Source organism: Shewanella olleyana, from assembly GCF_023283825.1.
Lineage (GTDB): Bacteria > Pseudomonadota > Gammaproteobacteria > Enterobacterales > Shewanellaceae > Shewanella > Shewanella olleyana.
This window is the reverse complement of sequence record NZ_JAKILD010000024.1, coordinates 1-57,671: the sequence shown is the minus strand read 5'-3', so window position 1 is coordinate 57,671 and position 57,671 is coordinate 1. Positions and strand designations below refer to the sequence as shown.

Below are 57,671 nucleotides of genomic sequence, written 5' to 3'. Positions count from 1 at the left end.
TCGCGATGAAGCGGGCACCATCTGCAATAAAACGAGATGCTTTATGGATCATGTCCCAGTTAAATGAGCGAGTTTCACCGACAATGACAAAATCAGGATTGATATCAGTAATCGTAAAGCCAGCGTTATAGAGTTCATGGGTTAGGGCACCTTCACCAATCACATAAGCCTTACTGCCTTGTTGGTGTTTAAGGAAATCAGCAGTGGCCATTGCAGAGGTGTAAAAGCAGGTTTCAGGTACATTAATCCCTGCAGCGCCAAGGCGGTTTTGCAGATCTTTTCCTGTTTGAACTGGGTAGTTGGTAAGAATGACAAGGGGATTACCTTGTTCAAGCACTCTATGGATAAATTTATCACTTCCCGGAATGAGTTTGTTGTCGTGCAGTAAAACGCCATCGATGTCGCAGATAATATTTTTCATTGATCGCTCTTTATTGATGAATGCATTCTCATCTAAAAGTATTTTTAACTAAAAAACAATCAAAAGGCTCACGCTTTAAACAAAAAAGAGGCTAAATAGCCTCTTTTTTATCAAAGTTAATTCAAAGCTAACATTCGACAATATTCACGGCTAAACCACCTTTAGCCGTTTCTTTATATTTACTGCGCATATCTTTGCCAGTGTCCATCATGGTTTTAATGACTTTATCTAAGCTCACTTTATGGTTGCCATCGCCACGAAGTGCCATACGTGAAGCATTAATGGCTTTCACCGCGCCCATAGCATTACGCTCAATACAAGGTACTTGCACTAAACCGCCGACAGGATCGCACGTAAGTCCTAGATTATGCTCCATACCGATTTCAGCAGCATTTTCAACATGCTCAACAGTGCCGCCCATGATTTCGGTTAATGCCGCAGCAGCCATTGAACAGGCTACGCCAACTTCGCCCTGACAGCCCACTTCCGCACCTGAGATAGAAGCATTCTTCTTATACAAAATACCGATAGCAGCGGCAGTGAGTAAGTAACGGCAACACACGTCCATATCCACTTCTTGTACAAAAGTATGGTAGTAACATAAAACCGCTGGAATGATACCTGCTGCGCCGTTTGTCGGGGCAGTAACCACGCGATCACCAGCAGCATTTTGTTCATTAACAGACAGAGCAAATAAGTCTACCCAGTCCATCGCCGTTAATGGGTCCATATTGTTACGTCCTTCCGCCTGCAAGCGGCGATATAACGCAGGAGCACGGCGACGTAATTTAAGGCCGCCTGGAAGCATGCCTTCTTTTTGATAACCGCGTTCGATACAGTTTTTCATGGTTTGCCAAATGTTCCACAAACCTTGTTTGACGTCTTCTTCAGATGCGATGCTCAGTTCGTTAGCCATCATTAATGAAGAAATACTTAACCCGTTATCGCAACATACATCGAGTAATTCACTCGCGGTATTAAAGTCATAAGGGGCTGATTTTATTGGCGTGGCAGGGGATGCATTGGTTTGGGTGATTTCATCTTCATCAAGAATGAAACCGCCACCAACAGAGTAATATGTGCGTTCAAAAATACATTCGCCTTGGCTAAAAGCGTATAAGGTCATTGCATTTGCGTGAGCGGGTAAACTTTTACGGCGGTGATAAGTAATGCCATTATCACGGGTAAATTTAACTGAACGGCCATCAGCAATGATTAAGGTTTGATTGGCAGAAACTTGTTCAAGGATAGCGTCAATTGCATCAGTGTCCACGGTATCAGGATCTTCACCCATCAAGCCTAAAATAACGGCTTTTCCGGTGCCATGGCCTTTACCTGTTTGGCCTAGAGAGCCAAATAATTCTGAACGTAATTCATCTGTTTGAGCTAAATGGCCTCGGTCAGATAAATGCTGCATAAACAGCTTTCCCGCTTTCATTGGCCCGACAGTATGGGAGCTCGATGGCCCGATACCGATTTTGAACATATCAAATACGCTAATCATTGTTATCAACCTTAGTATTCAGTCGTTTTTATTATAGTCGTTTATTCATTTACCGCGGTGTTGATAAAGCTTCCACTTAGATTAACAATTCTTGGTTAACTGTATCTCTAGCTTGTGTTTCTCTGCATAATAGTCAGTAATTACAGACAGATTTAAAAGCAGTATTGACCTAACGGTTTGGCAAACTTTTTAGTTATTTTACTGAGTATCCCATACTTTTTATGAGAGTGTTCATTAGATTTTTTTATGCGATTAGCTTCAGATTAGTTGAAGTAATTGCAGCCGAGATCACAATGGCGATTTTTTCGTAATATGGACAATCAAGCTGGTAGCGTTACGGTATAAATAGGAGTTAGCGTGAGTTATTTAATGATGGATTTAGCTGGACTCAGTGTCAGCGATGAAGAAACTGCTTTATTACAGCATCCACAAGTTGGGGGGATCATTTTATTTACCCGCAATTTTTCTAATAAAGCACAGTTGATTGATTTAGTTAAGTCGGTTCGTACTATTCGCCCAGATCTTTTAATCGCGGTGGATCACGAAGGTGGTCGAGTGCAGCGCTTTAGAGATGAGTTTACCCTTGTCCCTGCTATGGGAGATATTCTACCTGCTGCAAACGGAGATATGAGCTTAGCGCAGCGCTGGAGCAAAGAGCTGGGTTTCTTGATGGCGATAGAATTAGTGGCTTGTGATATTGATTTAAGCTTTGCCCCGGTGCTTGATGTAAACGGCATCAGTGATGTTATTGGCAAGCGCAGTTTTAGTCCAAACCCACAGGAAGTTAGTTTATTAGCTGCAAGTTTTATTGAAGGAATGAATCAAGCGGGTATGGCCGCAGTGGGTAAGCACTTCCCAGGTCATGGCAGTGTTAAAGCAGATACCCATGTTGCTATGGCTGAAGACAATCGCAGTAAAGAAGATATTTTCAATAATGACATTTTGCCTTTTAAACAGTTAATGGCCCAAAAACAGCTAAATGGCGTCATGCCTGCTCATGTCGTTTACAAGCAAGTTGATGCTAATCCTGCTGGTTTTTCATCGTACTGGCTTCAAGATGTGTTACGTCAAGAGCTTGCATTTGATGGGGTTATTTTCTCGGATGACTTGGGTATGAAAGGGGCATCATTTGCGGGCGATTATATTGGTCGAGCGCAAGCGGCGCTGTCTGCAGGCTGCGATATGATTTTGGTATGTAATGACCCTGAAGGCGTGAAAGCACTACTGAGTGATTTTACTTGGCCGTCCACAGCGCCGAAAAATAATGCAAAACTACTTAAAGCAGATATGGCGCAAGTCATGATAGGGCTTGGTTCAACTGAACGTTGGGAAAAAGCGCAAATGCTGGCTAAGCAAATATTAGCTAAATAACGTTGAGTCACGTGACATCTTAAGTAAACCGATGAGAATTGGTTAAATGCTGAGCGGTTAAACGCTAAGCGTTAGCAAAAATGATATGACTATGTTACAAAATGATACAAGTGGATTTAACATGCGACTTAAATTCATTTATATCAATGTCATATTATTTGCAAATTTTTGCTTACTACAGCTAACCCTATGGTTAGCTGTTTTTTTATGTGCTGAATTTCTACCAATAAAAAACCGGATCTTAATTTGATAAATTATCAAAATGAACCGGTTTATCTTTAGTCAACAATCATCATTCATGTATCAAGCTCAAATCATGAACATCACAACCTTGCCTAGTTGCTTAGTTGCTTAGTTGCTAAGTTTTAGCCTTAGTAGATTAGTTAAGCTGGTTTTGGTTTGAACCTTCACCTGATGCCATAACTCCAGACGCATTAACGTTAGGGGAATGAGTATCTAAACCATTAAGTGAATCATCAATGGATGTTTCTGAGTCAAAGGCGAGTTCTTCAGGTTTAGTGGTTGTCGGTTGTTCCATTTTTCTGATTTGCATAATGATCCCCAAGTTTGGATGATCAAAGTAATGAATTTCGCCAGATCTTACCCGACGGTTTTGTACCATAGGGATAGATTGCAAAAACGGGCTCATGACTTTTTCATTATTAGTATCAGAACTGTACTGATAATAATCATTGGTGTTGGTTTGTTTTTGAATCGGCTTACGCAATGCAAGCTTAGTTTCAATAAACAAATAATGACTGAGGTAAATGTTGATATTCCCGTCTAGCTCCCACACAGGCTTGGTTTGCGGTTCATCAACAAAACTACCAAAAGAAGAGAAGTCAAAAGTTGAAAACTCATCTTCTACTTTTTCAGATACTGGGTGGCCTGCATAATCAAACTGTTCAGAAAAGTCTTTACCTGCAAAGATACGAATCGGCTTTGCACGATTGCGCGACTGCATGTCTTGTTGCCACGTTAAATGCAGTAAACTGCGGACATCTTTTTCACGGCGCACTGTACTAATAATGTCAGCAAATTCGCTTTGAGATTCAGCCAACAGCAGCGGGCCTTCTTCAAGGTATGCCACTTGTGGCTCTTCTGCTGCAATTGAAAACGGCACTTGGCTTGGGAAAGTTGTTTTGTTTGCACTGACTAATGGATCTTGGCAGTCGACTTCGCTGCTCGTCCAATCAGTAGATGTGCAACCTGTTAGCCCTAAAGCGACCCCAGTAATATCATTGCTGATCATTGGGGTAATTAAATCGATATTTTTACGGTTAGCTGGCAGCGCAGTATTTTCTTGCCATTGCTCTAGACTGTTTGACTGTCTTTCGAATACAAACACTTCAACCTCAAACCATGATTTGGCTTGAGCATTAATTGATACTGTCATCGCTGTTAAAGCGGCAATGGAAATAGCAAAGTTACGCAGCACTATTTAGTTTCTCCAATACGGTGTTTAGCTAATTGCTCCAGTAAAGTCTTAATTAAGTCTAGACGTTGTTTACTGGTTTCTGCAGGCATAGTGAACTTTAACTTATTTGAGCCTTCCATTCGATAAATTTGTGGCTGACTCTGTAATAAACCAATGATAAACATAGGATCGATTTTATGGTCATCACTAAATTCGATACTACCGCCTTTGGCGTGCATTTCAATTTTGCTGGCGCCTAAGGCTGTCGCCTGGTGTTTATATAATGTCAGCTCCATCAAGTTACGGGTCGGATCTGGCAATAAACCAAAGCGGTCAATGAACTCGACTTTCAATTCATCGAGCATTTTTTCCGTTTCGCAGTTGGCAATACGTTTGTATAAAGACAAGCGCATATTAACGTCGGATACATAATCATCAGGCAATAGAGCAGGGATGCGTAAATCCACTTCACATTGTGAATTAAGCATATATGCAAGCGACGGCTCCTTACCTTCTTTTAATGCTTTAACCGCTGATTCAAGCATTTCCATGTAAAGGCTAAAGCCAATCTTAGAAATATGACCACTTTGTTCATCACCAAGCAGTTCACCCGCACCGCGGATTTCTAAATCCTGCGTTGCCAGCATAAAACCTGCGCCTAAATCTTCTAAAGCATCAATAGCGGCAAGACGCTTACGCGCATCTGCACTCATCAATTTTGGGTGCGGCGTCATTAAGTATGCATAAGCTTGGTGATGGGAGCGACCCACACGACCACGTAATTGATGTAGCTGAGCTAAACCAAACTTATCAGCACGGTCAATAATAATAGTGTTAGCACTTGGGACATCAATACCCGTTTCAATAATTGTGGTACACACTAAAACATTAAAGCGCTGGTGGTAAAATTCTGACATGACTTTTTCAAGCTCACGTTCGCGCATTTGACCATGGGCTGTGACGACGCGCGCTTCAGGTAATAATTCACGAATATCTTGGGCACACTTTTCAATGGTTTCAACATTGTTATGTAAAAAGTAAACCTGACCACCACGAAGGATTTCACGTAAAATCGCCTCTCTTACCGTTGCGATATCATATTCGCGAACAAAGGTTTTTACTGCTAAGCGTTTAGCGGGTGGTGTCGCGATAATCGATAAATCACGCATGCCTGACATCGCCATGTTCAAGGTACGTGGAATTGGGGTGGCGGTTAAAGTCAGAATATCGACATTCGCGCGTAGTGCTTTGATTTTTTCCTTTTGACGTACCCCAAAGCGGTGTTCTTCATCAATCACCAGTAAACCTAAGTTATCGAAGTTGGCTTCGGCTTGAAGCAGCTTGTGAGTACCGATAACGATATCCACTTTGCCTTCTGATAACTGTTGTAGTACGCCATTTTGCTCTTTTACTGAGCGAAAGCGTGACATGACCTCTATGACCACAGGCCAATCAGCAAAACGGTCTTTAAAGTTTTCATAATGCTGCTGAGCAAGTAGGGTGGTTGGTACTAACACTACCACTTGTTTACCCGCATTCACCGCTACAAACGCGGCGCGCATGGCGACTTCCGTTTTACCAAAGCCCACATCACCACAAACTAATCTGTCCATTGCCATGGGTGTTTGCATATCGGTAAGTACGGCTTCAATAGCAGTTTCTTGGTCAACGGTTTCTTCAAATGGGAAGCTTTGGGAAAATTGAGCATATTCCTCAGCTTCAATTTTCATCGCATCACCAGGGCGGGCTTGTCTGCGAGCGTATACATCGAGTAATTCAGCGGCCACATCACGAATTTTTTCAATGGCTTTTTTCTTGGCTTTTGCCCACGTCTCATTGCCGAGCTTATTTAAACTTGGCGTTTCATCTGCGCCAACACTGTAACGACTGATTAAATGTAATGATGAAACCGGTACATACAGTTTATCGCCGCCAGTATATTCAAGCTGTAAATACTCCGCGACTAAGCCACCCGTATCGAGGGTGACTAGGCCATTATAAAGTGCGACGCCATGCTCAAGATGAACAATAGGTTCACCGACTTTAAGCTCAGCAAGGTTTTTAACTAATACATCTGAGCTAACTTGCTTTTGCTTTTCACGGCGGCGCTGCTGAGAAATGCGCTGGCCAAATAATTCGGTTTCGCAAATTATGCTGACTTCACCTTTAGGCGTGTCATGTAGGACACAACCACGGGAAAGCGGTGATACTACAAGGCCAATACTGTCTTTGGCCGTTTTGGCGTTTAAGTATTCATCAAGGTGATTAAACAGCTTAGGTTTCAGGCCAATTTTGGCTAAGAGCTCGATTAACGCTTCACGGCGGCCTTCAGATTCTGCACAAAACACCAATTGTTTATGTGTTTCGCTGTACTCCTGCAAATTAATCAGTGGCTGCTTTAATTTGTGGTTGGCATTAATGTCTGGCAGCGCAGACACATTGGCGAGCTGCGCTTTAGCAGCATTTTCGCTATTTAAAGCAAACTGAGAACGCTGGTAATTTTTAAACTGGGCAAACAGTTCATCAATCAGTAAGTACAACTCTTGCGGCGCAAGCAGTGGTCTTAAGGGATCGACACGGCGGTCTTCATAACGAGCATTGATTTCATTTAGATGATTTTGACTCGCTTGTTCAATATCGCCCAAGGTGATGAGCTGAGTATTATCAGGTAAGTAATCAAATAAATTAGCAGAGTCATCAAAAAATAGCGGCAGATAATTTTCAATGCCTGCTGGCATTAAATTACGGCTCACCAGCTGGTAAACGGATTCAGCTTCTTTGGAAATGACTTCAAAGCGGCGGCGATAACGTTGCCTAAAGCCTTCAATACCTGCAGCGTCTGTTGGGAACTCTTTTGCAGGTAACATACGTACTGCATCAACTTCTTGTTTCGAACGCTGACTATCGACATCAAAATAGCGAATAGACTCAACTTCATCATCGAATAGTTCGATGCGTAACGGTTGATCAGAACCCGTCAGGAAGATATCCATAATTGAGCCACGAATCGCAAACTCGCCGTGCTCATAAACTTGGTCAACAAGGTAATAACCTGTGTCTGTCAAATGCTGACGGACTTGCTGCAGGCTGTATGTGTCGCCTTTTTTAAGCAGCATAACATTAGCGGTTAAAAATGATTTAGGCGGCAACTTCACCATTAAGGTATTCACCGGCACAATAATGACATTGTGCTGGCTTTGGCTCATTTGCGCTAACGTTTCTAATCGCTGGGAAATCAAATCTTGATGCGGCGAGAAGCTGTCGTATGGCAGCGTTTCTCTATCGGGAAATAAACACACATTTACATCAGACTGAGATAATAGATAAGCCAATTCAACTTCCAGCTGTAATGCACTTGGCGTATCACTGGTGACAATTAAACTGGTACCAGAATGCTGGGTGATGAGGCTAGCAAGCGTTATGGCTTGCGACACGCCACCTAAAGTCGATAAGGTCTGAAATTGTTGGCCTTTTTTGACACTAGGCGGTGTTAAAACGCTAAAATTCTTCATTGAATTATTAAGTTGGCTTCTATAAATGTGTAGTTTATCCAGCTAAAGTTTTTTATATCGAACATATAAAAAATGACTTAACTGGTCTTAACTGGTCTTAACTAAGGCAAGCTTCCACGCTGCCTTTAATGATGGCAGCTATTATAAGCGAGCATAAGCTAAGTTGCAGGAATTATTCGTTAGTCAGCTGCTTGTTGACGGCTTTGTTTACGCATTTTAAGCATTTTTTGTTGCACATTTAAGCTGGCTTTCACGAGTTGCTCAACATCGGCATCTAAAATTTGGCTAAATTCGAGGCTGATATTGAATAGATTAGTGTGACTTTTACTATCACTTTGACTTTCTTCAATTAGAGCAGCACCGTGGTCGACTTTCTGACATTGAGTGACTTGACATAAACATAATATGGCCACTAATTCACTGCTGATATAAATGGAGGTTTTATAATAATCACCAACGTTAAGGGGAGTGTCAGAGCTTAAGTTAATACCGCTTCCGCCAAAATGAGTACCGCTGAACCTCTCACCCGTTTGGACTTCTTTTTCCAAAACATGATGTAACACTAAATCGACTTTACGGGATTGAAGCTTGAGGAAGTCGACCACAGCTTTAGCGTCGTTATCTAAACTGCGCAGCTGTAATAGGCAGCTTGATTCAAGCTCTTTGACTTCAGAAAGCAGTTTTAAGCCAACAGATTGCATTGAGCGTAAGTCTTCTTCTGTCGGGATACCTTTTGATTCAGGCCAGGTTTCTAAATAGACATTAAATTGATGAGGCACAGTAAAATATGCATTGGATTCAGTGATCAAGGTTTGCCTCTTTATTTATCAAACTAATACCCCTATTATCATGCTCATCTTTATCATTTAGCAAGTTTTAGCCCGCTTGCTTAATTAAATGGCTGTTTTTTATTCTAATAAACGACTTTTTAATTCAAATTACACCAGGGATGCATTTTTCTTTATGAACTTTCGGTTTTCATTATTTATTGGTTACCGCTATTGGCGCACAAGAAAGGCCAATGCTTTTGCATCTTTCATTACTTTTTTCGCTGTTTCTGGCATTTTTCTAGGCGTTGCTGCGTTGATCATCGTCAGTTCAGTGATGAATGGCTTAGAAGGCCAGCTTAAAGATCGTATTTTAGGCGCGGTTCCGCAATTGACGTTAGTGAATGAAACAGGGTTTAGTGACTGGCAGCAGCAAACCCAATATTTAACAGAGCAGTCGCAAATACATGGCTTAGCGCCAACTGTCACAACCCAAGCCATGGTGCAATCCAGTCAAAATATCAGTGCTGTGCAAGTTTATGGTGTATTCCCTGAATATGAACAAAACTTGTCGGCCATTGTCGCCAATACCTATTCCAGTGCGTTCGAGCAGCTGACTCCCGGTAGTTACAATATTGTACTTGGCAGTGAATTAGCGAGAAAGCTATCCATCAATATTGGTGACAGAGTCAGGCTACTGAGCGGCGATGGTGTGGTGTATTCGCCACTCGGCCCTGTGCCAAGTCAGCGTAAGTTTACCGTTGCTGGCGTGTTTGAAATGGGCTCGCAGGTCGACTCTGCGTTAGCTTATATCCATTATCAAGATGCCAGACGGTTAATGCGCTTAAAGCCAAGTGACATTAACGAACTTAGAGTGTATTTAGCCGATCCTTTTTCTGCTCCGCAAATGGGTGAAACCATAAAAGCTCAGCTTAAGCAGCAAGACATTGATATCACCACACGAGATTGGCGCGATGATTTTGGTCATTTATTTGCCGCGGTTAAAATGGAAAAAAACATGATGTCGCTGATGTTATCGCTGATTGTTGCGGTAGCGGCATTTAATATTGTGTCGGCCTTAGTCATGATGGTTATTGATAAAACCACCGACGTGGCAGTACTAAAAACCCAAGGGCTAACAACTCAGGCTGTGATGAACATTTTCATCGTTCAAGGCTCGCTTAACGCCATTATTGGTTTAGCATTGGGCGCATTGGCTGGAGTCACCATTACCCTGAATTTGAACCTTATTTTGGGCGTTTTGGGTATTTCTGTCCTTGGCACGGGTCAAATGTTACCTGTGGCAATATCCGGCACCCAGATTGCTATTATCGTTGTGGGCACATTGGCAATGACCTTGATTGCTACTATTTACCCTGCATTAACCGCTGCTCGAGTTCAGCCTGCAACCGCATTGAGATATGAATAATGAATAATGAACGTCCTGTGATATTGCAAGTGAGCAATGTAAGTAAACAGTTTCACGATGGCGAAACCACCACTAAAGTCCTCGCAAATGTAGACTTAAATGTGTTTAAAGGTGAGCAATTAGCCATTGTGGGGAGTTCAGGTTCAGGTAAAAGTACCTTGCTACATATTATGGGAACGTTAGATATTCCTACTTCTGGTGAAGTGTTACTGGATGGCGAAAACCTGTATCAATTAAGCGCCACTCGTCAGGCTGAAATTCGTAATCAAGATTTAGGTTTTATATATCAATTCCATCACTTGTTACCTGAGTTTTCAGCACTTGAGAATGTGGCGATGCCAGCATTTATTCAAGGTCGAGATAAAAAGCAAACCTTGAAAGAAGCGACTGAATTACTTGAAAGAGTCGGACTTGGGCATCGCTTGCAACATATTCCAGCACAACTGTCTGGTGGTGAGCGTCAGCGTGTCGCGATTGCGAGAGCGCTAATTAATAAACCCAAACTTGTCCTTGCCGATGAGCCGACGGGTAACTTAGATGCCAATAGCGGCGACAGTGTTTATCAATTAATCCGTGAATTGGCGCAACAGTTAGGGACTGCATTTGTTGTGGTAACCCATGATTACAAGTTAGCCGCAAAAATGGATAGACAACTGACCATGAAAGATGGGGTGCTACAAACCTTATCAAATGAATCGTTGAACGAGTCGATTGAAGTGGAAAAAAGCTAATGAAATCATTATTGCCACTGACAATAGGTTGGCGTTTTTATCGAGCAAGGCAATCCAATGGATTCATTGGCTTTATTTCATTTGCCTCAACTGCAGGTATTGCCCTTGGGGTTGCAGTGCTGATTTTAGTGCTATCCGCCATGAATGGCTTTGAGCGCGAACTCGAACAGCGTTTGCTAGGAGTCGTTTCCCATGGTGAATTGCTCAGTGTGAATGAGCCATTACATGATTGGCAGTCTATTGCTGAAACCGCTAAAAATATGCCCGAAATAGTCGCCACAGCGCCTTTTATTCGCATGCAAGGACTGGTGCAGAAACCAGGTGGCTTTCAAGGTATTGAGCTTACGGGGATCGAACCTGAGTTTGAGCGACAGGTTTCAACCTTGGCTGAGTTTATGCCTGCTGACAGTTGGAATGCCTTAGCAGACACCGTCAATAACATCGTCATAGGTCGAAGTTTACTCGATAAGTTAGGTTTGAAAGAGGGCGATACATTATCTATGTACACCCCAGATATGAGCCAATCCAATAAATTGTCAGCAGCGAAAAGTCATCGATTTATTGTGGCTGGGGTTTACGATTTAGGCGGTGAGATTGAATCTACTCAAGCTTATGTGTCGATGTCATACCTTGCTAAAGTGCTTAACATTCCTCAAGGCTCAGCAACCGGATTAAGAATTACAGTTAATAACGTATTTAGTGCGCCGAGAGTGACTCGCGACTTAGGTTATGCACAAAGTCAGTATTTGCATTTAAATAACTGGACTCGTTCTCAAGGCCATTTATATCAAGATATTCAACTTGTTAGAATGGTTATGTACCTTGTGTTAGCCCTTGTTATTGCCGTGGCGTGTTTTAATATCGTCTCGACACTTGTGATGGCAGTAAGAGACAAAAGCGCTGAAATTGCAATATTAATGACCATGGGTCTAAAACGTGGCGCCGTGATGACCATTTTTATTATGCAAGGTGGTTTAAACGGTTTATTAGGCTGCAGCATCGGCGCATTGATTGGCGTCCTTTTGGCGACCAATTTAAGCTCAATAGCCAGTTTTGTTGAGCAAACCTTTGGGATTCAATTATTGGCTTCTGATATCTACTTCATTGACTTTTTACCGTCTGAACTACAACAACAAGATGTGGTTGTTGTTGTGGCAATGGGGCTTGTCATGAGCTTACTCGCCACAATCTATCCAGCCTATAAAGCCACAAAAATTGCCCCGGCATCAGCACTTGCAGGGCGTTAAAGCTTAACTCCTCAATAGGCATTACACATACGATAAATGAGAAAGTTATCGTATGTGTAAGCTCATGATGATTTACCTGCCTTATAACGATCATGAACTGTGTTTCCAATCAAGTTCAAACCCCTTGGACAAATCTATTCAATGACATGAGCACTTGTTATCAAATTTTGCCCACTTTTATTTATAACTGTATATTTGTACAGTTGTAGTGGTTTGGGCTGATTTATGGCTGTTCTTTGACAGCTCCTTGAATTAGTCGGTCAAGAATCATCCATAAGTTGCAGGTGTAATTATGGCTACTTTTTTGTAAGGTATTTATTATATTGATATTTTTCAGGATGAAATTTGAGAAATATTTTTAAAATCCATTTTGCACGCTTTGTTTTGCCATTGTGAAAATTTAAAGTGCTTTACATCAATAAGATAGAAAATGTAGGATTTTATTAATCAATAACTTAAACGGCCGACATTAAATGATGCGCCGTTGATTAAGCTGTTATGTGTTTTTTCATCTAAACTCATACTGCATAACTATCGAAAACATAAAAGAACGGGGGCCCAGAATGCGGCGATTAACATTGATTATTGGATTGACTTGGTTATTAACGGGTTGCCTTTTAGAAGGTGATAACGGTAATACTGGTCCTACTGGTCCTACTGGTCCTACTGGTCCTACTGGTCCTACTGGTCCTACTGGTCCTGCAGGAATCAATTGTTGGGATTTAAATGAAGATCGGGTAGATGATGCAAGTGAAGATATTAACGGTGACAACGTGTTCGATGTGAATGATTGTTCGCCAGTAGTGTCAAACAGCGCGAGCCAGAACGTGGCAGTTGAATTGAATCATCAGCACATATGCGAAGCTCTGGCAAATCTTGGGCAGTATCCAGAAGGTTGCCCGTCAGCGACTCATACTATCCCGACTGGCACGCTTAAACAACTCACGGTCATGCTTGATGACGGCACAGGGCGCGGAGTGAGTTGTGATTTCGAACCGAACAATGGACCACTAACCCTTGAGCTAAACTCATTTGATCAGCTGTACTATTGGAGGCTTGAGAACAGCTTTGCAGCCAATAAGACAGTTATATCTCTCGAAGACGAACTTGTTAGTTCATCAGGTAATACTTGCTTGGATGTTTGTTCCAATGATCCAAAATGCATAGCGTCGTTCTCCGCATCTAGAGACATTGTAATAGGTAACTCGCAACGAATTGTATACGACTGCGCTACATTCCACAGTTCAGACTCACTACCACCTTATGAACAAAAATGTGACGACAAATTTAACAATTGTATTGCACCGAACGGAGTGCTTTTGAACAGCCAGCGATGGGCTGTTCGTTGTCCTTGACACATAACAAATAAGGATAGGCCGCGCGCAGCCGCGTCCTTATCCCAAGTGTTGAACAAGCCTGAGTGATACCTTTATATAGTAAATATCGGCGTAAGAACTTACGCTTTTAAGGTGTGTGCCAGTGCCGCTAATTTTACTCGCGGCCGTAGTGATCCCTTAGCCTCATGGGCTAATTCATTTACACTAATATATCAATGTCTTACCACCTCCTTATACTTTCATTACTCTACATTTTACCGTGCAGGCTTTATCACCTTTAGGCTTAAACTGTGGCGTTAGGCCACGTTTTGTTTTGCCTAATTAAGCTTGTCGGTCGCGTATGCCCCCCTATAAATGTCATCGGCTGTTGGCAGCAAGGGCAAGGTCGTATGGCTTGGGTTTGGGTGATGTTTTCGAACGGCATCAACTTCACACCAGCAACGGCAAGCATTAATCGTATTCGTTGTCGCAGCTTGGCAGTATTGCCTCGCAACAAACCACTTTCATTGTTAAGAGTCTCTGCTACGTCTTAAGCCTTTAGGCAGCACATGTTGCAGCACTAACCATAAAAATTGGGTAGTAGGTAAAGTGCGTATCTCTGTGCTGTTGGTTTGGCTATTTTGATACTCGAAACTGATTTGACCATCAACTTCACTGATGATGCTTTTGTCAGGCAGTACGCCACGATAAAGGTAGCATGAGAGGTACTTCAGTGCGGGTAACCCTCTGCCAACATGTTGGCAGTCAACCACCCATTTTGTGGGGATAGCGTTAGGTAACTTGCCATTTAGCTCAACGGAAAGCTTTTTCAGCAATCTAGTCCGCCAGACTTTAGCCATAATAACATGGTCACCCATTTTAGCTGGTTAAATATTCAACACTGAACTAGGCTTTATTTACCCTTTCAAAATGGTATTTGAAGATGGCTAGACCAAGACAAACCCTCGTGAGCTTAGAAGACACGCCTTACTACCACTGTTGTTCTCGTGTGGTACGTAAGGCGTTTTTGTGTGGCTTTGATAAATCGACAGGTGAGAACTTTGAGCATCGCCGAGAGTGGGTTGATTCACGTATTGTAGAATTGGCGACCATTTTTGCGATTGATATTTGTGCTTATGCAGTGATGAGCAATCATTTACATGTGGTGTTGAAAGTTGATGCTGATAAAGCGAAGCTCTGGACAGATAAAGAAGTACTGGTTCAGTGGCATAAGGGCTTTAAAGGGACCTTGTTAACTCACAAATTTATTAAAGGTGAAGACCTTAATGAATTTGAATTAAAGACAGTGAATGACAGTATAACCCAGTACAGACACCGGTTAATTGATATCAGTTGGTTTATGCGTTCACTCAGTGAGCCCATTGCTAGAATGGCGAATAAAGAAGATAAATGTACCGGTCGGTTTTGGGAAGGGAGGTTTAAATCTCAGGCATTATTGGATGAAGCAGCTGTATTAGCCTGTATGGCCTATGTGGATTTGAACCCTATTCGCGCTCAAATGGCAGCGACTCCTGAAGCGTCAGATTACACCTAATAACATGGCCACCCATTTTAGCTGGTTAAATATCTAACACTAAACTAGGCTTTATTTACCCTTTAAAAATGGTATTTGAAGATGGCTAGACCAAGACAAACCCTCGTGAGTTTAGAAGATACACCTTACTATCACTGTTGTTCGCGTGTGGTACGTAAGGCCTTTTTGTGTGGCTTTGATAAATCGACAGGTGAGAACTTTGAACATCGCCGAGAGTGGGTTGATTCACGTATTGTAGAATTGGCAACCATTTTTGCGATTGATATTTGTGCTTATGCAGTGATGAGTAACCATTTACATGTGGTGTTAAAAGTTGATGCTGATAAAGCGAAGCTCTGGACAGATAAAGAGGTGCTGCTTCAGTGGCATAAGGGTTTTAAAGGGACGTTGTTAACTCACAAATTTATTAAAGGTGAAGACCTAAATGAATTTGAATTAAAGACAGTGAATGACAGTATAAGCCAGTACAGGCAACGTTTAATTGATATCAGCTGGTTTATGCGCTCACTCAGTGAGCCCATTGCTCGCATGGCGAATAAAGAAGATAAATGTACCGGTCGATTTTGGGAAGGGCGGTTTAAGTCCCAAGCACTGCTTGATGAGGCTGCTGTATTAGCTTGTATGGCCTACGTGGATTTAAACCCTGTTCGAGCCCAAATGGCGACGACTCCCGAAACGTCAGATTACACCAGTATTCAACGCCGAATAAACTCAGCAATCAAAGGTGAGCAACCTGCTGAATTATTGCCATTTGTGGGTAATGAACGTAAGAACATGCCTAACGGGTTAATGTACAGTGTGAAAGACTACATCGTACTTGTTGAGGATACAGGACGCATTATTCGAGATGACAAGCGTGGCGCGATAAGTATGAGTAGCCAGCACATTCTTAATCGACTGAATATTCCCGCTGAAAACTGGTTAAAAATCACTACAGAGTTTGAGGCATTATTTAAAGGCGCGGTTGGCTCACTGCCAGCGCTGACTGAATATTGTGAACATGTCGACCGTAAACGACGACAAAGCGCAGCTAACTGCCAAAAATGGCTGAGCGCCTAGCACCACCTCTCTGATTTAATCACTTCATATTTTACGCTTGATAGTTATCAGGCTTTTCTGCTGTGTTAAATTCATAGAATAATAGATACGACAAAGTTAGCGCTTATTTTTGCATATCAGCAGTGAAGTTGGATGGTTCGTCCGGCTTAATATCAGTATCAAGTAAGACATCGAAATGAGTCGTGTTGCTTTTATTAATTATGGGTGGCATGTTAATTATTTATGGGTGGCATGTTAATTATTCATGGGTGGCATGTTAGTTTTGGTTAACAAGGCCAAGCAGCATCGCGCACTGTTTGCGCTGGACTGCTTTTCCGCGGCTTTGCCGCTACAAGTCTGCCGCTGTTGCCGCTAAGCATAATCAGAGTAACTATCCATACCAAACACACGGAGTGTGATATGAATTTTATAATAAACAATATCAAGTGGGTAATGCTGCTCTCTGGGGGAATGACTGCAACTATGTTCTACGGTCTATTTGCCCCTCAGGAGGCTATTGAGTCAATGTTTGGAGCATCTTTTGAAGGTGTTTTAGAAACCTTGCTCATTCGTAGCTGGTCAGCACTAGTTGGACTTGTCGGTATTATCCTTATCTGTGGTGCGCTTAATGAAACATACCGTGTCTTTTGCATTTCCATAGCAACAATAAGTAAGGCAGTCTTTGTCACGCTCATATTAATTTATGGTCAAGCATTCTTGAATGTAGTGGCACCTGCAGTAATACTGGACAGCATAGTTATAATTCTAGCCTTAGTATTCATTGTTTCCTCACGTATTAAGGAATCAGCAGCATAACAAGTGAATGCAGGCGACCACCTTCTGCGGCGCCTGATTCACGTTAACCGCTAATTACTAGATAAATAGGTGCTCTTTATGGAAGAAGAAAGTAAAGCTAGTCTCCATGCTTTGATGATGGAAATCGTGAGTAATCAGCTTAATGATAATAATCCACCACAAGTAAAAGAGGCGTTGAACCGTTTACTTTCTGAAGGTTTTTCAGAAGAAAAGTCGATGAATCTTATTGGGTGTGCTGTTAGTGTTGAAATATTTGGCACTTTAAAGGAAGGTAAGCCTTATGATGAAGCTCGCTATATTAAGGCTCTCAAAAGGTTGCCAAAACTACCATGGGATTAAAGTCGAGCGTTAATACGGCTGTTAATCTGGTGGCCGGAGGTATCTAGCCCCCAGTTCCCACATCACACTGCATGCGGCTTCGCACAGGGTTGTTTATTTAGAACGCCTAACGAGAATTTGAAGCGAGAGTGCTACCACTTTGCTCGGTTTCGCTTCGCTACACATTTTAACAAACGATTATCAGCCCCTTAAATGGGCGGTTAGGCAAATGAGGAAAGTATGTACATATCAATTAAAGCCAGCCTAGTTTCAGGCTTTTATGCTTATGAAGACTGGAGTTGTGAAATAGAGTTATCGCAAAATACATCATTACGTGAACTGAATGAGATCATTCTTAATGCGGTCGGTTTTGATAATGAGCACTTATCTCAATTTTTCATTTCTCGTCGAGAGTTTGGTTCGAGTCGAGAATCGTTCGATGACCGCACAAACTCTCTCGATACTGAGTTATATGGTTTATTTCCACTGCCGAAAGGTAAAAAACTATTTTACTGGTTCGACTATGGTGATGACTGGATATTTCAGGTATCTAAATCTCGCAGTAAACCTAAGCCATTCGTAGATGGGGAAGAATATCCTAGATTAGTAAAAGAAGCTGGTGTTAAGCCAGAGCAATATCCTGAGCCGGAGTGGTAAATTTGCCTAAGTATTAAGGATAAGGAATTGCTGCGCGCGGCCTATCCTTATTAGTCAGAGTATAATTGTTTGTGCGAAGGGTTAACTAATGAGAAATTTAAGCGTGATTAACAACTCTTTGCGCACTCACTTTGTGTAATTTTAGTTTTTAGCACAATGGCTTAAGTAAGCTGGCAGCATTGCTCACACCTTAATTTGCGTTACTGCCTCACAACTCAAAACTCACCACTAATAGAGTTCAAATTATCCACTTGAATTAAAACCAAACACCTTAGTCAAAGTAACTTTTAACACTATCCCAAATGCCTAACGACGTATCTGGAAATAAATCGATTCCCAGTGCTGACTTCAACAGGTAAAGCATCAGTAATCCAAATAGCATGCTGATGAGTATAAATCCGCCGACGGTGGCAAACATCATCAACATTGACATGTTCTTTTCTCGCCTTGTATAAGCTCGTTTGTTTTTACCTAGTAGAAATACGTAATAGAAGCGCCATTTAATGAACGGGAATTTAAAGGTGCCACGACTATCGATAAAGTGACCGCCCCAGGTATTTGGGCCTAATGACATTTTAATCGCTTTTAATTGCTCATCGGTAAAACTGGCTGCGATATTGGATGGCGCGCGCTCGATCACTTTTTTAATCAATGGATCGTTTCTTATGGCATCAGGAGAAGATTGAGGGGTGTCTGCCATATATGTTCCATGATTGATAAAGGTTAACGCTTATTTTAAATCTAGCATACTATTATAAAGTTACTGAATATAGGCAAGTAAATTGAGGTAAGCGATGAATGATTATCATCAAGTGATTTCATTTTGGTTCGAAGAAATAGATAAAGCTATGTGGTTTAAAAAGGATGCTAATCATGACCGCGTAATCATGACCGAGTAATCATGACTAAATTTGCTAGCTTACATAGCAAATCAATGGCTGGTGAACTCTATGAATGGCGGAGCTCTCCTTTAGGTCGACTTGCTGAGGTGATTGTTTTAGATCAGTTCTCTCGAAATATTTTTAGGTATTCACCTAAAGCATTTCAATCAGATCCTCTAGCATTGGCGTTAGCCCAAGAGGCGGTAGCTCAAAGCCAAGATAAACAGTTGTCGCCCATCGAGCGTAGTTTTTTATATATGCCTTTTATGCACAGTGAGTCGATGATTGTCCATCAGCAAGCTTTAATCCTGTTTAATCAAGATGGACTGGAGTCAAATTACCAGTTTGAAATTAAACACTATGAAATTATCGAAAAATACGGTCGCTATCCACATAGAAATCAAATTTTAGGGCGTGAATCTACTGATGCTGAAATTGCTTTTTTGAAGCAACCCGGGTCGTTGTTTTGAGTTGTTTTAAGTTTTTTAGTTATCCAATTTTAAAAATAAATCAAAATCCTCAATTAAGGTTGTTTATCAAAGTGCTTAATCAACTATTGAATATAAGCACTAAATCAAAGCTCTCAATCAAAGCTCTTAACAAAAGCCCTTGATAAGAGTGCTTAATCAGAGTGCTTAATCAAAGTGAACCCGCTTTTAATCAAAAACCGCACTAAATCTCTTTAGTGCGGTTTTACGTTTATGTTGCTCAATAAGAAGTATTGAATAATTCTGCAATGATTAAAGCTTAACCATTAACTTACCTTTATTGTCACCGGTAAAGAACAGGTTTAAGCCATTAATAGAAGACTCAAGCCCCTCAAGTACATGCGAGCGATGTTTGATTTTCCCTTGCAGTACATAGGGAGTCAGTTTTTCTAATAGGCTTGGCACTTCACCAAAGTGATCAGGCATAGTAAAACCTTGAACGGTGATACGTCTTTTAAGAATATTCATCCAACTTGGTCCTGGAGCGGGTGTTTGCTTGCTGTAATCAGCAATTAAGCCGCATACCATCACTCTTCCGTGTGGATTCATTCTGTCGACAATTAGACTTTGAATTGGACCTGCAGTATTTTCAAAAAATAAATCGATGCCTTGTGGCGCGAGTCTGTCTAACTCAGCTTCTAAATCTGCAGTTTTATAATTAATGGCAGAGTCAAAACCTAGCTCGTTTACAATCCAATCTGCTTTTTCATCACTGCCAACAACACCAATAACATGTAAACCATCTGCTTTAGCCAGTTGACCCACAATTGAACCTACAGAACCTGCAGCTCCGGTTACTATGATGGTTTCGCCAGCTTTTGGCTTACCGACGTTAAATAGTCCTTGAGTGGCGGTTAGGCCTGGCAATGCGAAAACAGATAAAATGGCTTCATCAGGTAACGGTGCATCAATTTTATTGATGCCTTTGCCGTCAGTTAAAAAGAACTCTTGCCAACCCATCATGCCCATCACGCGATCGCCGGCTTTAAAGTCTGGATGATTACTTTCAACCACTTCGCCTACGCCGCTACTGCGCATGACATCGCCAAGATTTACAGGAGGAATATAACTGTCGGTATCGGGTTGCATCCAACCGAACATCGCTGGGTCTAGCGACATAAAATTCTGTTTAATCAGCAATTGACCTGGCTTTACCACAGGCATAGGTTTTTGGACGATTTCAAAAATATCAGCAGTAATCGGTCCGCCTTGTGGGCGTTTTACAAGATTAATAGCGGTAAAAGTGGTCATTGAAAATCCTTATTAATTGGAAAAGGTATTTATAGTTAATGAAGTTATTATTCCTTTTCTTTTTTATAAGATATAGTGGCTAAAAAGCGATTCTTTATTGCTTTTAAGACAATAATGGTTGAGTTATGGATCAATTAAGAGCGCTTAAATACTTTGTGAAAGTGGTCGAACTTGGCAGTTTCACTCAAGCTGCTAAGGTGTTTTCGGTTCCCGCTTCATCGCTTTCAAGGCGTGTGGCTGATTTAGAAAAAAGCCTTGGGGCAACTTTATTAAAACGCTCAACAAGGGCAGTGAACTTAACTGAGATTGGCGCTGAATATTACCAGCAAGTGTCAGAGTTACTGAACCAGTTAGAACAAAGTAATGAAGCGGTGAGAAGTTATCAGACCGAGCCTATGGGAAAGCTGCGAATAAGCGCGATGGTGGGAATTGGCCGAGAAGTGTTAATCCCGCTAATGGAAGAGTTTTCACGGTTATATCCTAAGGTTATCCTTGATATTGAATTAAGCGATGAGTTGTCTTCAGTTGGCCGTGATGATGTCGATATTGCTATAAGAGGGGGTTACGCTCCCAACGATAGAGTGATGGCAATAAGGCTGATGGACAATCAGTTTATCCCAGCAGCAACCGAGCAATATTTACAAAAAATGGGCAGGCCAACTCACCCTAATCAATTATCAAACCATAAAGGTTTATATTACCGTTCACCTAATGGCAGAGTACCTTGGCTAAGTTATATTGATGGTCAATGGCAGGATGTCTCAGCTCCTGCAGCTGCGATCAGTAACGTAGGGGAGTGGCTAATAGAAAAAGCCAAAAACCACGATGGTATAGTGATGATGCCTCGTTGGGTACTCAGTCCTTTTTTAGAAAGAGGCGAGTTAGTAGAGTTAAATTTTGAACCGCCACTATCAGCAACTCAAAGCGCTGACTTTGGTGTTTATCTCATCTATCAAAAACAGCGCTACCATGTGCCGAAAGTCAAAGCGGCTGTGGATTTCTTGGTGGCTAGAATTAAAAAGTAGTTTACTCACATCTTGAGGCGAAAATGAGGCGAAAATGGATAATCAATTAACAACGCAGCGTCTTAGTATTCGTGCGTTTGAAGTGGGCGATTTAGTATCATTTACGGAATATAGAGCCGACCCACAGATTGCTCAATACCAAAGCTGGAGTGATTATAGCCTTGAACAAGCTCAAAATTTGTTTGATCAAATGGATTATCAACAATTTGGTGAGCCTGGTTTATGGTTTCAATTGGCGATTGCTGATAATCGAACGGATCAGATTATGGGTGATATAGCATTGCATTTTATTGATGAACAGCAAATGGAAATAGGTTTTACGATTGCTAAAGATTATCAACAACAAGGGGTTGCGTATGAAGCGGTATCTGCAGTGATCGAGTTTTTGTTTAATTCGTTAAATAAGCATCGAATCGTTGCTACAACAGATGCTGAAAACTTTGCTTCAATGGCTTTGTTGCTAAAATTAGGATTTAGAAAAGAAGGCCATTATTTGCAAAACATTTTTTTTAAAGGTCGATGGGGCGATGAATGTTTTTTTGCCATGCTTAATAGTGAATACAAGGCAAAAGTGAAGGAAGGCGTCAATGTCTTGCGATGATTGTCAGGACTCTATTTTTAAACAAAAAATTGGCCGCTGTAAGTCTTGTATGTGGCAATTAACTGTTTTATCGCTGCTGGGGTGGCCGCTTTGGTGGTTCTTGTATAAGGATGATATTTCATCTGTTGAGTCTATTGCAATGATGTTCTTTTGCGGGGCATTTACGGGTTTATTGAGTATTCATTTGCTGGTATTGGGTTATCGAAAGCTTAATCACTTAGATGAGGGATAGGGCTTTATTTACGATAAAAGTGAGCTATATACAAATTAAAAGTCAGCTAATAAGCTGACTTTTTTGTTGGATTGTTTAATGGGGCTAATGAATTACTTTCGGCTTTTCCATTTAAAGAGTACTGAGTACTTCCAAAGGCTTTTAATCACAAAGAAACTGATAAATGCAAAAATAAGCCCTAGTGCTACACATCCTAGTAGGAAAGGTGGGCCAATGGTGCCAATTGAGCTTTCTATCCATTGCCAACTGGCTTCAAATGCAAAGTCAGCGGTATCCATACCTAATATTTTAGCACCTAACAAATAGGCGGCATAAAACATAAACGGCATTGTGATTGGGTTTGTTAACCATACAAGTGCAACGGCCAATGGAATATTGACGTTAAAAAATATAGCCATGCCAGCAGCAATGACCATTTGAAATGGGACAGGAAGCCAAGCAACAAATAGACCTATCGCAAATGAACCTGGAGCCGATTTACGATTTAAACTCCACAAGTTAGGCTTATCTAGTAAATTACCGAAAACACGTAAATACTTGTGATTACGTAAGGTTTCAGGCTTCGGCATAAATTTTTGGAATAATTTTTTTGGCATATACGCGATTACTGTCTTTAATTAATCAATGATAAATCGATTCATTTATGGTTTTTGCGCCAGTATGCTCTTTAGCAATTTATTGCCAAGCTTACTTCCTATATGGATGGCGTCTATCATTCTGATTGTCGTTTTATCCACCCTCAATAAATGGCCATTCATCAGTGGGACACTTAGCGGGGTTTTATTAGTTTCTTTTTGTTTTAATTCACTATTTTCTTCACACGAATCTGAAATGCCTGTTCAAAAACAATTCAAGGCAGAGATAGTATCACTAGTTAGCACAAACAGCGACTGGATAAGTTTCGACATTCGGTTAATTTCTGAACATAAAGCCTTTTATCAATCTTATTATAGACTCACTTGGCAACAACCGCCTGAGGTAAAAGTGGGGCAGATTTGGCAGTTTACAGCACGTATGAAGCCAATAACCAGCCCATTGAATCAAGGCGGGTTTAATCAACAAAAATATTTACTAAGCCGCCATATTGTCGCTAAAGGGCGAGTCAAACAAGCAAAACTTCTTCATTATGACGCGCCAATACGACAAATCATCATTGATAAGATGACGCCAATATTACAGCGCTTATCTAATGGGGCTATCTTAAGAGCCTTATTATTTGGTGATAAATCAGCATTAACACCACAACAATGGCAGCAATTAAGGCAAACAGGGACAGGGCATTTAGTCGCAATATCAGGTTTGCACTTATCAGTTGTATTTGGCTTGTTTTGGTTTTTATCTCGGTTTGGGTTGCAACGTATTTTTCCCACAAACAGCAGACGAAATGTATTGATGGCTTTGGTGTTCGCTGTGTTAGTGACAGCAGAGTATGGCTATCTAGCTGGATTTGCTATTTCAACTCAGCGTGCATTCGTCATGTTACTTATGCTGGTGGTGCTTACTATTGTGAATCAATATTCATCGCCATGGCAGCGACTTATGTGGGCGTTATTTGCCGTTTTGATAATCGATCCATTTGCAAGCTTAAGCGCAGGTTTCTGGTTATCGTTTAGTGCGTTAGTCATCATACTATTTACTCTTGAATATTCGCAGGCTAACGCACGAAATATAAATAGTGGGATTGGAGCTAACGAAACTAAAGTAAATGAAACTAAAGTTAATGCAATTCAAGATAACGCAACTCAAGATAAAGACGTTGAAAATAGCAAAACTGAAGTGACACCATCCTCAGAAGAAAATTCGTCATATGTTCATTCGCTCAACATGAAGTCTCGTCACTACCTCTGGCAAGTAGTGAGCTTCTTTAAACGGTTTTGGTCAATTCAATGGCGATTAGCCGTTGGACTTGGGGTAATTCAAGCCTTGTTGTTCGGTACCGTATCGATTAACAGTATATGGGTTAATTTATTGATGGTGCCATGGTTCAGTATTTTGGTTATTCCCTTAAGTATCATGGCATTGGTATTAAATTTACTGATGATGTTATTACCGTTACCTGATGCAATAATGACGTATATCGGTACTCAGTTTATGGCAGTTGCCAATTTAACCCTTGATGGATTTCAGCTGCTTATCAGTCAAAGTGATTTTTGGCCAATGGCATTAATTTACTTACCTGATAGATTAATCATCTGTTTAATGATGTTTGTTTTTGGACTGTTTCTGTTGAAGTGGGCGGTGAATACCCAATGGCGATTATGCGCAGGTTTACTGTGTTTACCATTTTTTATGTATCTCACCAATAATTTGATGCTTGAAGAAAGCAATGACCTTGCTACAAACTGGCAAGCTCATGTTTTAGATGTTGGCCAGGGGACTGCTGTACTCATCCAACGAGACAATAGAGGAATACTTTATGATACTGGCGCTGCGTACGGGGAAAATTTCAGTTATGCAGATCGGGTTATTATTCCCACACTAAAAGCCAAAGGGGTAACCCAGCTTGATTACATTATCATTAGCCATGACGATAATGATCATGCGGGAGGGCTGAGTAAATTACTTGAACAATACCCTAATAGTAAGCTCATTAGTGATACACCGGAGCATCACTTTAGTCTGAATTCGGCCAAGGAGCCTATTGTAAAAGGGTGCGGTAATCGACAACTCAATTGGCAGGGGTTAATGGTCAGTTTAGCCGTTAACATTAAAGCCGAAAATGATAATAACCGTTCATGTATTGCTTATATAAGTGACGATAAACATAAGCTGTTACTTGCTGGAGATATTGAGAAAAATGCTGAGCAGTATTTTATCGAGAATAACAAGTTAACCAAGGCAGATATATTACTGGCACCACATCATGGAAGCCGAACTTCATCTACTGCAGCATTTATCGATGTAGTGTCACCAAAGCAAGTTATCTTTACCGCAGGATTTGCCAATCAATATGGATTTCCTAAAGATGATGTCGTTAATCGATATAAAATAAGAGGAATAGAATCACTTGTAAGCGGAAAGTCAGGTCAAATTAGTATAGATTTTAATCCATCAAATTATGTTATCCGTCAATATCGTACAGATATTGCGCCATTTTGGTATAACAAGCTGTTTAGATTTGGTGAGAAAGTTAAAGCAGAGTAGAATATGGCCTTTGTTTGCTATTCAAGTGTTAATGTAATCAATGACAACAACTAATAACGAAATGTCGAGCGTCTTTAAACGCCTTCTTACTTATCTCATCCCTATGAAAGGGATGTTCCTATTCGCAGTGATAGGGCTACTGACATATGGCCTAGTTGACGCTGCTTTTATCGCATTTATTAAACCTTTTATTGATGAAGGTTTTGGCCAAGCACCTGCAGTTGTCGGTGGTGTTGAGGTTGATGTGCCTACCCATGGTGGTTTTAATGCCAATACAGATATTATGCTGATGGCGCCATTAGTCGTGATTGGCATGTTTACTTTGCGTGGTATTGCCAACTTTGTGTCCACTTACTGCGTTTCGTACATGAGTGCTAAGTTGATCATGGATATGCGTCAACAAGTGTTTGAGCATTACTTACGTTTGCCGGTGAGCTATATTGACCGTGAAAATAGCGGTAACTTAATTTCTCGTGTGACCTTTGATACTGAGCAAATTGCACGTGCATCTGGCAGTGCGTTAATCTCCATCGTCCGAGATTCAATCACTGTTATTGCTATGCTGGCTATTATGTTCTTTTATTCGTGGAAATTATCACTGTGCATTTTAGTGATAGGCCCATTGATGGGTATTGTAATTAGTGTTGTCAGTAAACGCTTTCGTAAAGTCTCAAAGCAAATTCAGTCTGCTATGGGCGGCGTAACGGCAACAACGGAGCAGATGATTAAAGGGCATAAAAATGTGTTGGCTTTTGGTGGTCAAAAAACCGAAGTTAGTCGATTTTTTAAAGTGAATGACGCTAACCGTAATAAGAATATGAAACTGGCTGTGGCTCAAGCTATTAGTCAACCTGTGATTATGATTATTGGCTCTTTTGCGCTTGCCTTCGTATTGTATGCTGCGACTTTTCCTGGCCTTAAAGAAGAGTTAACCGCAGGTACTTTTGCGGCAATTCTAGGTGCGATGTTGGCGATGCTACAGCCAATTAAAAACTTAACTCGTATTAATGCTGAGTTCCAGCGTGGTATTGCAGCTTGTACTACTGTGTTTGAGTTATTAGATACGGCACCTGAATCAGATACTGGTGAATTTGAAACCGAGCGTGTTAAAGGTAATTTGAAGTTTAATAATGTGACTTTCAGTTATCCTGATACCGAAAAACCAGCATTAACCAATATTGATTTTGAAGTTAAGCAAGGCAAAACCATAGCACTAGTCGGTCGCAGTGGTTCGGGTAAGTCGACGATTGCCAGCTTAATGACACGCTTTTATACCGGCGTATCAGAAGGTGATATTACGCTTGATGATGTCAGTATCTACGACTACAAATTAGCGTCATTGCGTAATCAGGTTGCACTAGTGTCTCAGCAAGTGACGCTTTTTAATGACACAATTGCCAATAATATAGCGTACGCCTATCCTGGTGAAGTGTCGCGTGAGCAAATTATTAAAGCTGCAGAACTTGCTTATGCTATGGAGTTTATTGAAACCTTACCAGAAGGTTTAGATACCGAAGTCGGTGAGAATGGTGTGTTACTTTCTGGTGGTCAGCGACAACGAATCGCAATTGCACGCGCCATGTTACGTGATGCGCCAGTTTTGATTTTAGATGAAGCAACCTCAGCTTTAGACACTGAATCAGAAAAAGCCATTCAACATGGTTTAGACAATTTACGTCATAACCGTACTTCAATTGTGATTGCTCATAGGCTTTCAACTATTGAATCAGCAGATGAAATCTTAGTGATAGATCAAGGCTCAGTCGTTGAGCGTGGAACCCACAAAGATCTCATTGCCAAAGAAGGTATTTACTCCAACCTATACCAAATGCAATTTGGTAATTAAATGCAATCGTTAGTGAATAAAATTTGGTACCAAGGGCATCCTGCTAAGTGGTTATTACTGCCGCTTAGTTGGCTTTTTGGTTTAATCAGCTATTTAAGACGTGTAGGTTTTAAGCTGGGATTGAGCCAAGCAGAAACCCTACCAGTACCCGTGGTTATCGTCGGTAATATTACCGCTGGTGGCAGTGGTAAAACGCCGACAGTGATTTATTTAATCAATTTATTACGCCAACAAGGTTACAACCCTGGGGTAATAAGCCGTGGTTACGGGGTTAATATTGATGGCGTTAAAGCGGTAATAGCGACTGATAAAGCGACTGAAGTCGGTGATGAGCCTGCGATGATAGTGGCTCGTACTCAAGTACCTATGGTTGTTGGCGCTAAACGTATTGACGCCGCAAAGTCATTATTATCTGAATTTGATGTTGATGTGATCATCAGTGATGATGGTTTACAGCATTATGCTTTAGCAAGAGATATCGAGCTTGCGATTGTGGATGGTCAGCGCCGTTATGGCAATGAATGTTTAATTCCTGCTGGACCACTTCGAGAAGGTTTATGGCGATTAAACACCATCGATTGGGTGATTAATAATGGCGGAGAGGCTCAAGCTAATGAAGTGTGTATGAGCTTAGAGCCTAGTGCACTTAAGTCGGTAGACCCGTTAAATAATAGTCAATGGCTGCATCAAGATGCGGTGGCGATGGCTGGTATTGGTAATCCTCAACGATTTTTTGATAGCTTGCATACTTTGGGTTATTCAATAACACAAACCAAAGCATTTGAAGACCATCAAGCTTTTAATGAAGAAGAGTTAAAGCAACTATCTCTTCAGTCTCCATTGATCATGACTGAAAAAGATGCGGTTAAATGTCGCGATTTTGCACAACAAAACTGGTGGTATCTGCCAGTAAATGCGAAGCTTGATGAAAGTTTTGATCTAGCATTTTTGAACAGACTAAAAGAAGTCGTCAAAGTTAAACAAGGAAACCTCCATGGCGTTCGATAAGAAATTACTTGAAATTGTAGCTTGCCCAGTATGCAAAGGTAAGTTGGAATATGATAAAGAAGCAGATCAACTTATCTGTAAAGCTGATAAATTAGCTTACCCAATTACTGAAGGTATTCCTGTATTACTCGAAAATAGAGCGATACCTCTAGAGTCTTGATGAGTCTTTAGATTGCTACCAAGGTCATTAACTGACTTTTAGCAAACTAACTTTAAAATAATAAAAAGCGCCAACGTGGCGCTTTTTTTGTGCTTATGAGTATTATTTTTTCAAATCCTGATAAAGCGTATCAATCCACTTCTTTTCGGTAATGAAATTCCAGCTCCAATCTTTCCATTTTGCTGGTACGCCTTCAGCATGGATCTGCTCAAGTGTTTTTCCTTCAGTTAATTGCTTATTCATCCAATTAATTGAACCGTCTAGCATATGTTTAAACTTCATTAAATCATCTTTACTCGCCAGCTCACCATGACCTGGGATCACTTGAGTTTGTCCATCGATTTTCGTGAGGACTTTACCGACATTATTGCGGTAGCCAACAACCGAACCGCCGCCTTTTAAGTCAACGTAAGGAAAGCGGTCTTTAAAGAATAAGTCGCCCATGTGCACGACATTATCATTTTCCCAGAACACCACGCTATCACCATCAGTATGGCCTGGTCCCATGTGTTTTAAGGTAATGGTGTCATTGTTAAATCGTATAGACACGTCTTCAGAGTAGGTCACAACAGGAAGTGCTGCTTTGGGTGTGCCTTCTTTAGCACTAAGACGTTTTAAAACATTGTGATGGGCAAAAATAATCCCTTGTTCACCAAAATGTGCATTACCACCAGTATGATCACCGTGATAATGGGTATTGATAACGTACTTAGGGTTACCCGGTTGAATTTTGTTTAATGAAGCGCTTATTTTATCAGCTAAAGGGGCAAATTGATCATCAATGATGAGTATGCCATCACTACCAGCAGAGACGCCGATATTGCCACCAGAGCCAGTGAACATGTATGTCGAGTTAGTGAGTTTTTGCGAAGTGATTTCTACATCTTTAAAACGGTCATCATCTGCAAGTGCAGTGGTGCTAATAAGAGATAGTTGCATCAATGATAGGGTCAATAAACTAAGACGTTTCAGCGTCATTACAAGCTCCTGTGTTGTTTGACCATCTTGCCAGTAAATTTACTTAATCTGTAAAGCGACTTAATCTGTAAAGCGACTGGCAAAGATGGTTAAGCGTTCGTATTACTTATCAATCAATTATAATTATAATGTCCAAGGTAGCAGCTTTTTTGCTCTTTTGTCAGCTAAACCTAATTTAACTGAAGATTGATAACGGATACGGTACAAGGCTTGATAGCACAAAGGCACCAAATATAAACTTGTGATGGTGGAGAAGCTTAATCCACCAATAATAGCAATCGCCATGGGTGAGTAAGGTGGTCCACCGCCGCCTATTTGAGTGTCTCCCATTGCTAATGGCACAAGACCCAACACTGTTGTTGCCACTGTCATCAATACTGGACGTAATCGCGTAATACAAATTGATTTTATGGTTGTCGAAAGATCAGTAAGTTTAGGTGTCATCTGGTTAATTTGGTCAACCAGCACAATCCCGTTGTTTACTACGATCCCCATCAAGATAAGGATCCCTATCATTGCCATGACCGACATCGCTGTGCCTGATATCCATAACGCCCAAAATACACCTGTAATTGAAAACAAGATTGAGCTAATAATCGCAGTGGGTAATAACAGTGATTCAAACAGCGCTGCCATAACGATATAAATCATTGCCAGCGCTAAAATCATGTTCACTGCCATAATTGACTGGTCTTCATCTTGACGTTGAAAACCACCACGTAAGCTATAGTCATAACCATATGGGAAGTTAACATTCTGCATGACTTTTTCTATTTGTTCTTGAGCCTCTTCAGTGGTGATTTCGTTGACGTTGGCGCCAATAGATAGTGCAGTTTGGCGATTGTAATGTCTAATGGTGTCAAAACGCGGCTGGATTTTAATCTCAGCTAAGTTATCTAAGCTGTATACCCGTTCACCTTTACGAATAATTGGCAGTTGTTTTAGTTGCTCTAAAGAACGTTGCCAGCTTTTGTCGTAAGCTAATTCAATGCGTAATTCGCCGTTGGGATCATGTCTGAATGAGCGTAGTGGTGAGCCGCGAAGTGCCATCGAAATATGCGATGCAACTTCATTGAGCTTTAAGTCTAATCGCGCTGCCATTTCTCGATTAATCGTCACAACCACTTCTTGTTGGGCTGCATTGACTTCTGAGCGTACATCTTCAAGTCCTTCAATGGCGCTTAATAACGGTACGACTTGTTGGCTTAAGGTGATTAACTCGGAAGTTGAACGACCCGTTAAGGTAATTCTTAACCCTGAATTTTCGTTGCCCCAACCAAATTGAGGTGTGGCAGCGGCGTATTTAGGGAAACCTTCTCGAATAGTTTCCTTAAGCTCTGACATCGGAGTTTCTATGTCTTTTTCCAATAGAATCGTGGTTTGAATACTGTCAGCTGAATAATAGCTATAAACTGAATCAATCATGAATGCTTCTTTATTACTATAAAGATAGTCTTCCATTTGATTAATCATGGCTTCGGTGACTTTAAGGTTATGGCGTCCTTCTAATTGATAGTTAATATAGAGACGGTCGTTGCCTTCACCATCAGATTGATCTTGTTTTACTAAGCTCAAGGGAAGGGCAGTAGAAACAAGGATAAATACCGCTACTACTCCTGATATTTTCGAATGGGCTAACACCCAGCTTAAACTGCGCTGATAATAGTGTTGCAGCTTAGATTCTTTTTCTTCGGTATCAATTTCAAAATGCAGCTTGGTGAGCAGTAACGGAATGAGTGTTTTTGCCACTAATAAAGAGGCTGCCAGGGAAATACAAATTGAGATTGCCACATGTTCAAGGAAAATGGTTAGCTCAACCTTTACTCCCACAATGTTAGGCAAAAATACAATCGCTGTGGTTAACGTACCGGCCAGTACTGCTAAGGCAACTTTCTCTACTCCTGTTAATACCGCTGACTCATTGGCCTTTTGGCACTGGGGCCTAGTATCTTTTTGGCTCTGAGACCCAGTATCTTCTTGGCCTGTTAAGCCATTGCGTTGTTTTTCTTGCAATACGCTTTCGGTAACCACAACCGCATTATCAATCAGCATACCCACTGCTAATAACAGTCCCATCATTGATAGAATATTTAAGCTGTAACCCAGTAAATACATACCAGCAAGCGTCATACAAATTGAAATAGGTACCGATGAAACCACCACCAGAGTCATTTTCAGGTTACGTAAAAATAAATACAGAACCCCAAAAGATAAGAAGGCACCGATTAAGCCTGAAATCAGCAAATCTTGTAATGATGATTTAACCCCATAGGCTTGGTCTTCCATGACAAAGAGCTTGATGCCTTGGAATTGCTGGTCTTGTTTAGTTTGTTCAATGACTTTTAGAACTCGCTCAGATACATGCACGAGGTTTGCACCAGATTCTTTAAATACATCTAAACCGACAGCATACTTTTGATCTAAATGACGGCCTTCAAAAGGCTCTGGCAAAGTAAATTTAACAGAGGCGATATCACCCACAGTGGTTGTGGTATTAAGTTTCACCGCTTTGATATCTTCAAGCGATAAAAACTCACCTTTAGGCGATACTTGGAACACCTGATTATTATTACGCACTGTGCCTGCACTAATAACAAAGTTCTCTAATTGCAGACGTTGCCTAAGCTCTGCTGGATTAATGCCAGAGGCTGCAAGCTTGTCTGCATCTAGCCTGATCTCTATTTGTTTTTGATCAACACCATAGAGAGTGACTTTAGAAACGCCTTCAATACGTTCAAGTGGCTTACGAAGCTGTTTATCGAGTAAGTCAAAAGCGTTAGATAACTCTCGCTCACTTGAGATCCGTATGGTGAGCACTGGCATGTCTGCAGTTGAGAACTGCTGAATAAATACTCGCTCAACATCTTTAGGAAGTAAGTGCCTTACTGAATCAATTTTCTCCCGAGCCTCTAAGCTTTTAGTGGCGACATCTTCACCCCATTTCATGTTAAGTTGAATATTCGCGCCATCTTGTGAAGAGTTAGATCGCACCTCTTCGATGCCGCTCATGGTTGCCAATGATTCTTCTAACACACGAGTAATATCGCGCTCGACTTCTGCAGGTGTTGAGCCTTTATACGGCACATTGACCTGAATTTGTGGGATGTCGATCCCTGGAAACATTTCCAGAGGTAACAAGCGGCTTGAAGCCATACCAAACAATAAAATGGCAAGGAAGAACATACTCGTTGTGACAGGTCTCTTTATCGCCAATTTGGTGATACTAAAGCCTGGCTGCTCATCTTTCATGCTTTGCGTATTAGTGTGTTCTTTACTCATGACTGGCCCTCCATTGAAGGTTCAGTTGACACTTTTGCCGTTTGCTCTGCATCCGTTTGTTGATAGTTTTTCTTATCGAAAATGCCGTACAGGGCAGGGATCACTAACAGCGTCAGCATGGTTGACATACTTAAGCCAAAAATAACCGTAATAGCCATAGGAGCGCGTATTTCACTACCATCTCCAACACCAATTGCCATCGGTAATAAACCAAGTGTCGTTGTCATGGTTGTCATCATGATTGGGCGAAGACGTGACTTAGCAGCAATGCTAATTGCTTGGTCTTTTTCTATGCCTTCTTTACGCAATTGGTTAATTCGATCGACTAATATAATGGCGTTGTTTACCACAATACCTGCCAACATAATTAAGCCGATGAAGACGACGACACTGATATGTGTACCAGTGACAAAAAGCCCAATAACACTGCCACCAACAGCCATAGGTACAGCGAATAAAATCAGTAAAGGGTGCAATAGCGACTCAAACTGACTCGCCATAACTAAATAAACCAAGAACACAGCAAGCACTAATGCAATTTTTAGTGATTCAAAAGAATGTTCCATTTCTTCATTTTGTCCGCCAAAACGAGCCTGAATAGAAGAAGGGAATTGCTGCTGGTTTAAGATAAGCTGTGCTTCTTTAACCGCTTCACTTAAATCACCATAACTTAAGTTAGCCGAAACAATTGCCACACGCTGCTGACTCACACGGTTAATGGCAGACGGGCCAACTTGCAATGACACATCGGCTACCGCACTTAATGGAATGGCATGTTGGCTATTAGGGTTGATGATTAATGCATTCACATCTTCTATGTTGTTTCGTTCAGCTAATTCACTGCGTACGAGAATATCGACTTTACGATCGCGCACTGTATATTGACTGGCAATGGTACCGCCAACACGGTGGGCAATGCGACTTGCGACAGTTGGTGCGTCTAAATCAAGCGCAGCTAGTCGAGCATGGTCAAATCGGATACTGATTTCAGGCTGACCGTCACGAAGGGATGTATTGATATCGCTAAATCGAGTTGATTGCGACAGTGCTGATACGAGTTGATCACCACTTTGTTTTAATTGCGCTAAATCATAGCCTGATAGTTCAATTTCTAATGGCGTTTTAAAACTGAATAGCTCAGGGTGTTCAATTTTCGCATCGAGCGCCGGTATACGTCTTGCTGTTTCTCGTAAAGTTGCAGCAACAGTATCGAAAGCTTGAGTGTTTGCTAGGACAACTTGTAAACGCCCCCAGTTTTCACCGCCACGTGCGGTATCAGAGGTCATTAGCCCGCCACTGCCAGCTTGGCTGAATGTGTGTTTAACATCTTCACTATCACTGATTGAGTAAGCGAGTTCTTCAAGTACGGAATCGGTTTTTTGAACCGCTGTCCCAGGTGGTAATAATATCTCAACGTAAAACTCACCTTGGTTCATTGGTGGAATTAACTCGACGCCTAATCTCGGGAACAGGCTGCCAGCTCCAACAGTCAGCATAATAGCGATAATCACGGTAACGACTTTATGTGTCATTGCATGCTTTAATACACGGTGATAAATGCCTTCAATAAAGCGATAGAATAAATTGAATCCTGCGCTCAGTGGGCGCATCACAAGACTAAATAACCATGAGAAAAAGCGAGTTAAAATAATCACTAAATTTAGCATCGCATTTGGCAAGTAACTCAATACTAATTTAAACGGGAAACCTAATATTAATACTAAGTAGTGACCAATTTTACCTTTAGTGGTTGTAGGTTTAGCTTTAGGTTCTGTTACCGTCTCTTCTGGTAATTGAGTAAACCCTTGGCGTGAGGCCAGCATTGGAATCGCAGTTAAGGCGACAAAAAGTGATGCTAATAGCGCAAAAGTAACAGTGAGCGCTTGGTCTGAGAACAAGGCGCCAGCGATACCGTCAACGAAAACTAACGGTACAAATACAGCTAATGTGGTGAGGGTGGAGGCAAAAATTGCACCTGCCACTTCTTTACTGCCTGTTACCGCGGCCTCTAACCTTGCTAACCCTTGAGCTTTATATCGGTCAATATTTTCCAGTACGACAATTGCGTTATCGACTAATAAGCCGATGGCTAATGCTATTCCCCCCAGTGACATGATGTTTAAGCTGATATCTGCAAAGTACATCATGTTAAAGGTGGCTATGACCGAAAATGGGATTGAGATAGAAATAATTAACGTAGCAATAATGTCGCGCAAAAATAGGTAAATCACTAGCATAGCGAGCAAACTACCGAATAAAGCGGCAGATGTGACTTCGCTGACTGCGCTTTGAATAAATTCTGATTGGTCGTAAATGACTTTTAACTGATTCTCTTCAGACTCAGCATTGAGGTTATCAAGCTCTGCCTTAATCTTTTGAGCCACAGAAACTGTATTGGCATCACCTTCCTTATAAATGGCTAGTTCAATCGACTCGACATCGCCAATACGGGTGACATCGCTGCGCTCTTTATACCCGTCCACAATGTCGGCTACTTCACGTAAGCGAATTAAGGTTTGACCATTTCGATATACAATCACGTCACGCAATTCTTCAAGCGAATTAAACTGATTTAAGGTTCTGACTAAGTATTCTTTGTCCCCTTGAATCACTTTACCTGCCGATAAATTAATATTTTCTTCATTAATACGACGTTTTATATCATCAGCATTGAGGTTTAACTGCTGAAGCTTTTGTTGGTTTAATAGAATATGAACTTCTTGCTCTAAACCACCTGATAAGCGCACAGCAGCAACACCAGATAAGGCTTCTAGTCGGCGTTTTAGTTCTTCCTCGGCAAAGGTTCTCATGCCTTTTAATTCAGACTCGCTGGCATCAGGCACGGATAACGCTAAGCGCATAATTGGATCTAAATTAGGGTTAAAGCGCAGTAATAGCGGCTTATTAATATCTAATGGCAGCTCAATCGTATCGATTTTTTCGCGTACTTCTAGGCTAGCCATATCCATATTGGTGCCCCATTCAAACTCGAGCACCACATCTGACATGCCTGAGCGTGAAATAGAGCTGATTTTACGTAATCCTTTTACAACACCAACGGCTTCTTCAATTGGTTTGGAAATAAGTTGTTCAACTTCAACGGGCGCAGCGCCATCATAAGCTGTACGAACCGTGACACTCGGATAACTTAAATCTGGCAGTAATTTAACCGCTAAGCGAGTGAAGCCAACCATGCCGAAAAGCATAATGGCAAGCATAAACATCCACACGGTCACGGGACGTTTAACCGAGGTATTAATCAATGACATAGTTGTATCCTTACTTAGCGTTTAAGCTGTTTTTTGCATAAGAAAGGGGAGTAATTATTTCAACTAACGATTGATCTTTAAGGTTTTGTTGTCCACGAATAACGATCTGCTCACCGTGTTCAACACCTGAAATAACCTCGACTTTATCTTTTTCACGATAACCTAACTTAACTTCGCGGCGAGTGGCCGTATTGTCTTCAATCACATACAAAGCTTGAGTATCATCTTGATTAATAACGGCATTGAAAGGCACGGTTACTACATCTTCATGGGTATCGTATTTAAGCTCTACACGAGTGAACATACCGGCTTTTAGGTTTGCTTTGGTGTTATCAATAGCGATAGTGACTTTAAATGTGCCGCTTTGAGCATCTACGATTGGACTGATACGCAATACGTTTGCGATGATTTCATTAGATTGAGAGCTGTCTGCGCTATTAGCGTATTGATTACTAATTTTAGCTTGCTGACCTAAACGCAGGCTGGTCAATTGCTGCTCTGGAAGGTGAACAATGCCATGTAGTTCATCTTGATTAACAATATAAAATAGCTCCTCGAATTCTTTCGCCATATTACCTTTTTTGACATGTCTCATTGCGACGATGCCATCGATAGGTGACACAATTTGGCTTTCAATCACATGTAACTCAGCTAAGTCACGTTGAGCGATAGCCGCTTGTAAGTTGAACTCTAATTTGGCCATTACATCTTGGCTGATAAATTCTTTATTCTTCATTTGCTTTAAGCGGTTCAATTCTTGCTCAATAATTTGAACTTCAGCTTGTGAGCGTTTGTAATCATAACGCTGGCGTTTGGCGTCAATGGTGGCTAAAGCTTGACCCTTAGTTACTCGGTCACCTTCTTCAACGTTAATCTCTTCAATTAAACCTGCAATTCGGGTGACTACATGAGCTTCTTCAGGCGCTTCTAACGTTGCGGTCGTACTATAGAATGAAGACACATTACCTTGTGTCACTTGTGATACCTCAACCGGAACGGCATATTTTTCTTCTTCTTTTGATTCTTCTTGTTCACCCGTACATCCACTTAATCCTGTAGTCAGTGCTGCAATACAAAATAGTGATATTGTCATTTTTTTCATGCTGATTAACCTATCCATGAGGTACCTGCCAGTTCAATAATTTGAATTAATGACGCTTATAGAGTTAAGTGTGGAGTGTTAACTTGTAAGCGCTATGTTACTAGTTGTAGCTGGTGTTAATTTTGTTTGATTAAAGCAGTATCTGTGCCATAATTTATATCTCTTTTATTTCAGTGCTTTATGTGGTTTTGGGTGGTTTTGTAAAGAATGTTAATATTGGTATGTAGTCAAAATGTTTAATTTTTAGTGGGATTGATTAAATTCACACTAACTAAAAATAAAAAGGGGTTAACTGACGTTGTTTATTTTTTGAGGTAAGTTAACTAACTTGTGGAAGACAGCTGTTAATGCATGAACAATAATTAAATGAATCATGTAAAGGCTGAAGATTAAAAGGAGTCTGTGTTGAAAATTATCCAAGCGACTATTGAGCAATTAAATTTAGTTACGGCTTTATTCGATGAATATCGTCAATTTTATGGGCAAGCTGCAAACCTTGAGCAATGTAAGAAATTTATTAAAGAACGCTTAATAGAGAGTGATTCCGTGATTTTTATTGCGACTAATGAGGAAGGTGATGGTTTAGGGTTTATACAGCTTTATCCTACGTTTTCTTCTGTTGCGATGAAGCGAATGTGGATACTGAATGATATGTTTGTAGCGACATCTGCAAGACAGCAAGGCGTAGCCAATAAACTGCTTAAACAAGTGGACTTATTTGCCCAATATACCGATGCAAGTACTGTGAAATTAGCAACTGCAGTAGACAATGATGTGGCTAAAGCTTTATATGAGTCGCTTGGTTATACGAAAACGACTGCTTTTGATCATTACACTAAATTATTTTGAGTACAATCTTGGCTGTTGTTGACCAGTAAGTTGATTTGAAACTGATGGTCAGATCCTTCAAATGTGATTAACCTGAATTATGCTTGAGTTTTATCATACTCATAAATTTATATGAGTATGCAAACAGGTTAGAAAATGAAAGATCTAATTTTCGGTGTTATCGGTAATATGGGGCCTCAAGCTGATATCTTATTTCAAGATATTCTTTTTAAAGAAGAGGTCGCTAATGGCGCATTGAAAGATCAACAGCACATGGGAATGCTGGTGATAAAGAACCCAGATATCCCAGATCTTTCTGCAGCAATTAATGAAGGCGGTGAAGATCCTATACCTGAATTGTTAGAGTCAATTAAGTTTTTAGAACGAAACCATGTTCATTTTGCTGTAATTACTAGCAATACCGCCCACTATTTTAGAAACACGTTGCAACCAATGACAGGTGTTTATTTACTGGACATGCTGCAGGCAACAACTGAGAAAATCAAACAAGAAAACCCACAAGCAATCGTTGGGGTTCTATCTAGCAATGAAACTTATTTTTCTGGGATTTTTGATAGATACCTAGATGATGCTAAGTTATCGTTTTATAAGCCTAATTTAGATGTTCAGGAACGATACGTACATAGTGCAATATATGGTGCTTTGAGCGGTGAAAAGTTACCTTGTGGTGAAAAGTTACGTACTTCATTTGGGATCAATGAAGGGAAGGTTACAAATAATATAAAATTAATAGCTAAAGCTATTGAAACGCTAGTCGCACAAGGAACTGATACTATCATTTTGGGCTGTAGTGAATTGCGTTTAGTAAGAGGACAGCTTCAGGATATTTTTCAGCAGATTGATTTTGTTGACCCTATGGAAATCATTGCCGAAAAAGTTGTAAAAGTGTATGAAGCAGCAAAAATCTTGTACTTGAATAATCCATCGCCAGCTGAAATAGAGCGAGTGAATTTAATCGATATTCACTCGGTTGATGATATTGCTCACTATATTGTTTCAAAAGCTAAAGCGCACTTAGCCTCCTTAAATCCCTAAAGGCTAACACTATGCATTAATCGTTGAATATCAAGCATGCAATGCAGTCATTAATACACTAAAAAGTATTATACTTTACTGATTTTAAAAGTTATTTATAAGTATTGGATTTATAGGGAAATTTGAATTTATTTGCGTTTGAAAAGCATACAATCTGATTTTTATTGATATGATGTTATTTTTGAAACATTCGAAAAGACGTTAAATGATAAAAGTTGATGACTTAACCAAAGAATATCCCATGGGCGATACCAGCGTAAAAGCGCTCAATGGGGTAAGTTTTGAGATTAATGAAAACGAGTTTGTGGCAATAATGGGGCCTTCTGGTTCAGGTAAATCTACCTTAATGAACATTATTGGCTGTTTAGATAAACCAACATCTGGCAGTTATCAGCTAAACGAGCAGCAAGTCGCATCACTTGATGATGATGCACTTTCAGCTGTGCGTAACAAAGACATAGGTTTTGTATTTCAGAGCTTTCATTTACTTCCTCGGCTTTCCGCATTACAGAATGTACTCCTTCCTCTACGTTTTTCTTCGGCAGAAACACAAGACACTGACTATGCGCATGAGCTGTTAGCGCGAGTCAGTTTAGCTGACCGTCATGATCATCGGCCTAATCAGTTATCAGGTGGTCAACGTCAACGCGTTGCCATTGCGCGCTCACTCGTTAATAAACCCGCTATTTTACTGGCCGATGAACCAACTGGTGCGTTAGATAGTAAAACATCGGTAGAAATAATGGCGTTATTTACTGAATTACACCGCGCAGGGCAAACCATTATTTTAGTTACTCATGAAGAAGAAGTCGCTGCATATGCTCAAAGAGTGATCCGTATGCGGGATGGTGACATTGTTAAAATAGAAAATAATGTAGGAGAGAGCAATGCTTAAGTCGTTTAGCATGATCTCGAAAAAAGCGTTAACTTTTTCAACTCTCTTGGTCTATGCCTATAGTAATGTAGTATTGGCTCAACATGTTGAGATAGGATCTGGCAAGACTTCCGCTACAGAGTTTACCTCGCTTTTACTCACAGGACAGGTAGCGTCTAAAAACCTTCAACCATTTGTTGTTCCCAAAGCTGGGAGAGCTTGGCGTTATCAGATCCAATGGATGTTACCTGAAGGCAGCGTTGCTAAAGCGGGTGAGGTAGTTGTTGTATTTGATAAAAGCGAAATTGCCAATCAAATAGAACAGTTAGAGGCAAGTTTACTTAGAGTGACAGCCCAAGAACAAAACCAAACCATAGAATTAGACTCGCAGTTATTACAAGCCGAATTTGACCTTAAAAAAGCCCGGTTAGAACAAGAAAAAGCCCAACTTGATGGTGCGATACCCATCGACTTTATTGCGGCGAAAGATTATGCCGATAATCAGTTTGAACTATTAAGAACAGGTTCGGAGTTATCTAAAAAAAACCAAGCACTAATTGAAATCATTGATAAACGTAAGGCAACATTGGCGCAGCTGGCGATAGATAAGCAGCGGTCTCAACTTGAATTAGAGCAAGCTTTACAAGGGTTAGAGCAATTAGAGCTTAAAGCTGATATTGATGGGCCTATATTGTATGGTCGAGATAATCAAACCGACAAAAAATTTGCGGTGGGCGATTCCGTTCAAATCGGTCGTCAAATCGCCACTGTTCCAGCAATGAATAACCTTGAAGTGATTGCTTGGGTGAATGAAGTTGATGTGGATCGTTTGTTGTTATCCTCTCCAGTCACCATTCGGTTAGATTCTCAACCCGACATTTCGTTAAAAGGCAATATTGCAGACATAAGTTTACAAGCAAGCAAGCAACCTGCTTGGGGAAGCAGCAATTGGTTTAGGGTCTCTATTTCGTTTGATAGTGATGAAAGGGTAAAAATTATTCCTGGTATGAGCGTGTTGGTAGGGACTGGAGGTGCATTATGAACAGTATCAAGACGCCATTAATGTTGATAACCGCTTTGATACTTATCGGCTGTAGTGATAAAGCCGTTACTCAAGTCGAAGTTGGCGTACTTAATCAACAAATAGAAGTGACAGGCGAATTAGTATCAGCTGATACGGTCAATCTAATGCCACCTGCGATGCGCCGTGTTTGGCAGTATCAAATTAAAATGTTGGCGCCAGAAGGGGTTGAAGTAAGTAAAGGCGACGTTGTTGCTCAGCTTGATACGTCAGATTTAACTCAGCGGTTATCGGTAAAAACCGCCAATCTAGATACCACCATTCAAGATTTAGCCACTTCCAGACTTCGCAATGACAAAAGGGTACAAGAACTTCAACTTGAACTTGCAGAAGCGAAAATGAATCAAGAAAAAGCCCAGATGAAAGTTGATATTTCCGATGAAACCGTTTCAGTCATCGATAAGAACAAATATCAAAGCGATGCCATTATCGCAGATGATAATGTGGTTTTAATCAATAAAAAAATAGAATTAGAAAAGTTAAGTGCTGAGCAACGAGTCAAAATGCTCCAAGGTGATGAACAGAAGTTTTCAGCGGAAGTTGCCGCGATTAAACGCGGTATAAAGTCATTAACTATGATTGCCCCAAGATCGGGGATGGTTGTTTACGGTAATGATCAACAAGGTAATAAAGTGGCAGAAGGTCAGTCAATATTTGTTGGTGATTCTGTTTTAAGTATTCCTGACTTAAAACATATGCAAGTCAATATGACCATTCCTGAAGTGGAAGCTGGCAGAGTTAAAGTTGGCCAGAAACTTAAAATCCGCCTTGATGCTAACCCAGAGCGCAGTTTCAATGGTGAGATCTTAGAGTTAGGTGCGGTATTTAGAATTAAAAATCAAGATATACCTTTAGTTATCTTTGATGCAGTAGCTAGTATTGATCAACCCGATACTGAATTAATGCGACCAGGAATGACAGCCAAAATCAGTATTGATCTCGCAAATGAAAAGCAAAGTTTATTACTCTCACTTGATGCCGTGCATTATGACCGTGGTAAAGCATATGTGTATCAACCCACCTTAATGGGTGAGAAAAAGCAGTTGGTCAGTTTAGGTGTAATGGGTAAGGAGCAGGTGGTGATTACTCAAGGCTTACTAGAAGGTGACGAGGTGCTTTTACCATGAAGTATTTTAAGGGGGGATTACCGTCGAAAGTATTCAATGTTGGCGCACTATTAGCTGTGTCGATGTTCTCACTTATGGCTTGTAACGATTCAAATAATGATGGGGTACTAACCTTAGAGGTCACTCGTGGTGACTTTAAGGTCGATATCCCTGCTGTTGGTGAATTAGAAGCCAGCCAATCCACCATGATAAATGTGCCTTCAGGACTGCGCGGACCACAATCACTAGCTTGGATTATGGACAACTTTAACCCGGTTAAAGCGGGGGATGTGGTCGCTAAAATGGATGCAACTCGTGAAGGGTTTCGTTTAGAAATGGAGCAACTCGATTACGATAGATTAGGCCTTGATAGCCAAATTCAAACCGAAAAAGATAATACCATCAATAAAACGCTCAGTACGGACACTAAGCTTACTGCAGAAGAGCAAGATTTAGCCGATCGTTTTTTTAGTGAAGATGAACGTGTATATACCAAAATTGATATTATCGATCAGATGCGAAATCAAAATTACTTAGCTGCCAAAATGGATTTTTATGATTGGGGTATAGGGCAGCATGGTTCTCAAGCTGAGGCTGAGCAAGAGTTAATTAAACTTAAGCAAAGAGGCCATAAAACGAAAATGAATCGCTACTCAAATAACCTTAAACAAATGGAAATAATTGCGCCTCATGATGGCATGTTTGTCGCACAGCCGAGTTGGAACGGATCAACGCCAACAGCTGGAGACATGATGTGGTCAGGAATGACGATAGGCATCCTTCCTGATACCACACAAATGCAGGCAAAATTGTTTGTTTTAGAGTCAGAAGCATTAGGGTTAAGTATTGGTAAACCAGTAACCTTATTTTTAGATGCATACCCTAACCTAGCCGTGTCAGGTAAGGTTATTCAGTTAGATTCGTTGGCAAAAGCAAAAGATAAAAATAGCCCTGTGAACTACTTTCAGATCACCGTAAGTATTGATAAAACTCAAGTAAATATTATGCAACCTGGACGTCAAGTTACTGCTTCAGTTCATTCAATTGACATCACTGATGCGCTAACTGTGCCGAACCAGTCTTTGTTCCAAAAGTCGGGAGATTATTGGGTGTACCTGAAAACAAGTAAGGGTTTTATCAAGCAAGCTGTAGAGCCAGGTCATCGAAGCCTTAATCGCACGGTTATAAAGGATGGATTATCTCAAGGCGATGTCATCGCATTAACGACGCCACCTAAAAGGAGTCGTATTTAATGAATAACAACAGTATGGCAGGTGCTCAGCGAATCAAAAAGTCTGGTTCCAATGCAGGTAACAGCTTAAACAAAGCAAGTTTTAGTAAAAGTCACTGGATATCAGTTTATTGGGAAGGGGTTAAGCAAGCTTTTGATGAGATGCTTCATCATAAATTACGAACAGCATTAACACTGCTTGGGATGATATTTGGGGTAGGTGCAGTTATCGCGATGCTCAGTGTTGGCGAAGGAGCTGAGCGTGAAGCATTAAAAATGATCGAGTCGATGGGTGTCAACAACTTAGTAGTTAATGCCAGAATGACACAAGGTGATGCTTTAAAGTCAGTGCGGGAACACAGCATAGGCTTAAGTTTGCGTGATATTGATAGTGCTAGAGACACATTGCCATTTGTTGATAACTGGAGTGCTGAGAAAAATATAAAAGTGTTTAGCTTATTCAGTTTACAGGGGCGAAGTGATGCTCAAGTGACAGGGGTAACACCAAGTTATTTTGAATTGAGCGCTTTACCACTTGGGGAAGGTAGAACCATTTCTGCTTTTGACGAATCCCATTATCAGCAGGTTGCTGTGTTAGGCCCAGAAGCTGCACGTAGTCTGTTTCCACAAGGCGGTGCTATTGATAGCTTAGTGAAAGTTAACCATCAATGGTTTACCGTGATTGGCGTATTGTCTGAAAAAGAAGGCACTAAATCGTCAATTCAAGGTGTGAAGCTGGGTGGAGAGCGTAATAAAGTCTTTATACCATTAGCTACAGCGCTGAAAAAAATGAACTTCACATTGCTTGAAGATGAGTTAGATTCATTTAAATTAGCGATGAAGGAGGGTATTGATCCCACTCTTGGTGCTAAGAGCCTGCGTCATTTAATCAATCGCCGTCATGGCGGCGAAAAGGATTTTGAAATTGTTGTGCCTGCGGATCTACTGGCGCAGCATCAAAAAACGCAGCAAATTTTTAATATCGTAATGGCTTGTGTTGCGGGTATCTCACTGTTAGTGGGTGGTATTGGTATTATGAATATCATGCTGGCCACAATTTTAGAGCGAACTGGTGAAATTGGATTATTAAGAGCATTAGGAGCAAAACGTAAAGATATCGCCAGACAATTCTTAATTGAAAGCATCGCTATATCGGCTACCGGCGGAATAATTGGTATAGGGGTTGGATTGTTACTCGCGTTAATTATCTCTTCGGCTGCAGGTTGGCCAGTGGCTTGGTCGCCATTTTCCGTTGTGTTAGCTCTGGGTGTATGTATGACTATTGGCGTTGGCTTTGGTTTATATCCAGCTAAAAAAGCGGCAAGACTTGACCCTATTGTTGCACTACAAAGGGATTAATAGTGCTTTGAAGTAAGATTTTTGGAGTTTAATTAGTTTTTTTATTTGATTTTACATTTGTTTCTTTGAAATTTACTTAGCACTTTACTTAGCACTTGAATTGAATGGTTCTTACCAATATTTAATCAGTTAAAGTGAATATTCTAGTGGGTTAACTTTTGGGTGATTTTAATCAATCTGAGTCAAAAGTTATGTTTTGATTTAAGGCATTGTTAACGCTCATCTACATAATCTCGACTTTTCGTTGTTTTCAAGCTTGTATTATTGGCTGATATTAATCATTTCAGTTTTACAAATTGTAAAACACTTAACTAAATTTTATGTATTTTTGGGCTTATGAGTCTTAAAAAGTTCAATTAACGTGTTTTTTACCAATAAATAAAAATTTTTTTAATTAATTTATATGCTCTAAAGTTGAGCATGCTGCACTTATTTTGCACATTATTTGTCAGTTGAGCCTATCTTGTTAGATTTTACCTAATTATTTACATTGTCTCGCCTATTTCTTATTAGGTATGAAAATAAGTTTTTTAAGTATTTTTAATCAAGTGAAATGATATTTTTATAATTATGATGCAATAGTTATATTCTAATCGAATAAAAAAACGACGAACAAACTTATTTTTCAATAAAAAAACCATATTGGTGCATCAAATTGATACATTCAGTTAAGCTTTTTGGTGAATAATCATTCAAATTAGATTTTTAGTTTTATCGATTAGTGTATTAATTGGTCAAGTAGATAAAGGTATTTGGTTAGAAGGGTGAGCTAATTGGTTATACAGCTTGAGGTGATATCTTAGACAGTGGGTATCCTTTGATAAATTTTGATTGGAAATTACATTTCCTAGGTTATTTCTACGCTTAAATGAGCTCTGTCATTCAGGTTTTTAGAGTCAAAATAAGGGCGTTGATTCTGAATATTTACCTATTTAATGTTTAGGTTTACGGCCACGAATCGCTACGTATATCTTCAAAAAAGTGGCCATCAAACTTAGGCCCAAATGACGCTTTTTCTTACTTAAAACTGATGATACTTTTCTGCTTTAGAGATTCATTCATCCCCCAGTATAGTAGCTTAGTTTAGCCAGCTAGTTTGCGTTGAATAATCCTTTAATATTTCACTTTGGTCAGGCCACTTAAGTTAGTCAGAGAGTCGCTGAATTATATTTGTTGAGAAGTATTAATTGGGCATAGGCTCAGTCGTCGTGGGAGCAAGTGCACGATGGTGTGATGAATTAATATCCTTGTCTATTGTTCTTGCTTATAGCGTGTTTTAGCTAACTTATAGACATAAAAAAAGCGCCTCGAAGGCGCTTTTTATTAAACGGTATAATGACGCTATCGTTTATCTAAGCTAACAAAATCACGGTCTTCAGAGCCAGTATATAACTGACGTGGACGGCTAATTTTGTGACCTGGTTGGTCAAGCATTTCTTTCCAATGTGCAATCCAACCAACAGTACGTGAAAGTGCGAATAACACTGTAAACATACTTGTAGGAATACCAATTGCTTTCATGATAATTCCTGAGTAGAAATCAACATTTGGATAAAGCTTCTTAGAAACGAAATATTCGTCTTCTAATGCTATGCGTTCTAGTTCCATTGCGACATCTAGTAGAGGATCTTGAACGTTTAGTTCTGCTAAAACTTCATGACAAGTTTCACGCATTACCTTCGCGCGAGGGTCGAAGTTTTTGTATACGCGATGTCCGAAGCCCATTAAGCGGAACGGATCAGCTTTGTCTTTCGCACGAGCGACAAACTCAGGAATACGATCAACACTACCAATTTCTTCTAGCATGTTTAAGCAAGCTTCGTTAGCACCACCATGAGCTGGACCCCATAATGAAGCGATACCTGCAGCGATACATGCAAATGGATTAGCACCTGATGAACCCGCTAAACGTACTGTTGACGTTGATGCATTTTGCTCATGGTCAGCATGCAATACAAAAATTCTGTCCATTGCTTTTTCAACAATAGGATTCACTTTGTACTCTTCACATGGAACAGCAAACATCATCGACAAGAAGTTACCTGCGTAACTTAGGTCGTTGCGTGGGTAGACGAAAGGTTGGCCAATTGAATACTTGTAGCACATTGCTGCAATCGTTGGCATTTTAGAAACTAGGCGGAAAGCCGCAATTTCACGATGTTTTTCATCATTTACATCAAGAGAATCTTGGTAGAACGCAGATAATGCACCAGTAACGCCACATAGCATCGCCATAGGGTGTGCATCACGACGGAAGCCTCTAAAGAAAGAAGCTAATTGCTCATTCACCATTGTGTGGTTTTTCACCATAGCAACAAACTCTTCATATTGAGTTTTGCTAGGTAATTCACCGTACAACAACAAGTAACAAACGTCTAAATAGTTAGATTCAGTAGCTAACTCGTAAATTGGGTAACCACGGTGTGTAAGTACACCTTTCTCACCATCAATATAGGTAATCGCAGATTCGCAAGAAGCGGTTGCTAAAAAACCAGGATCGAAAGTGAAATGTCCTGTCTTTCCTAATTTACTAATATCGATTACGTCAAAGCCAGCAGTTCCCTGCTTAACTGGTAATTCGATTGATTCATTCCCCGGTAACTCTAATTTGGCTATATTGTCAGCCATACCCCGTTCTCCTTACTTCATTCTTTTCTGTGAGTGCGGCATGTTAAGCGGACATTACTTTACAGTGAATCGTGATCACATTTCAATTTAAATAAGCGTTTAAATTTATTAGACCATGGTATAAACCTTGCTTAAGGCCTTGCCAGTATTGGCCTTAAACAAAAAAACCGTAAAAAAACAAATTTTGCTTAGTGTGATGTTTGTATTTGACAATGGGCTTGAGTATACTGAGCTCGCCCAAAAAGGGAGACGAGCATCACATTTTTGAAAGCGTTTTTAGCCTAGCTAAATTAGTGCTTTCTCAAATAGTTAAGTGTTTGATAGTAGTCTGTTAAGTTTCAACATTTTGTTTACATTAGTGTATTCGTGTATCAAATAGAAGCTAAGCAAGATGAATAATAAAAATAATGCTCAATGGAGCTGAGTGAGCAGAACGTGAAAAAGCAAAGACCTGTCCATATAGACCTACAGACCATTCGCTTTCCTGCAACAGCGATTGCGTCAATTCTTCACCGCGTATCCGGTGTCATCATGCTGTTTGCTGTCGGTATTCTTATTTGGATGCTAAATGAATCTTTAGCATCGCCTGAGAGTTTCGCCGGCCTACAATCTCTTTTTGATAACTTGCTCGTTAAGTTTGTTATCTGGGGAATTCTTACTGCGCTTGGTTATCACTTAATCGTTGGCTTACGTCATCTGATTATGGATACCGGTCGTTGGGAAGAGTTAGCCTCAGGCTTAGCATCAGCAAAAATCGCCTTTGTTTTATCAGCGGCGTTTTCAATCATCGTGGGGATTTGGGTATGGTAACCAACGCAGCAAGCCTTGGACGCAGTGGTGTTCATGACTTTATTTTAATCCGTGCTAGTGCAGTAATTTTAACCTGTTACACCATTTTTATGGTTGGGTTTATTGCTTGTAGCGCCCCATTAACTTACGAAATTTGGCATGGTCTATTTAGCACCTTACCAATGAAAGTATTCACTTTGCTGGCACTGGTTGCCGTATTAATTCATTCGTGGATTGGTATTTGGCAAGTGCTAACTGATTACGTTAAAAACGTATCAGTTCGTGGATTACTTCAGTTCGTATTTGTCGTAGCGGCTTTTTGTTATCTAGCTGCAGGCATCATCATAGTGTGGGGTGTTTAAGTGAGTATTCCAGTACGCGAATTTGACGCAGTAGTGATCGGCGCTGGTGGCGCTGGCATGCGAGCGGCTTTACAAATTTCAAAAGAAGGTAAGAGCTGTGCGCTTTTATCTAAAGTGTTCCCAACACGTTCTCATACGGTTTCTGCGCAAGGTGGTATCACTGTTGCGTTAGGTAACGCGCATGAAGATCATTGGGAACAGCACATGTACGATACTGTGAAAGGTTCTGATTTTATCGGTGACCAAGAAGCAATTGAATTCATGTGTAAGACAGGTCCTGAAGCGGTTATTGAACTTGAGCAAATGGGTCTACCTTTCTCTCGTTTCGAAAACGGCACTATCTATCAACGTCCATTTGGTGGCCAATCAAAGAACTTTGGTGGCGAACAAGCGGCACGTACTGCAGCTGCAGCTGACCGTACCGGTCATGCTTTGCTTCATTGCTTATACCAACAAAACGTAAAGCACAAAACTGAAGTGTTTTCTGAGTGGTATGCATTAGATTTAGTTAAAAACGATGACGGCGCAATTGTGGGTTGTACTGCAATTGAAATTGAAACTGGCGAGATTGTTTACTTCAAGTCGAAGGCAACAATTTTAGCAACTGGTGGTGCAGGGCGTATTTACGCTTCTACTACTAATGCTCACATTAACACCGGCGATGGTGTTGGTATGGCAATGCGCGCTGGTGTTCAGATGCAAGACATGGAAATGTGGCAGTTCCACCCAACGGGTATTGCTGGCGCAGGTGTACTTGTAACTGAAGGTTGTCGTGGTGAAGGTGGTTATCTTTTAAATAAAGATGGCGAGCGCTTCATGGAGCGTTATGCACCTAATGCAAAAGATTTGGCTTCTCGTGACGTTGTTGCTCGTTCAATGATGACAGAGATCCGTCAAGGTCGTGGATTAGATGGTCCACTAGGCCCGCACTGTTTACTTAAGCTTGATCACCTTGGTAAAGAAACATTAGAAGCACGTCTTCCTGGTGTTTGTGAACTTTCTCGTACGTTCGCGCATATTGATCCAGCAGATGGCCCAATCCCTGTATTGCCAACATGTCATTACATGATGGGTGGTCTACCCGCTAAAGTTAGTGGTCAAGTTGTTCGTCAAAACACCGATGGTACTGAACAAGATATCGTAGGTTTATTCGCTGTAGGTGAGATTGCTTGTGTATCAGTACACGGTGCAAACCGCTTAGGTGGTAACTCATTACTTGATTTAGTGGTATTTGGTCGTGCAGCAGGTCAGCATTTAGGTAAAGCCCTAGATGAAACAGCTGATCCTAAAGCACCGTCTGAAGCTCAGATTTCAGCATCACTTGATCGTCTTAATCGCTGGGAAAGCAATAAAGATGGTGAAGATCCTGCTGTTATTCGTAAAGACTTACAGTTATGTATGCAGCTTAACTTCTCAGTATTCAGAAGTGGTGATGCAATGGCTGAAGGCCTTAAAGAGCTTAAAGCAATTCGTGAACGTTTAGCGAATGCTAAGTTATCTGATAACTCTTCAGAATTTAATACTCAGCGGATTGAATGTTTAGAGCTTGATAACTTGATGGCAACGGCGATTGCTACAGCTTACGCTGCTAACTTCCGTACAGAAAGCCGTGGTGCGCATTCTCGTGAAGATTTCTTAGACCGTGATGATGATAATTGGTTATGTCACAGTGTCTTTGACCCTATCACTGAACAAATGACTAAGCGTGAAGTGAACATGGAGCCTAAGCTTCGTGATGCATTCCCGCCTATCAAGCGTACTTACTAGGAGCAGACCGATGAAATTGGAATTTGCAGTTTATCGCTACAATCCTGATGTAGATGCTAAGCCTTATATGAAAGATTACAGCTTAGAAGTGGATGAAGGTACCGACATGATGGTATTGGATGCACTGATGAAGCTGAAAGAGTCAGACACGTCGTTGTCATTTAGACGCTCATGCCGTGAAGGTGTTTGTGGTAGTGACGGTGTAAACATGAATGGTAAAAACGGATTAGCGTGTATTACGCCTGTTTCTACTTTCAAAGGTAAGAAAATTGAAATTCGTCCACTACCAGGGATGCCTGTAGTACGTGATTTAATTGTCGACCTGACTCAGTTTTACACTCAGTACGAAAAAATTAAGCCGTTTCTTATCAATGATGAGAAAACTCCGGCTCGTGAACATCTACAGTCTCCAGAAGAGCGTGCTCATCTAGATGGTTTGTATGAATGTATCATGTGTGCTTGTTGTTCAACTGCTTGTCCATCGTTCTGGTGGAACCCTGATAAGTTTATCGGGCCAAGTGGTTTACTTCATGCATATCGCTTCTTAATTGATAGCCGCGACACTGCGACTGAAGAGCGTTTAGCTGGTCTAGACGATGCTTACAGTGTTTTCCGTTGCCACGGTATTATGAACTGTGTTGATGTTTGTCCTAAAGGACTAAACCCAACTAAAGCTATTGGCCATATCAAGTCAATGCTACTGAAGCGAGCAGTATAAATGCACAATGTAGAGCTAGGACTATCTCTTAAATAGCTCTTGATGAGAGCCATCTTCATCATTGTAGATGGCTCTTTGTGTGTATTAGCAAGACCTTTGTATTTAACGCTGTAAAATTATATAGTTAGATACGATTCGATTACGGTGCAAAAGGTATCGTAATTTTGATTATGGCGAAGCACGTGTATCAAGTTTGTAAGGAAAAGTAATGCACCAAGGCATCATGAAAGCTTGGCTCGAATCGTCACATTTAAGTGGCTCAAATTCGACCTACGTAGAAGAGATGTATGAAGCCTATCAAGAGGATCCAAGTTCAGTTACTGCTGATTGGCAAGCCGTCTTTGATAATCTCCCTGCGGTAAATGGTACTTCTCAAGATATACCTGAAGCTGCACACTCTAAAGTACGTGATTATTTCCGCAGTTTAGCATTAGAAAGTCGTGCCAAAGGCGCCAGCCGTGTAACCGACCCTGAATTAGATGCTAAGCAAGTTAAAGTTCTCCAACTAATTAATGCTCACCGTTTTCGTGGTCATCAAAATGCCAATCTTGATCCTCTAGGGTTATGGCAACGCGAAGCTGTTCAAGAACTAAACCCAGCGTTTCATGGTCTTGATGCTGAAGACATGTCGCGTGAATTCAATACGGGTTCATTTGCGTACGGTAGTGACACATTAAAACTGGCTGACATTGTTCATGCACTTAAGAGCACATATTGTGGCTCAATTGGTGCTGAATACATGCACATTACCGACACAGATGAAAAACGTTGGATTCAACAACGTCTTGAACCGTCTTTAGGTAAAGCAAATTATGACAATTCCACTAAGAAACGTATCTTAGAAGGCCTAAACGCTGCTGAAGGTATGGAAAAATACCTTGGCGCGAAATTCCCAGGCGCAAAACGTTTCTCACTTGAAGGTGGTGATGCTTTAGTTCCAATGATGCGCGAGATTTTATACCGTGCAGGTGAAGCGGGTACTAAAGAAATCGTTGTTGGTATGGCTCACCGTGGTCGTTTAAACGTACTCGTTAACGTGCTAGGTAAGCGTCCTGCAGAATTATTTGACGAATTCGCTGGAAAACACGATGAAATTCATGGTTCTGGTGACGTTAAGTACCATCAAGGTTTCTCTTCAGATTTCGAAACGCCAGGTGGTAATGTCCATTTAGCGTTAGCGTTTAACCCGTCTCATCTTGAAATCGTTAATCCAGTTGTTATCGGTTCTGTTCGCGCTCGTCAAGATCGTCGTGGATGTACTGACGGCTTACAAGTGATGCCAATCACCATTCATGGTGACTCAGCTATTACGGGTCAAGGTATTGTTCAAGAGACATTTAACATGTCTCAAGCGCGTGGTTTTAGAGTTGGCGGTAGTATTCGTATCGTTATCAATAACCAAGTTGGCTTTACGACTTCTAACCATGAAGATGTTCGTTCTACAGAATACTGTACCGATATCGCTAAAATGGTTCAGGCACCAATTTTCCACGTTAATGCTGATGACCCAGAGGCTGTTGCCTTTATTTCTCAGTTAGCTGTTGATTACCGTAACGAATTTAAACGTGACGTTGTTATCGATTTAGTATGTTACCGCCGTCATGGCCATAACGAAGCTGATGAGCCTAGTGCTACACAGCCGTTGATGTACGCTAAAATTAAAAAACATCCAACGCCGCGTAAGATTTATGCAGATCGTCTAATCGAAGAAAGCAGTATCTCTGCTGATGATGTAACAGGTTTAGTGAATACTTACCGTGACTCATTAGATGCAGGCGATTGTGTGGTTAAAGAATGGCGTCCAATGACACTTCACACAGTGGATTGGACACCTTATTTAAACCGCGAATGGGATGAAACTTACCAAGCTTCAATGGCACTTGAGCGTTTAAATAATTTAGCGCAGAAAATTGTCGATATCCCAGAAAGCCATAAGCTCCAGTCTCGTGTCGCTAAGATTTACAAAGACCGCGTTGCCATGGCTAACGGTGAAAAACCGTTAGATTGGGGGTTCGCTGAAACCTTAGCTTATGCGTCTATCTTAGAAGATAAAAAACGTGTTCGAATTACAGGTCAAGATTCTGGTCGTGGTACTTTCTTCCATCGTCATGCTGTTTTACATAACCAAAATGACGGTACGACTTATTTGCCATTACGTAATGTGGCCGATGAGCAAGGTGAGATTGATATTATCGATTCAGTATTATCTGAAGCATCAGTATTAGCATTTGAATACGGTTATGCAACTGCTGAACCAGGCGGGTTAACAATTTGGGAAGCGCAGTTTGGCGACTTCGTAAACTGTGCTCAAGTGGTTATCGATCAATTCTTGTCATCTGGTGAGCAAAAGTGGGGCCGTTTATGTGGTCTGACTATGCTGTTACCACATGGCTATGAAGGCCAAGGCCCTGAGCATTCATCTGCTCGCCTTGAACGTTTCCTACAATTATGTGCTAACCACAATATGCAGGTGTGTGTTCCTTCAACACCGGCTCAGGTTTATCACATGTTGCGTCGTCAAGTTGTACGTCCTATGCGTCGTCCTCTTGTGGTGATGTCACCTAAATCATTACTACGTCATCCTTTAGCTGTTTCGTCTCTTGATGAACTCGCTAACGGAAGCTTCCAGAGTGTGATTGGTGAACTTGATGCATTAGACGCGAGTAAAGTGGATCGCGTTGTCTTCTGTAGCGGCAAGGTTTATTTCGAGTTACTCGACAAGCGTCGTAAACAAGAAATAACTAACGTAGCTATTTTACGTGTGGAACAACTGTACCCGTTCCCACAAGAAGAAATGCAAGCAGCACTTGCTGAATATCAGCATGTTAAAGACTTTGTATGGTGTCAGGAAGAACCGCAAAACCAGGGTGCTTGGTATTGTAGCCAGCATCATTTCTGGGCAGCGATTCCTGCAGGCGCACAATTAACTTACGCTGGACGTGAAGCATCTGCTGCACCAGCTTGTGGTTATCCGGCTCTGCATGCTCGCCAGCAAGAAGAATTAATCAATAGCGCATTAAAACTGTCGTAATAAAATTTATAAAAAGGAAAGCTTTCCATGAGTATCGAAATTAAGGTACCCGTTTTGCCAGAATCAGTTGCTGATGCGACTATCGCGACATGGCATGTGCAACCTGGAGAACAGGTTTCTCGTGACCAAAATCTAGTTGATATTGAAACTGATAAAGTTGTTCTAGAAGTTGTTGCGCCAGAAGATGGTTCTCTGAGTGAAATTCTATTCCCAGACGGCGAAACTGTTCTTGGTGAACAAGTTATTGCTAACTTTGTTGCTGGTGCGGTTTCTGGCCAAGAAGTAACAAAAGCTGAAGCAGAAGCTGCAGCTCCAGTTGCTGCTGAATCAGATGAATCAAATGATGCTTTAAGCCCATCAGTTCGTCGCTTAATTGCTGAACATAATCTTGATGCTGCTGCAATTAAAGGCACAGGTGTTGGCGGACGTATTACTAAAGAAGACGTCGAAGCATTTGTTAAGTCTGCGCCTGCGCCAAAACCTGCTGCGCCTGCACCAGTTGCTCCGCTTGAAGGTCGTAGCCAAAAACGTGTTCCAATGACACGTTTACGTAAGACGATTGCTAATCGCTTACTTGAAGCTAAAAACTCTACCGCAATGCTAACAACGTTTAACGAAGTTAACATGCAGCCAATCATGGATATTCGTAAGCAGTATCAAGAAATCTTTGAAAAGCGCCACGGTATTCGTTTAGGTTTCATGTCTTTCTACGTTAAAGCTGTGACTGAAGCACTTAAGCGTTTCCCTGAAGTTAATGCTTCAATTGATGGCGACGAAATTGTTTATCACAACTACTTTGATGTAAGCATTGCAGTATCTACCCCACGTGGTTTGGTAACACCAGTCCTGCGTGACACAGATACGATGAGCCTTGCTGAAATCGAGAAGAATGTACGCGAATTAGCGCTTAAAGGCCGTGACGGTAAATTATCTGTTGATGATATGACTGGCGGTAACTTCACAGTGACTAATGGCGGTGTTTTCGGTTCACTCATGTCGACCCCAATTTTAAACCTTCCTCAAAGCGCAATCTTAGGCATGCATGCTATTAAAGATCGCCCAATGGCAGTGAATGGTGAGGTTGTTATTCAACCTATGATGTACCTAGCACTATCTTACGACCATCGTATTGTTGATGGCCGTGAGTCAGTTGGATTCTTGGTTGCTATTAAAGACTTCCTTGAAGACCCAACACGTCTATTGCTTGACCTATAAGAGTCAACTAGACAGTACCCTCGTAGCTGGCTCAAACGAGCCAGTAGGATTTTTTAAGAAGTATATGGATAGATCATCATGAATTTGCATGAGTATCAGGCAAAATCCTTATTTGCCGAATATGGTTTACCAGTTTCTGAAGGCTTCGCTTGCGATACAGCCCAAGAAGCGGTAGAAGCTGCTGGTCACATTGGCGGTAATATGTGGGTTGTTAAGTGTCAAGTACACGCAGGCGGCCGTGGTAAAGCAGGTGGCGTTAAAGTTACCGGCGATAAAGAAGAAATCAGAGCATTTGCTGAAAACTGGTTAGGTAAGAACTTAGTCACTTACCAAACTGACGAAAAAGGTCAGCCGGTTGCTAAAATCTTAGTAGAAAGCTGTACTGATATCGCAAACGAATTATACCTTGGTGCCGTAGTTGACCGTGCAACACGTCGTGTTGTTTTCATGGCTTCAACTGAAGGTGGTGTTGAGATTGAAACTGTTGCTGAAGAAACTCCTGAGTTAATTCACAAAGCAATCATCGATCCATTAGCGGGTCCTCAGCCATACCAAGCACGTGATCTTGGCTTCAAGTTAGGTTTAAACCCAACTCAAATGAAGCAGTTCACTAAAGTGTTCATGGGCTTAGCAAAAATGTTTGAAGACCATGATTTCGCTTTACTTGAAATCAACCCACTTGTTATCACTGACGAAGGCAACATTCACTGTCTTGATGGCAAAATTGGTATCGATGGTAATGCTTTATTCCGTCAACCAAAAATCCGTGAAATGCACGATCCATCACAAGATGATGCACGTGAAGCACACGCAGCTAAGTTTGAACTTAACTACGTTGCACTAGACGGAAATGTTGGTTGTATGGTTAACGGTGCAGGCCTAGCAATGGGTACTATGGACATCGTAAACCTACACGGCGGCAAGCCAGCTAACTTCTTAGACGTTGGCGGCGGAGCAACTAAAGAACGTGTTGCTGAAGCATTTAAAATCATTCTTTCTGATTCAAATGTTAAAGCAGTATTGGTTAACATCTTCGGTGGCATCGTACGTTGTGACATGATTGCTGAAGGTATTATCGGTGCAGTTAAAGAAGTCGGTGTTCAAGTGCCTGTTGTTGTTCGTCTTGAAGGTACTAACGCTGAATTAGGTCGTGAAGTTCTAGCTAACTCAGATCTTGATATCATTGCAGCTACAAGTCTAACTGACGCAGCTGAGCAAGTTGTTAAAGCTGCGGAGGACAAATAATGTCTGTATTAATTAACAAAGATACTAAAGTTATCTGTCAAGGTTTCACTGGCGGCCAAGGTACTTTCCATTCTGAGCAAGCAATTGCTTACGGTACTAAAATGGTTGGTGGCGTATCTCCAGGAAAAGGCGGTCAAGTTCATTTAGATCTTCCAGTCTTTAACACTGTTAAAGATGCTGTTGCAGAAACAGGCGCTACTGCTTCTGTTATCTATGTACCTGCACCTTTCTGTAAAGATGCTATCTTCGAAGCGATTGACGGTGGCATTGAGCTAATCGTATGTATCACTGAAGGTATCCCTACGTTAGATATGCTTCAAGTTAAAGTTAAGCTTGAAGAAACTGGCGTTCGCATGATCGGTCCTAACTGTCCAGGTGTTATCACTCCTGGTGAATGTAAGATTGGTATCATGCCTGGTCACATCCACAAGCCTGGTAAAGTCGGTATTGTTTCACGCTCTGGTACCTTGACGTACGAAGCGGTTAAGCAAACTACTGACGAAGGTTTCGGCCAATCAACTTGTGTTGGTATTGGCGGTGACCCGATTCCTGGTACTAACTTCATCGACGTATTGGAAATGTTCCAAAACGATCCACAAACTGAAGCAATCGTAATGATTGGTGAAATTGGTGGTACTGCTGAAGAAGAAGCGGCTGAATATATCAAAGCTAATGTAACTAAACCTGTTGTTTCTTACATTGCTGGTGTTACTGCACCAGAAGGTAAGCGTATGGGTCATGCTGGCGCAATTATCGCTGGTGGTAAAGGTACTGCTGAAGATAAATTCGCTGCACTAGAAGCGGCTGGCGTAAGCACAGTTCGTTCTTTAGCTGATATCGGTAAAGCACTACGTACTAAAACTGGCTGGTAATCACTAGTTAGATTTAGAAAAAGGCGCTTAGGCGCCTCAGATTAATGACAAACCCCCACTTTTTTTAAGTGGGGGTTTTATTTTATTGGTTTATACGCATTTCACGACGTTTATTTAAAAACACATCTTGAGCAATATTGTTGGTT

45 protein-coding genes and 2 pseudogenes (1 of these 47 running past the window's edge) are annotated in these 57,671 nt (G+C 41.0%); 33 read left to right on the top strand and 14 right to left on the bottom strand.

From position 1 onward, the window contains the following. Together L2735_RS16255 and L2735_RS16250 are read right to left on the bottom strand one after the other, a co-directional pair. Positions 1–421: the 5' portion of an HAD-IIA family hydrolase gene (locus L2735_RS16255; protein WP_248985698.1), read on the bottom strand. It extends 326 nt beyond the left edge of the window; 421 of the gene's 747 nt are visible here — the first part of the coding sequence; it begins with the start codon at positions 419–421; the stop codon falls past the left edge of the window. A 127-nt stretch (positions 422–548) separates the two neighbouring features. Beyond that, positions 549–1,925, bottom strand: coding sequence for an L-serine ammonia-lyase (locus tag L2735_RS16250; RefSeq protein WP_248985697.1), 1,377 nt, complete (start codon positions 1,923–1,925; stop codon positions 549–551). A 357-nt stretch (positions 1,926–2,282) separates the two neighbouring features. On the opposite strand from L2735_RS16250, the gene nagZ reads away from it, so the two are divergent. Then, positions 2,283–3,296, top strand: a complete 1,014-nt coding sequence (gene nagZ / locus L2735_RS16245) for a beta-N-acetylhexosaminidase (RefSeq protein WP_248985696.1) — start codon at positions 2,283–2,285, stop codon at positions 3,294–3,296. A gap of 379 nt (positions 3,297–3,675) precedes the next feature. Here the strand turns inward: nagZ and L2735_RS16240 are convergent, their stop codons facing one another. The 3 genes from L2735_RS16240 to L2735_RS16230 form a co-directional block, all read right to left on the bottom strand. Further along, positions 3,676–4,734 (bottom strand): peptidoglycan binding protein CsiV, encoded by a 1,059-nt coding sequence (locus tag L2735_RS16240; RefSeq protein WP_248985695.1) that lies wholly within the window; start codon positions 4,732–4,734, stop codon positions 3,676–3,678. Then, complete coding sequence (gene mfd / locus L2735_RS16235; RefSeq protein WP_248985694.1) at positions 4,734–8,225, bottom strand: transcription-repair coupling factor; 3,492 nt, start codon at positions 8,223–8,225, stop codon at positions 4,734–4,736. Before mfd ends, L2735_RS16240 begins: the two co-directional genes overlap by 1 nt. A 179-nt stretch (positions 8,226–8,404) precedes the next feature. Next, the gene (locus L2735_RS16230) at positions 8,405–9,034 is read right to left on the bottom strand and encodes a hypothetical protein (RefSeq protein WP_248985693.1); all 630 of its coding nucleotides are present in this window, start codon (positions 9,032–9,034) and stop codon (positions 8,405–8,407) included. A 154-nt stretch (positions 9,035–9,188) separates the two neighbouring features. On the opposite strand from L2735_RS16230, the gene L2735_RS16225 reads away from it, so the two are divergent. The 4 genes from L2735_RS16225 to L2735_RS16210 all read left to right on the top strand — a co-directional run bounded on the left by L2735_RS16225 (position 9,189) and on the right by L2735_RS16210 (position 13,754). After that, complete coding sequence (locus L2735_RS16225; protein ID WP_248985692.1) at positions 9,189–10,421, top strand: lipoprotein-releasing ABC transporter permease subunit; 1,233 nt, start codon at positions 9,189–9,191, stop codon at positions 10,419–10,421. Next, a complete protein-coding gene (gene lolD / locus L2735_RS16220; protein ID WP_248985691.1) occupies positions 10,421–11,152 on the top strand; it encodes a lipoprotein-releasing ABC transporter ATP-binding protein LolD in 732 nt (243 codons plus the stop codon). Before L2735_RS16225 ends, lolD begins: the two co-directional genes overlap by 1 nt. Next, the gene (gene lolE, locus L2735_RS16215; protein ID WP_248985690.1) at positions 11,152–12,399 is read left to right on the top strand and encodes a lipoprotein-releasing ABC transporter permease subunit LolE; all 1,248 of its coding nucleotides are present in this window, start codon (positions 11,152–11,154) and stop codon (positions 12,397–12,399) included. Before lolD ends, lolE begins: the two co-directional genes overlap by 1 nt. A gap of 563 nt (positions 12,400–12,962) precedes the next feature. After that, a complete protein-coding gene (locus L2735_RS16210) occupies positions 12,963–13,754 on the top strand; it encodes a hypothetical protein (protein ID WP_248985724.1) in 792 nt (263 codons plus the stop codon). Between the two features lie 265 nt (positions 13,755–14,019). Here the strand turns inward: L2735_RS16210 and L2735_RS16205 are convergent. Next, positions 14,020–14,575 (bottom strand): annotated as a pseudogene (locus L2735_RS16205) (transposase); the annotation flags it as partial. Between the two features lie 83 nt (positions 14,576–14,658). Here L2735_RS16205 and L2735_RS16200 point away from each other — a divergent pair. The 5 genes and pseudogenes from L2735_RS16200 to L2735_RS16180 all read left to right on the top strand — a co-directional run. Beyond that, positions 14,659–15,267: pseudogene (locus tag L2735_RS16200) on the top strand (transposase); the annotation flags it as partial. A gap of 84 nt (positions 15,268–15,351) precedes the next feature. Continuing rightward, positions 15,352–16,329, top strand: coding sequence for a transposase (locus L2735_RS16195; protein ID WP_248985689.1), 978 nt, complete (start codon positions 15,352–15,354; stop codon positions 16,327–16,329). 399 nt (positions 16,330–16,728) lie between these two features. Further along, positions 16,729–17,124 (top strand): hypothetical protein, encoded by a 396-nt coding sequence (locus tag L2735_RS16190; protein ID WP_248985688.1) that lies wholly within the window; start codon positions 16,729–16,731, stop codon positions 17,122–17,124. A gap of 78 nt (positions 17,125–17,202) precedes the next feature. After that, positions 17,203–17,463 carry a hypothetical protein gene (locus L2735_RS16185; RefSeq protein WP_248985687.1) on the top strand — a complete coding sequence of 87 codons (261 nt, stop codon included), beginning with the start codon at positions 17,203–17,205 and terminating at the stop codon, positions 17,461–17,463. Between the two features lie 219 nt (positions 17,464–17,682). After that, positions 17,683–18,099: a plasmid pRiA4b ORF-3 family protein gene (locus L2735_RS16180; protein ID WP_248985686.1), complete on the top strand. Its 417-nt coding sequence runs from the start codon at positions 17,683–17,685 to the stop codon at positions 18,097–18,099. A 271-nt stretch (positions 18,100–18,370) separates the two neighbouring features. Here L2735_RS16180 and L2735_RS16175 read toward each other — a convergent pair whose 3' ends face one another. Next, positions 18,371–18,799: a hypothetical protein gene (locus L2735_RS16175; protein ID WP_248985685.1), complete on the bottom strand. Its 429-nt coding sequence runs from the start codon at positions 18,797–18,799 to the stop codon at positions 18,371–18,373. Between the two features lie 201 nt (positions 18,800–19,000). Here L2735_RS16175 and L2735_RS16170 point away from each other — a divergent pair, with 201 nt between their 5' ends. Beyond that, a complete protein-coding gene (locus tag L2735_RS16170) occupies positions 19,001–19,450 on the top strand; it encodes a DUF924 family protein (RefSeq protein ID WP_346348147.1) in 450 nt (149 codons plus the stop codon). 270 nt (positions 19,451–19,720) lie between these two features. On the opposite strand, the gene L2735_RS16165 is transcribed toward L2735_RS16170, so the two are convergent. Next, positions 19,721–20,719: an NADP-dependent oxidoreductase gene (locus L2735_RS16165; protein ID WP_248985684.1), complete on the bottom strand. Its 999-nt coding sequence runs from the start codon at positions 20,717–20,719 to the stop codon at positions 19,721–19,723. Positions 20,720–20,844: 125 nt separating this feature from the next. Between L2735_RS16165 and L2735_RS16160 the strand changes: the two genes are divergently transcribed. From L2735_RS16160 to L2735_RS16150, 3 genes are read left to right on the top strand one after another with little or no spacing between them, the layout of a single operon-like run. Next, entirely contained in the window at positions 20,845–21,744 is a 900-nt protein-coding gene (locus tag L2735_RS16160) for a LysR family transcriptional regulator (protein WP_248985683.1), read from the top strand. Positions 21,745–21,778: 34 nt separating this feature from the next. Further along, positions 21,779–22,345, top strand: a complete 567-nt coding sequence (locus L2735_RS16155) for a GNAT family N-acetyltransferase (RefSeq protein WP_248985682.1) — start codon at positions 21,779–21,781, stop codon at positions 22,343–22,345. Continuing rightward, positions 22,332–22,577, top strand: coding sequence for a DUF3624 domain-containing protein (locus L2735_RS16150; RefSeq protein WP_248985681.1), 246 nt, complete (start codon positions 22,332–22,334; stop codon positions 22,575–22,577). Before L2735_RS16155 ends, L2735_RS16150 begins: the two co-directional genes overlap by 14 nt. Before the next feature lie 92 nt (positions 22,578–22,669). On the opposite strand, the gene L2735_RS16145 is transcribed toward L2735_RS16150, so the two are convergent. Then, complete coding sequence (locus L2735_RS16145; RefSeq protein ID WP_248985680.1) at positions 22,670–23,173, bottom strand: DUF2062 domain-containing protein; 504 nt, start codon at positions 23,171–23,173, stop codon at positions 22,670–22,672. 28 nt (positions 23,174–23,201) lie between these two features. Between L2735_RS16145 and L2735_RS16140 the strand changes: the two genes are divergently transcribed. The 4 genes from L2735_RS16140 to L2735_RS16125 are packed head-to-tail and all read left to right on the top strand — an operon-like array spanning position 23,202 to position 28,735. Further along, a complete protein-coding gene (locus L2735_RS16140; RefSeq protein ID WP_346348146.1) occupies positions 23,202–25,721 on the top strand; it encodes a DNA internalization-related competence protein ComEC/Rec2 in 2,520 nt (839 codons plus the stop codon). Between the two features lie 40 nt (positions 25,722–25,761). Then, a complete protein-coding gene (gene msbA / locus L2735_RS16135) occupies positions 25,762–27,567 on the top strand; it encodes a lipid A export permease/ATP-binding protein MsbA (protein ID WP_248985679.1) in 1,806 nt (601 codons plus the stop codon). Beyond that, the gene (gene lpxK, locus L2735_RS16130; protein ID WP_248985678.1) at positions 27,568–28,575 is read left to right on the top strand and encodes a tetraacyldisaccharide 4'-kinase; all 1,008 of its coding nucleotides are present in this window, start codon (positions 27,568–27,570) and stop codon (positions 28,573–28,575) included. Next, positions 28,562–28,735, top strand: coding sequence for a Trm112 family protein (locus tag L2735_RS16125; protein ID WP_248985677.1), 174 nt, complete (start codon positions 28,562–28,564; stop codon positions 28,733–28,735). The genes lpxK and L2735_RS16125 overlap by 14 nt, the downstream gene beginning before the upstream one ends. Positions 28,736–28,837: 102 nt before the next feature. Here L2735_RS16125 and L2735_RS16120 read toward each other — a convergent pair whose 3' ends face one another. From L2735_RS16120 to L2735_RS16105, 4 genes are all read right to left on the bottom strand, one after another. Then, on the bottom strand, positions 28,838–29,713 hold the full coding sequence (locus L2735_RS16120; RefSeq protein ID WP_248985676.1) for an MBL fold metallo-hydrolase: 876 nt from the start codon (positions 29,711–29,713) through the stop codon (positions 28,838–28,840). 123 nt (positions 29,714–29,836) lie between these two features. Next, a complete protein-coding gene (locus L2735_RS16115; protein WP_248985675.1) occupies positions 29,837–32,992 on the bottom strand; it encodes an efflux RND transporter permease subunit in 3,156 nt (1,051 codons plus the stop codon). Next, positions 32,989–36,261 (bottom strand): efflux RND transporter permease subunit, encoded by a 3,273-nt coding sequence (locus L2735_RS16110; RefSeq protein WP_248985674.1) that lies wholly within the window; start codon positions 36,259–36,261, stop codon positions 32,989–32,991. Before L2735_RS16110 ends, L2735_RS16115 begins: the two co-directional genes overlap by 4 nt. A gap of 10 nt (positions 36,262–36,271) precedes the next feature. Further along, the gene (locus tag L2735_RS16105) at positions 36,272–37,363 is read right to left on the bottom strand and encodes an efflux RND transporter periplasmic adaptor subunit (RefSeq protein WP_248985673.1); all 1,092 of its coding nucleotides are present in this window, start codon (positions 37,361–37,363) and stop codon (positions 36,272–36,274) included. 405 nt (positions 37,364–37,768) lie between these two features. On the opposite strand from L2735_RS16105, the gene L2735_RS16100 reads away from it, so the two are divergent. The 7 genes from L2735_RS16100 (at position 37,769) to L2735_RS16070 (ending at position 44,898) form a co-directional block, all read left to right on the top strand. After that, the gene (locus tag L2735_RS16100; protein ID WP_248985672.1) at positions 37,769–38,212 is read left to right on the top strand and encodes a GNAT family N-acetyltransferase; all 444 of its coding nucleotides are present in this window, start codon (positions 37,769–37,771) and stop codon (positions 38,210–38,212) included. A gap of 135 nt (positions 38,213–38,347) precedes the next feature. Continuing rightward, entirely contained in the window at positions 38,348–39,247 is a 900-nt protein-coding gene (locus L2735_RS16095; RefSeq protein ID WP_248985671.1) for an aspartate/glutamate racemase family protein, read from the top strand. A gap of 205 nt (positions 39,248–39,452) precedes the next feature. Beyond that, positions 39,453–40,142 carry an ABC transporter ATP-binding protein gene (locus L2735_RS16090; protein WP_248985670.1) on the top strand — a complete coding sequence of 230 codons (690 nt, stop codon included), beginning with the start codon at positions 39,453–39,455 and terminating at the stop codon, positions 40,140–40,142. Continuing rightward, positions 40,135–41,163 carry an HlyD family secretion protein gene (locus tag L2735_RS16085; protein ID WP_248985669.1) on the top strand — a complete coding sequence of 343 codons (1,029 nt, stop codon included), beginning with the start codon at positions 40,135–40,137 and terminating at the stop codon, positions 41,161–41,163. The genes L2735_RS16090 and L2735_RS16085 overlap by 8 nt, the downstream gene beginning before the upstream one ends. Further along, positions 41,160–42,329 (top strand): efflux RND transporter periplasmic adaptor subunit, encoded by a 1,170-nt coding sequence (locus L2735_RS16080; RefSeq protein ID WP_248985668.1) that lies wholly within the window; start codon positions 41,160–41,162, stop codon positions 42,327–42,329. Before L2735_RS16085 ends, L2735_RS16080 begins: the two co-directional genes overlap by 4 nt. A gap of 62 nt (positions 42,330–42,391) precedes the next feature. Beyond that, on the top strand, positions 42,392–43,561 hold the full coding sequence (locus L2735_RS16075; protein WP_428848323.1) for an efflux RND transporter periplasmic adaptor subunit: 1,170 nt from the start codon (positions 42,392–42,394) through the stop codon (positions 43,559–43,561). Between the two features lie 140 nt (positions 43,562–43,701). Beyond that, positions 43,702–44,898, top strand: coding sequence for an ABC transporter permease (locus L2735_RS16070; RefSeq protein ID WP_248985721.1), 1,197 nt, complete (start codon positions 43,702–43,704; stop codon positions 44,896–44,898). Positions 44,899–46,239: 1,341 nt separating this feature from the next. Here L2735_RS16070 and L2735_RS16065 read toward each other — a convergent pair. Beyond that, positions 46,240–47,526 (bottom strand): citrate synthase, encoded by a 1,287-nt coding sequence (locus L2735_RS16065; protein WP_220754215.1) that lies wholly within the window; start codon positions 47,524–47,526, stop codon positions 46,240–46,242. Between the two features lie 414 nt (positions 47,527–47,940). On the opposite strand from L2735_RS16065, the gene sdhC reads away from it, so the two are divergent. The 8 genes from sdhC to sucD all read left to right on the top strand — a co-directional run bounded on the left by sdhC (position 47,941) and on the right by sucD (position 57,525). Beyond that, the gene (gene sdhC / locus L2735_RS16060; RefSeq protein WP_102528518.1) at positions 47,941–48,336 is read left to right on the top strand and encodes a succinate dehydrogenase, cytochrome b556 subunit; all 396 of its coding nucleotides are present in this window, start codon (positions 47,941–47,943) and stop codon (positions 48,334–48,336) included. Next, on the top strand, positions 48,330–48,677 hold the full coding sequence (gene sdhD / locus L2735_RS16055) for a succinate dehydrogenase, hydrophobic membrane anchor protein (protein WP_055023360.1): 348 nt from the start codon (positions 48,330–48,332) through the stop codon (positions 48,675–48,677). Before sdhC ends, sdhD begins: the two co-directional genes overlap by 7 nt. After that, positions 48,678–50,444 (top strand): succinate dehydrogenase flavoprotein subunit, encoded by a 1,767-nt coding sequence (sdhA, locus tag L2735_RS16050; RefSeq protein WP_248985666.1) that lies wholly within the window; start codon positions 48,678–48,680, stop codon positions 50,442–50,444. A 10-nt stretch (positions 50,445–50,454) separates the two neighbouring features. After that, complete coding sequence (locus L2735_RS16045; RefSeq protein WP_153916690.1) at positions 50,455–51,162, top strand: succinate dehydrogenase iron-sulfur subunit; 708 nt, start codon at positions 50,455–50,457, stop codon at positions 51,160–51,162. A 208-nt stretch (positions 51,163–51,370) separates the two neighbouring features. After that, positions 51,371–54,193 (top strand): 2-oxoglutarate dehydrogenase E1 component, encoded by a 2,823-nt coding sequence (sucA, locus tag L2735_RS16040; protein WP_248985665.1) that lies wholly within the window; start codon positions 51,371–51,373, stop codon positions 54,191–54,193. A 27-nt stretch (positions 54,194–54,220) separates the two neighbouring features. Next, the gene (odhB, locus tag L2735_RS16035; RefSeq protein WP_248985664.1) at positions 54,221–55,408 is read left to right on the top strand and encodes a 2-oxoglutarate dehydrogenase complex dihydrolipoyllysine-residue succinyltransferase; all 1,188 of its coding nucleotides are present in this window, start codon (positions 54,221–54,223) and stop codon (positions 55,406–55,408) included. 78 nt (positions 55,409–55,486) lie between these two features. Then, positions 55,487–56,653, top strand: a complete 1,167-nt coding sequence (gene sucC / locus L2735_RS16030; RefSeq protein WP_220754210.1) for an ADP-forming succinate--CoA ligase subunit beta — start codon at positions 55,487–55,489, stop codon at positions 56,651–56,653. Beyond that, positions 56,653–57,525, top strand: coding sequence for a succinate--CoA ligase subunit alpha (gene sucD / locus L2735_RS16025; protein ID WP_220754209.1), 873 nt, complete (start codon positions 56,653–56,655; stop codon positions 57,523–57,525). The genes sucC and sucD overlap by 1 nt, the downstream gene beginning before the upstream one ends. Positions 57,526–57,671: the final 146 nt, after the last annotated feature.

Excerpts from the sequence above, each read along its gene's own strand:
- L2735_RS16070 (WP_248985721.1), top strand. The coding sequence starts at position 43,702 with ATGCTTCATCATAAATTACGAACAGCATTAACACTGCTTGGGATGATA.
- L2735_RS16190 (WP_248985688.1), top strand. The coding sequence starts at position 16,729 with ATGAATTTTATAATAAACAATATCAAGTGGGTAATGCTGCTCTCTGGG.
- L2735_RS16095 (WP_248985671.1), top strand. The coding sequence starts at position 38,348 with ATGAAAGATCTAATTTTCGGTGTTATCGGTAATATGGGGCCTCAAGCT.
- lolD (WP_248985691.1), top strand. The coding sequence starts at position 10,421 with ATGAATAATGAACGTCCTGTGATATTGCAAGTGAGCAATGTAAGTAAA.
- msbA (WP_248985679.1), top strand. The coding sequence starts at position 25,762 with ATGACAACAACTAATAACGAAATGTCGAGCGTCTTTAAACGCCTTCTT.
- L2735_RS16085 (WP_248985669.1), top strand. The coding sequence starts at position 40,135 with ATGCTTAAGTCGTTTAGCATGATCTCGAAAAAAGCGTTAACTTTTTCA.
- L2735_RS16195 (WP_248985689.1), top strand. The coding sequence starts at position 15,352 with ATGGCTAGACCAAGACAAACCCTCGTGAGTTTAGAAGATACACCTTAC.
- mfd (WP_248985694.1), bottom strand. The coding sequence starts at position 8,225 with ATGAAGAATTTTAGCGTTTTAACACCGCCTAGTGTCAAAAAAGGCCAA.
- sdhC (WP_102528518.1), top strand. The coding sequence starts at position 47,941 with ATGGAGCTGAGTGAGCAGAACGTGAAAAAGCAAAGACCTGTCCATATA.
- L2735_RS16170 (WP_346348147.1), top strand. The coding sequence starts at position 19,001 with ATGACTAAATTTGCTAGCTTACATAGCAAATCAATGGCTGGTGAACTC.
- sdhD (WP_055023360.1), top strand. The coding sequence starts at position 48,330 with ATGGTAACCAACGCAGCAAGCCTTGGACGCAGTGGTGTTCATGACTTT.
- L2735_RS16155 (WP_248985682.1), top strand. The coding sequence starts at position 21,779 with ATGGATAATCAATTAACAACGCAGCGTCTTAGTATTCGTGCGTTTGAA.
- sucC (WP_220754210.1), top strand. The coding sequence starts at position 55,487 with ATGAATTTGCATGAGTATCAGGCAAAATCCTTATTTGCCGAATATGGT.
- L2735_RS16160 (WP_248985683.1), top strand. The coding sequence starts at position 20,845 with ATGGATCAATTAAGAGCGCTTAAATACTTTGTGAAAGTGGTCGAACTT.
- L2735_RS16120 (WP_248985676.1), bottom strand. The coding sequence starts at position 29,713 with ATGACGCTGAAACGTCTTAGTTTATTGACCCTATCATTGATGCAACTA.
- L2735_RS16175 (WP_248985685.1), bottom strand. The coding sequence starts at position 18,799 with ATGGCAGACACCCCTCAATCTTCTCCTGATGCCATAAGAAACGATCCA.
- L2735_RS16115 (WP_248985675.1), bottom strand. The coding sequence starts at position 32,992 with ATGAGTAAAGAACACACTAATACGCAAAGCATGAAAGATGAGCAGCCA.
- L2735_RS16210 (WP_248985724.1), top strand. The coding sequence starts at position 12,963 with ATGCGGCGATTAACATTGATTATTGGATTGACTTGGTTATTAACGGGT.
- L2735_RS16110 (WP_248985674.1), bottom strand. The coding sequence starts at position 36,261 with ATGTCATTGATTAATACCTCGGTTAAACGTCCCGTGACCGTGTGGATG.
- L2735_RS16045 (WP_153916690.1), top strand. The coding sequence starts at position 50,455 with ATGAAATTGGAATTTGCAGTTTATCGCTACAATCCTGATGTAGATGCT.
- L2735_RS16125 (WP_248985677.1), top strand. The coding sequence starts at position 28,562 with ATGGCGTTCGATAAGAAATTACTTGAAATTGTAGCTTGCCCAGTATGC.
- L2735_RS16185 (WP_248985687.1), top strand. The coding sequence starts at position 17,203 with ATGGAAGAAGAAAGTAAAGCTAGTCTCCATGCTTTGATGATGGAAATC.
- L2735_RS16145 (WP_248985680.1), bottom strand. The coding sequence starts at position 23,173 with ATGCCAAAAAAATTATTCCAAAAATTTATGCCGAAGCCTGAAACCTTA.
- sucD (WP_220754209.1), top strand. The coding sequence starts at position 56,653 with ATGTCTGTATTAATTAACAAAGATACTAAAGTTATCTGTCAAGGTTTC.
- sucA (WP_248985665.1), top strand. The coding sequence starts at position 51,371 with ATGCACCAAGGCATCATGAAAGCTTGGCTCGAATCGTCACATTTAAGT.
- odhB (WP_248985664.1), top strand. The coding sequence starts at position 54,221 with ATGAGTATCGAAATTAAGGTACCCGTTTTGCCAGAATCAGTTGCTGAT.
- L2735_RS16165 (WP_248985684.1), bottom strand. The coding sequence starts at position 20,719 with ATGACCACTTTTACCGCTATTAATCTTGTAAAACGCCCACAAGGCGGA.
- lolE (WP_248985690.1), top strand. The coding sequence starts at position 11,152 with ATGAAATCATTATTGCCACTGACAATAGGTTGGCGTTTTTATCGAGCA.
- L2735_RS16090 (WP_248985670.1), top strand. The coding sequence starts at position 39,453 with ATGATAAAAGTTGATGACTTAACCAAAGAATATCCCATGGGCGATACC.
- L2735_RS16080 (WP_248985668.1), top strand. The coding sequence starts at position 41,160 with ATGAACAGTATCAAGACGCCATTAATGTTGATAACCGCTTTGATACTT.
- L2735_RS16065 (WP_220754215.1), bottom strand. The coding sequence starts at position 47,526 with ATGGCTGACAATATAGCCAAATTAGAGTTACCGGGGAATGAATCAATC.
- L2735_RS16250 (WP_248985697.1), bottom strand. The coding sequence starts at position 1,925 with ATGATTAGCGTATTTGATATGTTCAAAATCGGTATCGGGCCATCGAGC.
- L2735_RS16105 (WP_248985673.1), bottom strand. The coding sequence starts at position 37,363 with ATGAAAAAAATGACAATATCACTATTTTGTATTGCAGCACTGACTACA.
- lpxK (WP_248985678.1), top strand. The coding sequence starts at position 27,568 with ATGCAATCGTTAGTGAATAAAATTTGGTACCAAGGGCATCCTGCTAAG.
- L2735_RS16075 (WP_428848323.1), top strand. The coding sequence starts at position 42,392 with ATGTTCTCACTTATGGCTTGTAACGATTCAAATAATGATGGGGTACTA.
- L2735_RS16140 (WP_346348146.1), top strand. The coding sequence starts at position 23,202 with ATGATAAATCGATTCATTTATGGTTTTTGCGCCAGTATGCTCTTTAGC.
- L2735_RS16180 (WP_248985686.1), top strand. The coding sequence starts at position 17,683 with ATGTACATATCAATTAAAGCCAGCCTAGTTTCAGGCTTTTATGCTTAT.
- L2735_RS16225 (WP_248985692.1), top strand. The coding sequence starts at position 9,189 with ATGAACTTTCGGTTTTCATTATTTATTGGTTACCGCTATTGGCGCACA.
- L2735_RS16150 (WP_248985681.1), top strand. The coding sequence starts at position 22,332 with ATGTCTTGCGATGATTGTCAGGACTCTATTTTTAAACAAAAAATTGGC.